The organism is Streptomyces sp. NPDC002520 (genome assembly GCF_053595235.1).
Window position 1 is genome coordinate 110,986 of sequence record NZ_JBSFXG010000019.1, and the last position, 57,671, is coordinate 168,656.

A 57,671-nucleotide genomic window follows, 5' to 3' on the forward strand; every position below is an offset into this window, starting at 1 on the left:
AGGTGGCGCGGCTGATGCTCATCATGCCCTCGGCCGTCTTCCGCGAGGTACCGCGCGCCACGTCGGCCGACACCTGGAGGGCCCCGGCCGCGCGGCTCTTCGAGGCTCCGCCGCCGTCCTGCTGGTCCGGGGAGTCGTGGCCCTCTTCCTCGTCCACCGGCGTGGTCGCGTCCCCGCCCCAGCTCCCCTGCGGACCGAGCTGGAACGCCAGGGTCCCGGTGACGGCGCTGCCGTTCTCGTCGGCACGGCGCGAGGTGAGCTGGCTGTACTGCTCGATCTCCACCGGTTCCGAAGTCGAGCCCTGATGACGGGTGTTGTAGGCGGCCATGCGCAACGTCAGGCGCTGCTTCCAGCCGTCGCGGTCCGGGAGGGCGACCTCGAAGCCCTCGTGGGAGGTCAGCGCGCCGAAGTACGCGGCCAGGGTGTCGGGGCCGGTCGCCTCCAGGAACTCCTCGGGCCACAGGGTGGAGTCGGCGAGCCACTCCCCCTTCATCCCGTTCAACCCCTGGTAGACCTCCGCGATGTGCCGCCCGAGGGCCCGCACCGCGAGGAACGAGGGGCGTACGCCGGAGGAGCCGCTGGTGGTGAAATCAGCGCGGACCTCCCCCGCCACGTCCGCCGGCTGCTCGTTGTGGTGGGTGACCGTGCCGATGGTCCCCAGCTCGGAGGGCGCGAAGGCGGTGGGGGGTGCGAACACCTTCGGCAGCAGGACCTGCGCGGAGGTTCCTCCCGGCTTCTCCAGCGCCCAGACCTTGCTCTGGCGGACCGTGCCCGTCGAGGACATCCGGTGGACCGCCAGCTCCCAGCGGAGCTGGTAGTTCCCCTGGTGGACCAGGCCGTTCGTCTCGTGCCGGTTGGTCTCCTTGACCGTGCCGACGAGTTCGTTGCCCAGTTCCCTGCCGTACTGCAAGCGACCCCGGAGCGCGCCCAGTTGCAGGCGCAGCCGTGAGCCCACGGGGACCCGGAGGGCGGCGCCCAGGCTCCCGGAGGCGGTCCACCCGGTCGACATGCTGCCGGTGAGCCCCCAGGCCGCCGTGGCCCTGGTGTTGACCGACATCGAGTAGTCGGCGCCGCCCAGCCGCCGTCCGAGCGTCGCCCGGAGGCCCAGCCGGTACTGCTTGCCGTTGAGGTGCAGTACGTGCGTGCGCCCGACCAGCAGGTCGGCCAGGGAGGCCTCCAGAGCGGGCGTGCCGAAGAAGACGGAGAGCCGGCGCAGGACGGGAGCGGTCACCTGGCTCGGGCCCGCCATGGTCCGAAGGGCGGCGGCGAACTCCCCCAGCACGGACTCCGATCCCGGCAGCGCGAGGAGCGTGCTGAAGCCGAGCCCCTGCGCCTCCTGCCGCCGGGCCGCGAGGGACAGCGGCTCCGAGGGGTGCGGCGGGGCCGGGGTATGCCGGCGCGGCCCGCCGCCGCTCGGGAGGCCCGCGGCCTGCATGAGGGCGAGCACCCCCGGCGAGAAGACCAACTCGGGCTGCGGATCCGGGGCAGGTTCCGTGTCCTGGACGGCCTGGGGCTCGGGGTTGGCGTGGCTTTCGAGTCCCGGCGTGAGGATCGCGCCGAGGGTGCGCGTCTCCCAGTCGGCCGCGCCCTGCCCGTACCGCCATGGCACGCCGATCTCGCCGTACGTCTCCAGGACCACCGGCTCGATGCCCCGGTGGGTGTCGGAGTCGATGGTGACCGTGAGGCGGACCTTCGCGTCGTAGCGCGCGTACTCCTGCGCGGCCGTGTTGAGCACGGTGTGGCTCTGGGCCTTGGTGGAGGTGGCGAAGCCGTCGCTCCGGGTGGCTCCGAGGGTGACCATGGCCAGCGGCAGGACACCGCGCGGCTGGTCCTTGACCGGGGCACTGGTGAGTCCGAGTACCGAGTTCCCGAAGGAGATCGAGGCTCCGCTCGAACCGGTGCGGGACTGTCCACGGGTGGCACCCAGGCCGAGGTCGGCCCGGGTGCGCAGGGCCTCGGTCACCTCGCGCAGCGTGGCGCCGGTGACCTCGGCGCGGATCCCGACGTGGCCCCGGAACTCCGCGAGCCTGCTGAGCTTGTGCCGGACGGGCGCGCTGCGGTCCCCGCTGGTGAACCAGAAGCGGCTGCGGTCCAGGGCCGCGGCCTCGCTGACCACCTTCTGGATCTCGGCGGACACCGTGGCCACGGCGTCGGGCCGCAGTCCCGCCGCGCGCAGCCTGGCCTGGATCCCGGCGACGACAGGGACGAGGTCGAGGGCGTGCAGCGTGCCCTGGGTGTGGTCGGCCGCGTTCTCCCGGCCGGCCGGGATGTCCGCGGGCGAGCTGACCTCGTCGAGGCGCAGGGGCACCGGCGGCGCCGAGAAGATCTTGGGGAATTCGACCCCGATGCCGCGGGGCACCACGACCGAGTGCGGGTGGTGGACGCCGTCCAGGTAGACGTGGATCCGCAGCTGGCTGACGAAGGTGGCCGTCCCCCTGATGAGGGGCTTCATGCCGGAGATGACCTCCTGCTCCCAGCCGCGGGACCGGCCGCGTGCGAAGGACAGGCCGAGGTGCGGCACGCCCGCGGTGGCGGCCGAGGCGAAGGCGGAGGCCAGCTGGAAGCCGAACTGGAGCATCGACTCCAGGCCGGTGGTGGTCTCCGTCGACCGCTCCCCGCTGTCGCTGGTGGAACCGAAGGCGATGCGGTAGCGGGTCGGGGCGCCCGGGGCCGGCCCGGAGCCGGGGACCGGGGCCACGAGGTCGGCGGGGGTGGGGAGCAGCCAGACGAGCTTGTCCCCGACGGCCAGCCGGGTGCCGTCGCGGAACAGGGCCGACCACGCCTCCGGAGTGTTGGTGAGGAGGAGTCGGACCAGTGCCTGCTCCACCTCCGGCCGGATCGACGCGTCCAGGTGGAGGGCGGTCGCCGCGGCCCACAACCGGGCGCGCTGCTCGGTCCAGACCGGTACCGTCTCCACGGTCATGGAGCCGACGGCACCGCCCCGGACGAAGGCAGGTGCCACGACCTGGGGGGTCTGCTCCGGGGGCCCGGAAAGCTCCGGCTGCTCCGGCTGCTCCGGCTGCTCCGAGGACCAGGAGGGCTCCGGCTGCTCCGGGGCGGGCGGCTCCTCCCCGGTCGGCGGTTCCTTCCCCACCGGGCCGTCCGCGATCAGCTCCTCCGCGACCTGTCCCTCCTCGGGGATGGTCGCCAGGGCGGGTCCGGCGGAGGTGGTGGCCGGCGGGGCCGGGGTCAGTTCGGACGGCTGCGGGGCCGGGGTCAGGTCGTACGGCTGCGGGGCCGGGGTGATCGGCCGGAGTACGGTCAGGGCGCGGGCCGCGGCGGTGGGGCTGTAGAGGACCGCCCCGTCGGGGACCACGACCTGCACGGTGCCTGGCGCCCCGTTTTCGGGCCGCCAGGTGAGGGTCCACACCACGTCGCCGGTCCGCAGCAGCCGGTAGGAGCGCCTGCTGCGCTTCTCGCCGGTGTCCGCGGTGTTGCGGTCGCCGCCGGTCTCCGCGAGCCAGGTCGTCTGGAGGGTGCCGGTGCCGGTGACCCCCTCGTGCACGTTCCCCGTCGGGCCGGTCGTGTCCTGGTCGGTCACCCGCTGGTTCAGGCGGAAAGCGAGGTCTCCCCGGACCGAGAGCCCGTGGTACTGGTTGCTCCACGCCTTCTTTCCCGACCGGGTGAACGTCCGGCTCGTCGCACCCGAGATGGTGATGTCGCCGGGCTTCACGGCATGGACGCTCTGGACGTCCGCGGAGACGGTGAGCACCCCGGACGTGTCGCCGACGACGCCCGGGATCGTCAGCCCGACCTCCAGGCCCCGCTGCGTCATCGACAGGAAACGCCCCACCATGGACGCCGGGCCGAAGACCGCTTCCAGGGTCTCGGTGGCGGAGATGGGCATGCCATGCCAGGAGTGGGCCGCCGGGGAGAGGTCACGCAGCAGCCCGTGGGCCGCCTCCCGCAGCGTCCCGAGCCCGGAGACCGAGGAGACCATGGTGTCCCTGAGCAGCACCGGGGTGAGCGGCAGCCCGGTACGCGCCGGGGCTTGGGTGACCTGGGTGATCCGGGGCGCGGGACGGGGTCGGCGCGCACCGGTGCCGGACGGTACGCCGATCTCCTTCGGGAACGCGAGCTTCAGCTGCCCGGAGAGGTCGGTCGGGCCGACGCGATGGGTCAGGACCCGGCCGACGGAGGGGGCGAGCGCCGGAAGGACCATGCCGGGCAGCGAGCCCAGGACCGGCACCCCCGCCGTCAGGGCGCGGTGGACCCGGATGTCGACCGACATGCTGACCGTGTGCCCGCTCAGCCCGAGCACGCCCACGCCGCGCAGCGCGTTCAGCACGGTGTGCTCGGTCGACACCGACTGCCGGAAGCCGCTGGTACGGGTGCCGCTTCCCTGGAGGGTGATCGTCGCGTCCTGGTTGACGTCCCATGGCGCGAAGGAGGCGCTGGCCAGGGAGAGCGTGCCCTGCGCGCTGTGGGAGGAGACGACATCGGTCGCGGTCTGGAGCAGCCGGGTCGCGTTCCCGGCCCGGTCCCACAGGCGCAGCTCGCTCGTGCTGCCCAGCGGCTCGGCACGGTGGAGGTTCGCCTTGAACACGATCTCGGCGACGGAGGTGGTGCCCAGGTCGCGGTCGGGGACGTGCAGGGTGAGCCCGTCCAGCAGGGCCTCGACGGACGAGCGGACGCCGGTGCGGGAGGCCAGCTTGAAGAACTCCCGCTCCACGGCCGCGGCGTGCTCGCGCCCGAGGTTGGCCCTCATCCAGGGCATCACCTGGTCCGCGAGGAACGCCCGCAGGTCGGGGATGTCCCGGACCAGCGAGATCCCGAGCGCGCCGTCCTCTTCGACGGGCGCCACCAATGGTTCGGCCGAGCCGATGGTGCCGCCGGAACCGTCGGAGTCGCCGGGGGCCTCGGGCAGGGCCGCCATGGGGTGGTCTTCCGGAAGGAGCTCCAGTGCCACGGCCTCCGCGGCGCTGAACAGCATCAGGCCGTCGACGGTCACTTCGCCGGTCGAGGCCCGCTCACCGAAGCGGCTGAGGCCGAGCGCGCCGCCCACCAGCTCGGGCAGGCCGCTCTCGTTCCATGCGGAGAAGCCGAGCCGCAGTCTCACCCGGGCGTCGCTCCACACCTGGGCGCCGAGGGAGGCGTCGATGAGATCCGTACGGCCGATCAGGCCCTCGATGGAGGTCTCGGGGGCGTCGTCGGTGTACTGGTAGCCGCCGCGGACGCGCAGGGTCTGGTCGGAGGCGACACCCAGCGGCAGTTCCACGCCCCCGCCCATGCCGGAGAGGGCGTTGCTCCTGTTCCGGGTGACGACGCTGCGCGCGCTGTGCCCGTACAGGGAATAGCCGAGGGACGTGGTGGGGCCGATGGAGCTCAGCCCCACCACCTCGGCATGCAGGGTGACGGCCGCCATCTGCCGGGCGCCCGACCAATGGGTGCCGACCTCGCGCTGGAACAGCGTCTGGGATCCCTGGGTGAAGTCCGGCAGCCGCTGGCCGAGGGTGTGCAGGATCCCTCGCAGGGCCGCGTGGTCGATCGCGTGGAGCCCGCTGACGCCGACGCTCGCGAGACCGGACTCGATCGCGGTGAGCGCCGGCCCCGTGTGCAGGTACGTCAGGGTGTCCAGGGGCAGGTACCCGGTGGGGTCGGGGGTCCCCACCAGGCCGCTGTCGGCGTGTCCGGTGGGGACGCGGGCGGGCAGGCCGTCGGGGCCCTCCTCGGAGCGCAAGGACGTCGCGGACACGGGTTCGTGGCCGTCGGTCGGCGTCTCGTCGAGGAGTTCGTCGGGCAGGACGAAGGTACCGGTGAAGGTGACCGGCACCGTCCGCAGTTCGCGGGGCGGGGCGCCGGCGCCGGCGGTGACGGGGCGCGGGAGTCCCGCCTCCGCGTCGTGGGGGCCCGCCGGCTCACCGACTTCACTCGGTTCGAAACCGTCCCCGTCCCCGTCCACATCCCCGCCGCCGGGGAGCGGGCCCTTGACGTCCGGGTCGTCCGGGAAGGCACCGGGCATGCGCTCGCTCGATCCCTGCCGGGACGGGGCGGAGCGGTCCTGGAGTTCGATCTCCTCGGCCTCCCGGGCCAGCGTGTCTCCCCCGATGGTGGCGGGGGCCGGCGTGTCTCCCTCGATGACGGCGGGCGCCGGCGTGTGCAGCGGCAGCCGCTGCTCCACGCTGACCTGGACGGTGAACCGGGTGACGAACTCGGTCATCCATTCCGCGAGCACTCCCGTGCCGGCGCGCGCCATGACACCGCTCTGGGTGATCTGCGTGCGGGTCAGGCCCCGGGAAGCGTTGCCCCGGGGCACCACTCCGTCGAGCGGCCCGATCTGGGCTGCGGCGATGTTCAGGGACAGGTCGGCGGCGGCGCTGAGCGCGCTCCCGCGGGTGGAGGTCGTCGTCAGGTCGTGTCCGTAGGCGCTCAGGATCTCCATGTCGCCGGAGAGGGTGCGTACCTTGGCCGCGCTCTCCTGGTCGTACGTGGCGCGCGCGGTGACCTGGATCTGGTGGTCGTCGTCCAGCCCGGTCAGGACGACCGACTCGCCGACGTTCAGCATGGCGGGGAGCCTGCCGCGCAGTTGCTGGCCGCCCAGGGCAGCTGTCAGCTTGGCGAGGTTGCCGTGGAGCCGCAGGGTGTCCGCGTCCGCGCGCGGGCCCGGGCCGCCGGTCCCTTCGGGCGGCAGGAAGCCGGGGAACTCGGACCGGACCAGCGCCAGGGTCCGCAGCAGGATCTGCTGGGGGCCCTCCGGGTCGAGGTCGCCGATCCATACCGCTCCAGGCAGGTATGCGCGGAACCTGTCCGGAATCGTCAGCCGGCGCTCGGGGGCGGTACGGGCGCGCTGCTCCGCGCCGTGCGAGTCCATCTCCTCTGCGGGTTCCGTGCGCCAGCCGTCCGGTACCTCCGCGGCGAGCATCCGTACGTACGACGTGAGCGGGACGGTCTGGGTGCCGCCCTGATCGTCGGTAAGGGTCAGTTCGGTGTCGAACCGGACCACCGTGGAGCGTTCGTGGAGCATCAGCTTGGACGTGTCGATCCCGGTGACGGATTCCCCGGGCGTGCTCGTGCGGACGGTCCGGGTGCCGGTCAGCCCGGCGTTGGCGGTCAGCCGCACCTGGGAGGTGCCCGCCGTGAAGTTGACGGAGCCGCCGAGTTGCAGACGGTCGGTCTTGGTGAGCTGCCGTCCGGCGGTCGTGACGTGGGCCCGTTCGAACTCGGTACGGCTGAAGTCGTCGTCGCGCACCACTGTCGGGTTGACATGGCGGGCCTTGACGCTGATCACCCCGTGCCGGGTCCCGTCGGCGGAGAAGTACTCCGGTGAGCGGAAGAACCCGTCGGTGGCGTCGTGCATGCCGGCGATCAGGGTGTCGAAGGAGGCGAAGTCCATGAGGACGGCGTGGCTGGGGTGACCCACCTCGGCGAACTCGGGCCCGGCGAGCCGGAACACGGCGGACCGGAAGGCTGCGGCGCCCTGGATCACCTCGAAGTGGGCGCGGCTGCCCAGGCGCACGTCGCCCCCCGGGGTCGGCGTACCGGGGACGGGCGTACCGGGGACGGGCGTACCGGGCACCGGGGTGGCCGGGACCGGGGTGTCGGCCGGTTCCCAGGACTGCCAGGCGAGCTGCCCGGCGGCCGTGTTCTCGCTTCGCAGCCGGGAGGCGGTGTCGAGTGCGGCGCGCAGCAGGTCGGCGTCGGCCTCGCGGGTGGCGGTCCGCTGGTTCCAGTACTCCGAGGTGGCGTAGTCGGGGCCGTCCTCGTCCCGGGGCAGGGAACGGGTGGCCTCGCGGGCGACGTTGATGAAGAGGGCGTTCTCCTTGAAGGCGTGCCACTGGCCCCGGCCGCCGCCCGGGAGCAGGACCACGGCATCGAGGCCGAGGCCGGACAGGAAGGTCACGGCCCGGTAGGAGGAGTGCTTGACGCCTTGGTGGTCGAGGACGGTGGAGCCGACGTAGGTGGTCTCCGCCCTGTTCGCCGCCGACCACGGGCCGCGCAGCAGGGCACCGAAGCCGCGCAGCCCCCCGGTCAGGCCGAGGGCGCCGGAAAGGGAGGCGTCCTGTTCGGTCGCTCCGGTCCGGGTGCGGCCGGCGAACTGGGTGGCGCGACGGTCGGTCATCCCGTGGACCCGGGCCTGCCGCTCGCCGTCATCCTCGCGCAGTTCGCGCGTGGCCGTGTCGAACACCTCGTTTCCTACGAGGACTTCGCCGCGCGGGTTGGTCAACTGCGTCCAGCCGGCCGGACGGGCCCGGAGGATCAGGGTGAACGCGGTGTCGCCGCTGCCGATGGGGAGGGTGAGCGCGTCACTGATCGCGGCGCGCAGGTCGTTTCCGGCGTTCAGGCCGCTCAGGCGCTGGTCGAGGGCGGGGCCGGCCTGGGCGCGCAGGGATCGCGGCAGCAGGCCGATTACGGCGTCACGCACGGAGGCGAGCAGCGTGTCGTCGACGATCTCGTATCCCTCGCTGCCGCTGCCGAGCCGGAAGTCCGGGTCGGTGAGGTGGCTGGGCGGCGCGAAGAGCAACAGGGTGTCGGCGGCGTCCTGTTCGGCGACCCGGTCGACGGGGGCGTGCTCCGTCACCGCCTCCCCGAACTCCTCGTGCGGGGCATCCCCCTCGTGGGACAACGGCCCCACCGCCCCGAGCGGGTCGGCGTCGACGGGGACGCGGGCGGGCCCGGCGGGTCGCGCCCCGGGCTCGGACACGGGGTCGGGCAGGGGCGCGGGAGCGGGCTCCGGCAGGGCCGAGTGGCTGTTGAGGTCCGTCAGGGGGATGCCCTGGATGCGGGAGACCGTGTTGAACGCGGCCCGGGACACAGGCTCCGGCCACTCGGGTGACGTGGCCACGGCGTAGCGGGTCCGCTGGATCCCCTCCAGCGAGGCCGGGCCGAGCTTGCCGGTGAGGACCGCCTGGGCGCGCTGCTTCGGGGTCAGGGTGATCCCGGCGCCGTTGAGCTCGCTCAGGGGGATGGCCGGGCCGGTGAGGTCGACGGGTCCGGGCGGCAGGTCGGCTTCGGTCATCGCGTCGGCGACCCAGCGGCCCAGCGCCGCCAGATCTGGCCGGCCGTCGGAGTCGCGCAGCCCGGGCTCCAGGAGGTCGAGGGACGCCAAAGCGCGGAACAGGCCCCGCGGGCTCGGGTCGGTCGCCTCGGGAAGCGGGAGCGGCTGCTCCGCGCCGCCCTCGTCCACGGGACGCGCCGGGTCCTCCTGGCGGTCCGGGGCGCCGGCCAGGTCTCCGGGTTCCCGGGCCGTACGGGACTCGGGGTCGGGCGTGAGGGGGTTGGGCTCGGGCGTGACGGGGTCGGGCTCGGGCATGACAGGGCCGGGCTCGGGCGTGACGGACACCGGCCCGAAGGTCACGCGGTCCGGCGTCGCCGGGTAGTCGACCGTGATCACCGCGCTGCGGCCGCTCGTCCGCAGCCCCGGGTTGAGCAGGACGCCCGCACCGCGCGAGGTGGCCGCGCCGGTCGTGGTGAACCTGAACCGGTCCGCCGCGCTCGGCTCCGCGCCCAGCGAGTCCAGTTCCTCCGACACCAGGCGGAGCAGCACCGTGCCGGCGGCCTCGGCGCGCTGCTGTCCCTTCCGCCGGGCGGCGGCCGGCGAGACGGCCAGCAGCTGGCCGTTGCCGTAGCCGACGATCCGGATGTGCGGCACGGCCTCCGGCACTCCGTGCCACTCGTGCGCGTAGGCCGCGAGCCGCCGGGCCAGCGGGCGCAGCGCGTCGGTCTGGGTGTCGCTGACCCGGACGCCCTCGGCGAACATGACGCTGTGGGTCTCGTCCCGGCCGGTGGCCGGCGCCGACTGCGCGGGGTGCGGCAGCGGATGGTCCAGGATCACGGGCCCCGAGGCGTGCACGGCCTCGATGGCGGCGAGTGAGGCCTCCGACACGACGAGCCCGCCCTCGGGGTCCGCCATGACCCCGCCGTCCCGCACGGCCGTCGAGTCGGCCGAGGAACGGAACACCGCCTCGGCCGAGACGTAGCGGTCGGACTCACCGAGGTAGTGCAGCAGTTCGTGGAGCAGGAAAGCGTCGGTGTCCCCGCGGTCGAGGTGCAGTTGGTCCGGCCGCGGCAGGCGCTCCCCGGCCGGGGTCGAGGAGACGACGATCGGGTCGTCGTGCGTGTCGCCCCGCTTCAGCTCGACGCGTACGTGCAGACGGTCGCCGGAGTTCTTGAACCTGCGCCCGTGGTCGTTCAGCGCCCGGTCCAGGATGCCCTGGAGACGCTGCTCGAACACCTCCCGGTCGTCGGTGCGCAGGCCGACGACCGGGAGGTCCAGGGTCACGTCGCGGACCCACAGGTCCGGGGTCACCTGGATCCGCCGGATCTGCGACCGGACCAGGACGGTGCGCCCCTCGGCCAGGGAGCTCGGCGCGGGGTCGAACCGCTCCGTGTCGAGGTACACCACCGGGGCGTCGTCCCGGCGCGCGGCCCAGGCGGCGTCGGGGCGCACGGCGGACGGGACCGGGCCGGGCACCCAGGGGCCCCTGCTGATCCGGTCCGAGGGCGGGGCCTGCGCGGCCCGTCGTCCCGTCACGCCCTGCCTGGCGCGGTAGGCGTCGACCAGCGTGTCGACACCGCCCCGGGTCCGCAGCCGCTCGACCAGGTCGAGCGAGCGGATCAGTTCGGGGGCGTCCTCGGCGTATTCGATCGGGAGCGGACCGCTCATGGACCGGGTGCCGCTGTTCTCCCACACGTAGTCGTTGCCCGAACGGGCCCGGCGCTTGGACCACCCGTAGACGAGCAGGTCCACGGTGCCGTCCTCGGGGTTCGCGACGTACGCGTAGGTGAGGCCGCCCCAGCCCGAGCCGAGGTGGGTGTGCAGGGGTCCGTTGAGGTAGGCGGAGCCCTCTTGGGGCTGCTTCTCACCCGAGGCCAGCCGGGACAGGAGTCCCTCGTGTCCGCTGAGCAGGCCCTCGTGCATGCGGTTGGCGTACCGCACCTGGCGGGAGAACTCCCAGGTCTGCGGGTCGGCCGAGTCCAGCGCGGTGAACCGGGCGCGCACCTGCTCGATCCGCTGTTCCACCGCCGCGCGGCGTTTGTCTTCGTGCCGCCGCCAGGCGGGTTGGAGGGCGTCGCGTACGAGCTTCCGGATCTTCGGTGCCAGGGCCACGTCGATGGAGCCGAGGTACCCGTCCAGGTCCCGGTCCAGGTTGCCGGTGAGGGGCTCCTTCCCGGTGTAGTGCGTGTAGGTGAGGATGGGCAGGGCGTCGGGGTCCGCGTCCAGGAGTTCGACCAGGTCGTGCCGGACGAGCAGCAGGGCTGCCACTTCCGGGTGGTCGGGCAGCCGCGTCAGGATCGCGGGACGGTCCACGAGCCAGCCGGTCAGCTCCTGGTCCTGGGCCAGGATTTCAACAACGGACGGGGCGGACTCGGCGAGTGCCGCCAGCCTGGCGGCCTGGCCCGGCGTCCCGGCCGGTCCGGACCGCGTCTGCGCGGGCGTCGGCACGGAGGCGGCCGTCGGTACGGGAGCGGGTGCCGGTGCGGGGTCCGGCTCCGTCACCGGTGCCGGGGTGGCCGGGTCCACGGGGGCGGGGTGTGCCGCGCCGTACTCGTCCACGGCGCGCCGGAGCGCGTCGGGACCAGCCTTCGCGACCTTGCCGAGTTTGCCCTTCTTGCCGGTGCCGAGGGCGCGGACGGCGGCCTCGAAGTGCGGCTGTGCCAGGCCGTACCGCAGCAGGTCGGGGTCGCCGAGGACGGCCTTGGCGAGCGAGGGCTGGTTGTTCAGCAGGGTGGTGAACGCCTCGTCGGCGAACAGATCGCGCAGGTCCTCGCCGGTCAGCTCCTGGGAGGCTTCGGTCATGGTGTCGAGCAGGTTCGCCCGGCCCGCCGCCTTCGCCATGAGCGCGGGGTCCTCGGTCACCGCCGTGACGAGCGCGGGCAGACGGTCCAGGGCACGCCAGAGCCGGGACTGCCGATGGGCCTCGCGTACGAGGACCCGGTGGGCACGCACCAGGGCGAGCACCCCGGGCTTGCGCAGCTGGCCGGAGAGAGCCGGCTCGGCGATCACCGCCTCGGCCAGGCCCTGGAGGCCGCGCAAGGCGCTCACCAGGCTGGGGTCGGCGAGGACGTCGGTCGCCAGGCCCATGGCGCCGAGGGGGTGCAGCTCGGGGTGGTGGGCGAGCAGGTCGGCGAACCCGGGCACGTCGCGCATGGCCTCGGGCAGCCGCGGTTCGTCGGCCGTCGCGGCCAGCAGGTCGCGGGAGGCCAGGATCTGCTCGGTCACGGTGTGCGTCTGCTCCAGGCTCGCCACCAGACCGGCATCGGACAGCAGGCCGCGGACCTCGTCCACGTGCAGGAAGGCCTTGGGGTGCGCCGTGAGGGCCGCCGTCAGGGTCGGCGCGTCGAAGAGGATCCGGGCGAGGCCAGGGGTGCCGGCGACGGCTTCCAGGAGTGGACCGCCGGCGTCGGCCGTCACGGCGCGTATGACCGCGTCGAGGCGGTGGACCCGCTCGGGGGAGCCGTCCCCGCGCAGTTCGAGCAGTTCCTCGAAGAAGGGGTCGTTGTCCTGCAAGGAGGGGAGCAGCCGCAGGCCGTCGCGCAGCAGCGCGTCGGTCATGGCCTCGTCGGCCTCGATCAGGCGCTGGGCCGGGGACTGGTAGCCGAAGGCCCCGCGTAGGTGCGGGACCCGCACGAACCGGAAGAGGCTACGGTTCCGGGCGATCTGGTCTCCGCCGGTCCAGTCCCGTGCCAGCTCCTCGACCAGGAAGGAGTCCTGGACGAAGGCGTGGTAGAGCGGTCCGTTGGTGCGCAGCGCCGCGGTCAGCCGCGTGTTGAGGTGGAGGGCTCGCTGGCCGTTCTTCGAGGGGGCGGTGAGGACGGGGAGGAGGTCCGGCCGGTGGCGGAGAGTGGGGAGCAGTTCCGCGTTCGCGTACAGCAGGTGGAGGAGTCCGTCGTCGGCCGCTACGGCTTCCTGGAGTCCGGGGATCTTCCCGTAGGCCTCGTGCAGGGAGTCGAGCACACGCAGGCCTGTCTCGTCCTTCGCTCCGCGCAGCACGTTCCTGGCGGCCTCGTGTGGCAGGGCCAGGGTGCGCAGCCGGGCGGCGTCCTGCGCCGAGATGTCGAGGCCGGTCTCGGTCAGGGTCCGTGCGCCGCCGCCCTTGATCTCGCTCAGCAGGGCGGGGCGGTCCGCGAGGAGCGTGGTGAGGCGCTGCGGGTTCTGCTGGATGACCTGGGCGACGGCCGGCCGTTCCACCACCGCGTTGAAGACCTCCGCGTCGGTGGCGAGGAGCGGCAGCAGCGGCGCGGCCTGCTCCGTGGCGAGGGCATCGAGCAGTGTGTCGCCGAGCAGGAACCGCGACCAGTGGCCCGCCGTGCGCGTGGTGGCGGAGCCCGGGGTCCGCGCCGTCTCGGGCGCCTCCGCGGCGGCGGCCGCGAGCGCCTTCAGTACGCGGGTGTGCCGGCCGCCCGCCGCGGTGGCGTCCGGGGTACGCAGCAGCGCGTTCAGGACGAGCGGGAAACGCGCCGCCAGTTCCAGGAGCGCCGTGTCACCCGCCATCAGCGCGGGCAGGACGTCCGGCACCGCGTGCAGCAGACGCATGAGGTCGTGGTTGTCGTTGAACACCGAGAGCAGCAGGCCGTCACGGGTGACGGCCTCCGTGAATCCCTCCGTGCCGGTCGCGACGGCGTAGGAGTTGGCGTTCACCATGGCCCGGAGCGTGTACGCCCCGCTCCGGTGGTACGTCTCCACCAGTTCGGGGTGGCGCCGCAGCGTCTCCGCGAGTGCGTGGACCTCGTCCTCCAGCGAGGGGCTTATCCCCCGGACCCACGAGTGTCGGAGCATCACCCGGAGCATGCCTGGGACGAGCATGTCGTCCCCGTACTGCAGGAGCAGGTCGCGGGCGGTCTCGCCGTGCTGCGGGTGGAGCAGGCGGCGGTATTCGTGCGGTGCGGTGAGCAGGCCTGGATTCCCCGTCACGATGATCCCGGACTCCGGGTCGTCGAGCAGGGTCCCGATGAGCTCCTCGTGCCCGGTGAGGGCAGTGCGCAGGACCTGGTGGAACCGGCTCTCGGCCCCGCCGTCCGGCGCTGGTGCGGGCTCCTCCGTGGGGGGCGCCGGGGTGGCCGAGGCGATCACCTGCCTCAGGGTGTCCTGGTCGTTCGAGGTCAGTGCGTCGCGGAGGGCATGCGGGTCCTCCGAGAGCGTCGCGGCCAAGTGGGGGTTGGCGTAGGCGGCGCGCAGCAGCTCGGGTGCGCCGGCCAGCCGTTCGCCCAGTTCGGGAAGGTCGAGGAGAACGTCCGAGAGGAAGGGGTCGCTGTCGAGCACGGACAGGGTCCCGGGGTCGCGGTGCGACGCGTCCAGCATGCCGGGGACGCCCAGCACGGTCTTGATCTGCCCCGGATGGCTTCGCATCGCGGACAGCAGGGGCCGGTCGGTGAGGAGCCGGTGGAATTGCTCCGGTTCCGTGAAGACCTCCGCGTGGTCGTAGATCTCGTACTGGAGCTCCAGGCTGTCCCTGACGGCACCAAGGATCTGGGCCAACTCCACTGCCTTGTCCGGGCCTTGTTTGGCGAGGCCGCTCAGCAGAGACGCGAACGCCGGTACATCGCCCACCAGGTAGCTCGTCAGGGACAGCTGGTCGTGCCCCATGATGAGCCTGACCAGGTCGGCGTCGCCGCCGAGCGCCATGACCACCCGGTGGTTGCGCAGGACGATGTGGCGCAGGTTGCGGTCCGTCTCCAGCTCGCCCAGCAGGTCCATGTTGCCCAGGATCTGATCCACGGCGTCGTCGTCGCGCAGCAACGGCCCGACCTCGCCCTGCAGATCCGGGTCCCCGAGCGTTTCCAGTAGATCCGGGTGAGCGGCCAGTATCGCGATGATCCAGGGATGTTCGTCCACGGCCTTGGCCAGGTCGGTGGAGCGACTGGCGGCGTTCAGGACGTCCCGGTCCTGGGCGAGCGCGAGCAGCGTTTCCGTGGCCAGGGAGGGGTTGTCGGGGTGCAACTGGTGGGCGAGCAGGAACGCGACGACTTCACTGTCGAAAACCAGTTCCGGGTGTGTTTCGGACAGGAACTTGGCGTAAATGAGGAAGCTCTGCGCCGTCTCGGAAAGCCCGCGCTCTCGCTGCTCGGAGTCCGGGTATCCCCGGCCGAGATTCCATGCGAGCCATTGGTCGTAGGCGTCGCCGACCATTTCTGCGGCGTTCTCGGCGGTCAGGGGAGCGCCATGGGGCTGCGCCCCTGGCGTGGGAGCCGCAGAGGGCGTGGGGGCCTCGGTGGCCGTGGTCGCGGTGACCGTGGTGGTGTCGGCGGCCGTGCCGGGCCCGGTGGAGGATCCGGGTTCCTGACTGCCCGAGTTGGCCGGAGCAGTCTTCTTCTTCGGCTTCTTCTTGGACTTGGCGCCGCCGACCCGCCGCAGCGGGGCCGGCGTGGCCGGAGGCAGCGTCGCCACCAGGTCACGCAGCACGGCGGCAGCGGCCACCACGTCGTCGCCGCCCTCGGTCGCCATGAAGTACGCCAGCCGCCGCACCACCTGCTCCTCGGCCGACAGTTCCGCGAACGGGTCCGTGTTGTCCACGGACGACGGCGGCAGGTGACGCCCCGAAGCGAACAGCACCCGCGCCCGCGCCACCACCTCCCCCGTCTCCCTGCGGCCCCGAGGAGTCGCCACCAGCCGGCGCCACCCCTCCTCGAAAGCAGCCTCGTCGAAACCGTCATCCGGTTCGTCCCTGGTGGCCGGCCCCCGCCGCATGTCCTCCACCACGGCCGCCACGCCCTCCGGCGTCCGCAGCCTCTCGACCAACCGCACAGAAGCCTGGAACTCCGGCAGCTCCTCCACCACCGTGATCGACAACGCGCCCGAGACCGCCGCACCCCCGTGCCCGTCCCACCGGTAACCGTTCGCGTCATTCCGCCGCGTACTACGCCCGTACACCAGCGCATCGACCCGGCCGTCCTCCGGATTCAGCACATACGCGAAGGAGATGCCACCCGAACCACTGGCCGCGTGGGCGTGCAACGCCATGTTCGGCCGGACACGGTCATCCCGCGCACTGGTCCTCGCGGCCACCCGCCCCACCTCGGTCGCGAACTCCGCGAACCAGGCCTCACCCTGCCTGTTCCCATACACCACCTTCCCGCTGTGCTCCCACGTCGACGGGTCCCTCGCCTCGAACCGACCCAGCCGCTCACGGATCACCGACAGCCGCGCCTCCTCAGCCTCCCGCTGAGCGGACTCCAGGTCCCGCCAGACACCGCGCGCGGCGTCCTTGACCGCCTGATACCCCTCCGAACCCGGCGGCATGAAGTCCATCGCATCGTCATACGCCTGGAAATCCCGCTCGAAATCCCAGGACAACCCGTGCGACGCGGCGAACGTCGAGAAGGAATACCCTGACAACGTCTGAGGATGCCGCTCGACCTCACTGAAGAGACCCGGCGAGTAGAAGAGCAGGCCCTCCAGTTCCGGGTGCGCGGCCAGCGTCCCGGAGACCCCAGGAGTGTCCGCGACCCAGGCCGCGATCTCCTCATCCTGCCAGTCATGGGCACCCGCATCGGCGTCGTTGCCGGCCTCGGCCGGTACGTCGTCGCCGCTCTGCGGGGACGGGGAATCCGTACCGCCGGACCGCTCGGTGCTCGTCGGCTCCGCCGGCGCCGGGACGGCCTGGGTGGTGCGCGCCGCAGCGGCCGTGCGGACGGCCGCCTTTGCGGCGATACCGGCGGCTACCGCCTGGCGGATCGCGTCGGGCCCATCCGCGACCAGGTCCGCGAACCCTCGGGAACGGGCGAGTTCCCTGAGTTCGGCGGCGAACTCCGGTGTGCCCAGGGCGTAGACCATGAAGGCGGGGTCCCCGAAGACGAGCGCCGCCACTTCGGGCTGTCCTTCGAGAACCGCGGTGAGGCTTTCGGAGCCGAACAGCCTTCCGATCCGCGCCTTGGGGAAGGCGGTCTGCGAGGACAGCAGGACCTGCTGGAGGGCGGGCCGCCTCATGAGCCGCCGCAGGAGGGGCGACTCCTCGAGAACGGCTGCGACCAGCCCCGGCTGGGCCACCAGCACCCGCCAGACGTCCGAGCCCTCCGCGGCATCCTCGACCAGCACACGCTGGGCACGCAGCAGATCCCACAGCCTCGGCTGCCCGGACAACTCGCCGACCAGGGACGGGTTCGTCAGCAGACCCATCACCAACGGGGCGCGGCCGCGCAGGGTGGGCACCGCCGCCGGGTGCGCGACCAAAGTCTCGATCAGGGCGGGGTGCGTGGAGAGCAGCAAGGCCGTGTTCGGGTTGTCGTCGAGCAGGGCAGCCAGCCCCGGTACCTCGGCGACAGCGCTGACGAACCCCGGGTTCCGCATCGCGATGGCCGTCAGGTCGGTCCGTCCCAGGATCTGCCGGGCGGCCTCCTCGTTCGCCTCCAGATCGGCCATGAGACCGGCGTTGTCCAGCAGTTCCAGGAGGGACTCACCGTTCGGCAGGACACCTGGCTGGTCGCCCAGGGCCCGCGCCACCACCGGGGAACTCGCCAGGATGTCCACGACGCCCGCGTCGCCGGCCACCGCCGTCAGCGAGTCAAGACCCTTGGTCAGCACGGCCCTGACCACCACGTTCAGCTGCTCGACCTGCTCCGGGTCACGACCCTCCAGAATGTTGGCGAAGTGCCAGAAGAGCTCGCGCGAGCCTTCCAGGAGAGGCACGACTCCGGGAACCTCGAACGCGGCCTGGGCGAGCGGCTCACTGTCCTCCAGCACGGCCAGGGAGTCGGGCACGAGGGCGAAAAGGCGGGCCGCCTGGGCGGAGGTATACGCACGCCACATGTGACGGTTCGACGATACGGCCATTCTGCTGTCATGGTCGTCCGCCATCGACTCGCGCACGAACGCGTTGGTCGCGAAGGCGCTGTACAGGCTGCCGTTGGTCGCGAGGGCCTTCGTGAACGGCTCGTCGCTCCCCACGGCCTTGCGTGCGTTACGGGACTCCACGAGCACCGGCAGCAGGTCGGGACGCTTCCGTAGCGTGGACGCGAACGCGGAGTTCACCATGAGGAGGAAGCGGAACGAGAGGCTGTCGGCCGCGGCCTCCCGCAGGCCTGGTACCTCCTCGTAGGCCCGGTGGGTCTCCTCCAGGTTGGCCACGTACTCCGCGCGCTGCTGCTCCTCCTCGTCGTCCGCCGGCTGCAGCCCCTGGAGCAGGGCCTGGCCGTCCTCGAGGGACCCGAGCGTGAGGTCCAGGACGCGCTGCTGCCCCGGTTCGATCAGCCAGCCTTCCTCCGTGTATCCGAGAGGTCCCGCGTTCTCGATCTCCGCGCTCAGTGCGTCGACGTCTTCCCCGAGAGCGGTGTACCGCTCGGGGGCGACAATGAAGGCGTCGGGAAAAGCGGGCCGCCTCATGGCCGAGGTCAGCAGATCGGGTGCGGCGCCGAATGCCCGGTGCAGGGCGGCGTGGCCTTCGGCGGGCAGGACCGCGAGGAGGTCCTCGTCCGACAGGAAGCGGATCCAGTCGTCGCGACTCACCGCCGTCTCGTCCGGATGCGTCGCGGCAGCGGAGTCCGCCATCGCGCGGAACATCGTGCCCAGACCCCAGGTAGTGGTGAGGAGATCCGGCCGGTTCCCCAGCGCGTCAGTGATGTGCCGGAATTCCCGGACCATCCGGAGTAGTGCCCCGTCCGACGCCATCAGGGCCGGCAGGAGATCCCGGTTGTTCGCGATGACGAACGCCGCAGCGGCGTCCTTGTGGATGGCGCCGAGCAGCAGGGCGTCCCTCTTCGCGAACTCCCATATGCCCGGCACATCGGCGAGCCTGAGCATGTGGTCCGGGAGATGGGCAAGCATGAAGAAGTAGCCAAGGCCGGGACTCTCGATGAGGGAGTCGGCCGCGTCCGGGTGCAGCCTGGCGAACTGCCCCATGGCCCGTAGGGCCTGCTTGTCCGTCAGTGTCGTGTCGCGCAGGGTGCGGTGCCGCAGGAAGGCACGCAGCACTTCCCCGACCGGGAACTCGTCGTCCTCGGCCATCGCCTCGCGCAGCGGCCCGTACTCGTCACTCAGCAGCTTTCGCAGTTCATGCGGGTATTCGAGGGAATCGATGTGCGCCGCGAGGACTGCGGCGAACTTGTTCTGCCCCACCAGTTTGGCGACGAGCCGGCGCTCCTCAGGGAAGGCGGCGCGGGCCACGGGGTGCGCGCTGATCCGCGCCAGGGGGACCGAGGACGCCGCCTTCGCGGCGTCGCTCGGGGGCCATGTGTACGGGCCCTGCGACGCCAGCGCCTCCAGTAGAGCGGGCGGGTCGTCGAGCAGGCGGTCGAAGGCATCGGGCCGCGCCGACAGCACCTCCGCCAGGTGCCCGTTTCGGTAGGCGGCGTCCAGAAGCTCCCTGGCCCCGGCCATCTTGCGGGCGAGAGCGGGGCTCTCGATCAATACGTCGGAGAGATCCTCGTCGCCGTCCAGCGTGCGGACGATGTCCGGGTCGGCGGCGGCCGCGGCCAGCATGCCCGGGATCGCCAACACGGTCCTCGCCTGCCGCGGATGCCTGCGCAGCGCCGACAGCAGACCCTCGCTCTCGAAGAGCGTCCGGTACGCGGAGACATCGGCGAGGACCTCGGGGTGGTCCATCACCGCGACACTGAGGTCGAGATTGTCGTCTAGCTGCGAAATGACAGCGAGCCGCTGGTCTCTGTCCCGACTCTCCAGGAATTCCGCGAAAACCGGATTGTCAATCGCGACGAATCGGGCGGTTCCGTGCCGACCCACGAGCAACTCTTGCAGGATGTCGGCTCTGCCGTGCAATTCCGCGACGAGGACGAAGTGGTTTGCCAGGTGACTTCTGAAGACGTCGTCGGACTCCATGGCGTCGAGCAGCTGCGGGTTGGCCAGCAGCAGGTCCATCGAAGCCCTGTGCCGGATCATCTGTGCGGTGATGAAGGTGTTGTCCGGGTCGGTGAGGATCCGGCGGAGGTTCGGGCGCGTCGACAGCTGCTCGGGCAGGGCGGGGTGAGTGGCCGCAAGCTGCGCGGCCGGGCCGGAGTTGGAGACCGCCACCAGAACGGCGGGATGGCGCACCAGCTCCCGCAGCGCCGGCAGGGGCGGGTCGAACGAGCCCGTGCTCCGCAGCGCGATCAGGTAGTCGGCTACTTCGATGCCCAGGCCTGCGGGAACGGTACCGGCGTGAATCGCGAGGAAGCGCGCCACTGGGGTGATCGTGCCCAGGACTCGCGCCTCGGAGGCGGAGTTCCGTAGCCCGCGCTCCTCCACCCAGCGCTGGCCTGCCCGTTCGGCCAGGCGTCGTGCCTCGTCGCGGGTGATGCGGGGGGCCGGGGTGCTGGACGAACCGGCGGAGGGGGTGGCCGGGACCGCCCCGGAAGTGGAGGCCGAGGTGGAGGCCGTGGGCTGCTCCGGGGCCGCCTGAGTCCTCTTCTTCGGCTTCGTCTTCTTCTTGGTCCCGCCGACCCGCCGCAGCGGATCCGGCGTGGCCGGGGGCAGCGTCGCTACGAGTTCACGCAGGACGGCCCTGGCGGCCACCACGTCGTCGCCGCCCTCGGTCGCCATGAAGTACGCCAGCCGCCGCACCACCTGCTCCTCGGCCGACAGTTCCGCGAACGGGTCCGTGTTGTCCACGGACGACGGCGGCAGGTGACGCCCCGAAGCGAACAGCACCCGCGCCCGCGCCACCACCTCCCCCGTCTCCCTGCGGCCCCGAGGAGTCGCCACCAGCCGGCGCCATCCCTCCTCGAACGTGGCCGCGTCGAACGTGTCGGCAGGGCCGCCGACCGTCACCGGCCGCGTCGCCTCGTCGACCGGTTCGCCGCCGGTGGCCGGCCCCCGCCGCAGACCCTCCACCACGGCCGCCACGCCCTCCGGCGTCCGCACCCTCTCGACCAACCGCACCGAAGCCTCGTACTCCGGCAGGTCCTCCACCACCGTGACCGACAACGGACCCTTGACGGCCTTGCTCCCGTGCCCGTCCCACCGGTAATCGTTCCCCTGACGCCGCGTACTGCGCCCATACACCAGCGCATCGACCTTGCCATCCAAAGGATTCAGCACATAGGTGAAGGAAATACCGCCGGAACCGCTCGCCGCGTGAGCGTGCAGCGCCGTATTCACCGCGACACGGCCCTCCTGCACCGCGGTCCCCCACGCCACGTGGTCCACCTCGTCCGCGAACTCCCCGAACCACGCGGCACCCTGCCTGATGTCCCCGTACACCACCCGCCCACTGTGGTCCCACGTCGAATTCCGCACCGGAGAGAACCGCAGCAACCGCTCCCGGATCTCCCCCAGCCGCAGCTCCTCCGCCGCCCACTGAGCCGACTCCAAACCACGCCAGACCTCACGCGCCGCGTCCTTGACCGCCTGATACCCCTCCGAACCCGGCGGCATCACATCCAGCGAAGCGTGATACTCCTGGAAATCCGACTCGAAATCCCACGACATTCTGTGCGACGCCGCGAACGTCGTGAACGCGTAATCCCGCAAGGTCCCGGGATTCCGCTCGACCGCGTCGAACAGACCGGGTGAGTAGAAGAGCAGGCTCTTCAGCTCCGGGTGCACGTCCAACGTCTCGGAAACACCGGCCGTGTTCGCGATCCACTCCGCGATCTCCGGATCCTGCCAGGCCGGGAGACCCGCATCAGCCTCGGCATCGACTTCGGCCGGCGCATCGCTACCGCTCTCCATGGGCGGGGAGACCGTGTCGGAGGACTCCCCGGCGCTCGTGACCTCAGCCGGTGCGGCCGGGCCCGGCGCCACGGGTGCGGTGCGCGCCTCCGCGGCCGCGCGACTGGCGGCGGCCTTCTGGGCGATCCGCGAGGCGACCGCCTCCCGGATCGCGTCGGCACCACGCGCCACCAGGCGGGCGAACGACTTGCGGGAGTCGGCGAGTTCCTTGAGTTCGCGGGCGAAATCCGCAGTGTCCAAGGCATAGGACAGGAGGGAAGGGTCACCGAAGACCAGACCCGCCACCTTGGGCTGTGCGTCGAGAGCCGCCGGGAGGCTCTCGGAGCCGAAGAGGCTGCCGGCCTGCTCCTTGGTGAGAACGGCCGACGAGGACAGCAAGGCCTGCTGGAGTGCGGGGCGGCTGGCCAGCCGCCGGACAAGCCGCGGCTGGTCGAGCACCGCCTCCACCAGCCCCGGCTGCGCCACCAGCACCCGCCACACGACCTCACGCGCAGCGGCATCCTGCACCAGCACACGCTGCGCACGCAGCAGATCCCACAACCTCGGCTGCCCCGACAACTCGGCCACAAGCCCCGGGACGTCCCGCAGAGCAGTAACCAAATCCGCACGGCCACGCAACGTGGGCGCCGCATCAGGATGCGCGACGATGGCATCGATCAGCACGGGGTGCCTGGCGAGCAGAGCGCCGACATCCGGGCTGTGATCGAGCAGGCTCGCGAGGGCCGGCATCGCGGCCATGGCCATGACCAACTGCGGGTGGCGGATCGCGGTCAGCGCCAGGTCCCTCCGGCCCAAGACCTGCCGGGCGACCGCCTCGTCCACCTGCAGAGTAGCCACGAGCTCCAAGTTGCCAACGAGTTCCCTGAAGGACTCACCCGTCGGCAGGATCCCGGGCTGCTCGCCCAACGCCCGGGCCACCGCCGGAGCGCTCGCCAGCACGGTGGCGAGGTCCGGTTGTTCGGCGACCACGGTCAGTGAATCCAGCCCCTTGGTCAGAACAGCCCTGACCACCCTGTTCAGGTGCTCGATCTGCTCACGGGTACGACGCCCCAGAATCCCGCCGAGCCGCTCGAAGAGTTCGGGCGACCGGTTGAGGACGTCGGCGGCCCCGGGGAGGTCGAACGCGGCCTCGGCGAGCGGCTCGCTGGCGCCCACCACGAAGTGGGAGCCGGGCACGAGCGCGAAGATGTCGGCTACTGCCGCGGAGCTCGCCAGGCGCCACATATGACGGTTCGTGGCCATGGATCGCCTGAAACTAACGTCCCTGTGCGCCATTTCACGGACCTGCGCGTCGCTCATGAACGCGTTGTACAGCTTGGGGTTGGTCCCGAGGGCCGCCGTGAAGCGCCGGTCGGCCTCCAGCGTCCTGCGTACGTCGCTGTCGGCCAGGAGCAGAGGCAGGAGGTCGGGACGTATCCGCAGCGCGGACGTGAGCACCGGACCGGACATGAGGAGGTAGCGGATCGACACGCTGTCGGTCGCGGCCTCTCGCAGGCCTGGAACCTCCTGAAGGGCGAGGTGCGCGGCCTCAAGGCGGTCGGTGTACTCGGCGCGCCGCTGCGGGGCCGCGTCGTCGCCGGACCACATCCCCTGGATTGCAGCCCGCCCTTCCTCGACCGGGCCGAGCACCAGGTTCAGGAGCTCGTGGTCCTCCGGAACGATCCGCCAGCCCTCTTCGGTGAACCCGAACTCCCCCACACTCTCGATCTCCGCGCGCAACGCGGCGAGATCCTCCCCGTGTCGCGTGAAACGCGCGGGGTCGCTGATGAAGGCATCACGGAAAGCCGGCCGCCGCATGGCCGAGACCAGCAGATCGGGGGCCGCGCCGAACGCCCGGTGCAGAGCGGCGTTCTCCTCACGGCCGAAGGCCTCCAGCAGGTCCCCGTCCGACAGGAAGCGGCCCCAGATGTCGACGCTGACGGCCGACGCATCCGGATTCGCGACGGCAGCGGAGTCCGCCATTGCGTGGAACGTGTTGCCGAACCCCTGGGCGGTGGCCAGGATCTCCCGGTTGTCCCCGATCGCGATGCCGACGTGCCGGAAGGCCCGCACCAGCCGGAGCAGGGCGCCGTCGTCCGCCAGCAGGGGTGTCAGGACATCCGGCGTCTGGACGAGCAACCCCGCATCCATGTCCTTGTGGACTGCGGCGAGCACAAGTGCGTCGTTCTTCACGTGATCCCATACGACCGGAACGTCGGCCAGTAGGAGAACCGATTCAACGACATCGCTGAATGCGAAGAAGTAGGCGATACCTGGGCTTTCGGTGAGGAACTCGGCAGCTTCCGGGTTTTGGGTGGAGAAATGTTCTGCCGTCCGCCGGCTGCTCATGTCGTACACGAGACTCGCTCGCAGCTGGCCGTGCCGGGTGGCACCGCGCAGGACCTCGCGGACCGGGAAGTCCGCGTCGTTGGCCATCGCGTCGCGCAGTGGCTTGAGGTCGTCAACCAGCAGCCTTCGCAGTTCGTGCGGGTACTTCAGGGCGTCGATGTGCTCCGCGAGGACCTTGGTGAAGTCCCCCTCCCGCATCAGCCGGCCAATGAGGTCGCGCTGCTCGGGATAGGCGGCACGGACAAGAGGATTCGCCCGCAGCCGCACCAGCGGCGCCGCAGTAGCCGGGGCCTGACCATCCGCCGGCCACGCGTACGGACCCTGCGCCTCCAGCGCGGCCCTCAGCGCACGCGGGGCGTCCAGCATCCCGTCGAAGACAGCCGGATCCGCCGACAGCACCGCCGCCAGGTTCCCGTTCCCGTAGGCAGCCTCCAGCAACTCCCTCGACCCGGCCAGCTTCAACGCCAGAGCCGGACTCTCGATCAGCACATCGGACAGATCCGGATCACTGTCCAGCGTACGCAGAATCTCCGGATCCGCGGCCGCCACGGCCAACATCCCCGGGATCGCCAACACCGTCCTGGACTGACGCGGACTCCTCCGCAACGCCGACAACAGGTTCTCGTTCGCAAACAATGCCCGGAATGCGGCCGTGTTGGGCAGAGCCTGGCCGTGGTCGATGATCGCCATGGACAGGTCGATGTTGTCATCGAGCTTCGCGAGGGCGAGGTGCCGCTCGTTGCCGTCCTGGGACTTCAGGAATTCGCCGAACACGGGAGTCCTGGCAACGACCCTCAGGGGCACTGAGCGGTGGTCCACGAGTAGTTCCCGCAGGATGTCGAGCCTGCCCGGGAAATCGGCGACGAGGAACATGTGGCCGACCAAGTCGCTGCGGAAGCCGTCATTCGATTCCATGGCATCGAGCAGTGCCGGGCTGGAGATCAGCTGGTCCGTCAGGGCCTCATCGCTGAGCATATGCTCGGCGGGATCCGTGATGTCCGGGTCGGTGAGGTGCGCGAGGAGCTTCGGGCGGGTCGCCAACTGCTCCGGCAGGGCGGGGAAGGTCGCCATCATGCGAGCGGCCGGGGCGGAGTTGGCGGCCGCCGCCAGCACGTCGCGGTAGCGCACCAGTTCCCGCAGCGCCGGAAGCGGCACGTCCGTCATGCCCGCGTTCCGCAGGGCGACCAGGAGGTCGGCGACTTCGAGGTCCAGATCGGCGGGAATGGCGGCGGAGTGAGTGACGAGGAAGCGCGCGACGCCGGTGACCGCGCTCGTGACGTCGACCTCAGACAAAGGAATCTGCGGCGGGTGCTCCTCCAACCACCGCTTGGAGGCCCGCTCGGCGAGCCGCCGCGCCTCGGCCTGAGTGATCCGGGTAGTGGCCGGACGGCTGGGCGCACTCGTGGACGGCGTGGCCTGGCTGGTCGAAGAGGAGGTCGAGGCGGCGGGCTGGTCCTGGGCCGGCTGAGCCTTCTTCTTCGTCTTCTTCTTGGCGCCGCCGACCCGCCGCAGCGGGTCCGGCTGCGACGGTGGGAGGTCGCCCACCAGGCGCTGGGCAAGGGCTCGGGCACCCTCGGTGTCACCGGGCCAGGTGTAGAGGTGGTGCGCGACGCGGCGGACGACCTGGTCCTCGGGCCTGAGGCGGAGGTACGGGGCGGTGTCGCGGTCGAACGACACGGGGAGCCTGCGCAGTGGGCCCACCAGGCCGCGAGCCTCGGCCAGCGCCGACTCCAGGTTCTCCCCGACGGCCTCCTGCCGGGCACTCTCCCAGAGCCGGCCGAACGCGACGGGGTCGAACGGCAGGTCGGTGCGGTGCGCCGCGGTCACGGCGGCGTCGTTCGCCTCGTCGAGGAGCCGTGCGGCGGCCGTCCGGGCTTCCTCCGGGTCGGCGGGGTCGAGGAAGAGGTGCGCCGCCGCGGTGTCGGTGAGCGTGGCGCGCTGCTCCGGGGTGACCGCGACGCCCCGGTCCGTGAGAAGGTCGGTCACCATGGCCCCGGCCTGCTGGGAGGCCCTGGCCACCTGCGCCGCCTGCTCCCGCGCCGACGGAGCCGATCCCCCCACGGGGGGCGTGGACTTGGTGTCGCGCTCCCATGCGTCGCGGTAGTCGGGGCGGACTCCCCGCGGGCCGGACTCCTGATTCAAGACCCACTCGTCCACCAGATCTGCGAGTTCGGCGTGGTCGGGCGGGGTCAGGACAGGAACGGTCGAGGTCTGCTTGCTCAGATGGTGCGCCAGGCCGTGGTAGGGGTACGTCAGCCCCTCCCAGCTCACCCGGTGGTGGGCGGCGACCGCCAGGAGCCAGCCCTTGCCCCGAGGGTGGGTCCCTGCCTCGGGGTGCCCGCTGCGGGCCCCCAGCTTCCAGCCCGTCGAACGCGCCAGATCACGCGCCGCCTTGTCCCCGCCCTGTTGCAGGGTGGGCCCGAGGACGATGGCGATGTGACGGGGATCCGCACCGAGGTCGCGGGCGATCTTGTAGAGGCGGATCGGCGTCAGTCCCAGCTCGGCGGCGATCCGCGGCAGGTCCTCCGGGACCCGCCCGATGCTCTCCGCGAGGTCGAGGAGGTCGCTGCTCCTACGCAACCCAAGCTCTCGCCGCAACCGGTCCACGGCCTTCACGTCGAACCATTGGTAGGCGAGGAGCCTGGCCGTACGCCCCCGGCCCGACCGCAGGTGCTTGGAGACGGCCGAGACCAGGGCGGTCGAACGGGCCGGGTTCACCTCGTCCGCCGGGTAGGAGGGCAGGTCCTCCTGCTCCTGCTGCGCGGGCGATGCGGCGCTCTCCTCGGACACCGGCCGGGACAGCGTACCGAACTCGGTCGTACCGGGCTCGGGCGTACCAGCGGGAAGGGAGACGTCGGGAGTGCCGGCGATCTCGTCCTGCTCGTCGAGGTCCGGCCGTGGCAGGAGCGGAAGGGACTCCGCGAAGTCCACGTCGGCGGAGTCCGAGTACCCGAGGTCCGAGTCATCGTCATCCGGAAGCCGCTGCCAGCCCTCGTCCGAGGAGACGGAGGAGAAGATGGAGTCGGTATCGGACTCGTCGTCCGAGAGGTCAGCGGACTCCATGACCGGACGTGTCGGTGCGGAGGCCCTCGCGGGGATCGGGAACAGCGGGTCTTCGAGCAGTTGCAGCGCCCAGGCGCGGGCCTCGTCCTGACGGGCGGGGTCGGTGCGGAGTCCGGGGTCGTTGTGGAGTATCTCCGTGAGGCGGCGGGCCGCACGGTCGGCGCGGTCGAGTTCGGAGAACGGGGCGGGGGTGAGCGGGTCGGTGACCCGACCGTGTTCGGCGAGCAGGGACTGTGCTGTGGCGGCCGCCTCCACCACGGCGGGCGTGTTTTTGAGTTTGTCCCAGCGGCGCTGGAAGGAGCGCTCCGACAGCCGACCCTCGGGGCCGGCGGCGTCGTCCCGCTCGTCCACGAGGGTGTCGGGGTCCGACCCTGTCGTCGACACGGCGTCGCCCCGTTCGTCCACGAGGGTGTCGGGATCCGACCCGGTCGTGGACACGGCGTCAGGCACCGCTTCGGGTTCCGCGGAGGACTCCGTGACCGGACGGACCGGAACGGGCTCGTCGAGCAGGTGCTGGGCCCGGGCCAGTGCCTCGTCGCGGCGGTCGGGGTCCTGGTAGAGGTCGGGGTCACCGTGGAGGATGACCGCGAGGCGGCGGGCGGCGCGGTCGTCGGCGTCAAGTTCGGAGAACGGCGTGGAAGTGAGCGGGCCGACGGCGCGCCCGTGATCGGCGAGCAGCGACCGCGCCGCGGTGGCCGCGCGTACGAATCCGACGGTGTCCGTGGGGAGTTGCTCCCAGTGGCGCTGGAAGGCCTCGTCCGACAGCCTGTGCGTCTCCGGTGATTCCTCGGGCCTGGCCGCCGCCAGCCACCGGTCGCGGTCCCTGCCGGACTTTCGGGCGCGGCGGGGCCTCGGCAGTCGGGCGACGGTCACGGAGCGTCCGTCCGGCGAGCCGACGAGCGTCGTGGTGCCGTTCGGCTGCACGACGTTGACGGTGAGCCCGTAGACCTGTCCGGCCACCAGGGGCAGGACGTCGTCCGTGGCGTCGGACGCCGACGTATACGTGCTCATCGCGTACGCCAGCGAGCGCCGTTCGTCGTCGCCCCAGGTCCTGTTGACGGCCCGGAGCTCCTGGGCGTAGATCTCCGACCGCGGCAGCGGGTCCCCGGTGCGCAGCCGGTCCGCCGTGCGGTCGCTGGCGACGGAGGCCTGCGCCTGCGCGTCGACGGCGGTCCACAGCGGGCGCGTGCCGGCGCCGGGGTCCGCCTCCAGCTCTGCGACGAGGGCCTGCGACAGGTGGGCGCGGATCTCCGCCGGCGTTCCCGTGACGAGGTCGGGGGCGGTGGCGCCGAGCGCGAGGACCAGACTGTCCTCGCCCAGGCCGGAAGCGCGCGGGATGACTCCCTGTACGATCAGGGCTTCCTGTTGATCCATCGTCAGTTCGTTCTGGCCGCGCACCTCCTGGTCCGGAGAGGCCGGTCCGGACCAGAGGGTGCCGGTGTCGCTGGTGCCGGTGTCGATGGTGCCGCTGCCGGTGTCGATGGTGCCGCTGTCGTTCAGGTCTTCCAACGGGAAGGTCAGGTCGCCGGTCTCGAAGACGCTCGGCTCCGGCATGGAGCGCGGCCCGGTCTCCGTTGCCGGGTCCGACGGGGTGGTACCGGGAGCGGGGTCGGTGCCGAGCGTCCGGACCGGGTTCCCCCCAGCGGTGGGCTCCGGCATCCGCACGGGCTGCGGTGCTCCCGGGCGCTGACCGTCGGGGCGCGCGTCGGGGGTGACGTCGCCGGCCACGGGTCCCGTACCGGGGAGGACTCCCCTGTTCCCCGGGCCGGTACCGGTCACCGGGAGGGAACGGCCGTCCTGTCCGTTGGACGGGAACGTGCCAGGGCCGCCCGTCGGGTCCGCGACGAACTGCCGGGGCTGGCCGGGGAGCTGCCAGGTGTCCTGACCCGCGTCGCTCCGGACGACGTCCGGGGTGGGCGTCGAGGGTGTGGACGGAGGGGTGTCGCCGCCGGGCTGGTAGGTGGAGAGGTCGGGGAGGTCGTGGGTACTGGTGGCCACGACCGGCGGGCGGCCGGACCCGTTCCCGTTCGGGTTTCCGCTGTCGTTCCAACTGCCGTTTCCGTCGCGGCTGGGGTTTCCCCCGCCGGTTCCGCTCTGGTCGAGGTCCGACGTCGTGAGGGGCGGGCGGCGTGTTCCACCGCTCGTGTTGATGTCCGTACGGGGACCGGAACGACCGTTCGTACCTTCGTTCCTGTCGGTGTTCCAGGGCGAGTTGGAGCCCGCGTTCGAGTCCGGGCCCGGGTCCGGGGTCAGGCTGCGGGGCGGCCAGTGGCCGGAGCTGTTGTTCACCCCGTCCGGGGTCGGCAGCGGGTTCACGATCTTGCTCCGGAGCCAGTGCCCCGCGCCTGCCACGCCATGCTCCAGGTTGCGCTCCACGACGCCGCTGCTGCCGGCCCCCAGGAACGTCGCCCAGGTGAACCCGAAGCCTTCGAAGAACAAGCCCATCGCCGCCGCGCCGAGGCTCTCGCCGAAGCCCTCGGACACGAAGTCGTTGGCGTTGTCGCCGGCTTCCCTGAGCACGCGTTGGCCGAAGTCCGGCGGGTTCTTCACGCCGCCGAAGTCGTTCGCGTCCTTGCCCAGCTTGGACAGGAGGTCCTTGCCCTTGTGGAAGGCGCCGCCGAGGATCTCGCCGATGCCGCCCGCGAAGAACCCGAAGAGGCCGTCCTTGCCGATCGACCCCCAGTCCAGGTCATTCCGCCTGAAGAGCTTGTTGCCGAAGAGCTTGTTGCCGAGCTGGACTGCAAAGGAGAGCAGCGCCTCCTCGAGCGCCTCGAAGACGCCCGGCAGCACCTTGACGCGCTGGAGGAGCGTGGCGATGCTCGCCAGCACGGCCACGCGGGCACGGTTGAAGATGGCCTCCGAGAGACCGCCCAGACCGCCGAAGCCGAACACGGCCAGGAACGCCACCCAGGCCAGCAACGCCAGCATCTGCAGCAGGGCGGCCATGACCTGCCAGTACATCTCGTAGATCTGCTGGGACTTGTCCTGCAGATCCGCCCGCACACCCTGCAGCTGTGCCTTGAACTCGTCCAGGCGCGACTTGCCCCGGCCGGTGGTCAGACTGTCGACGGTCTGCTGGAACTCCCGGCGGGCCTCCTCCGGCATGCCGTCGCCGATCTTCAGGCTGGCATTGCGGGACAACTCCACAATCATGTCGAGGTCCTTGGCGAGCCGCTCGTGGACCTGGCCCGCTTCGAGGGCCTTCTGCGGCAGCGCACTCGGGGGCAGGTCGCCCGTGAGGACCATGACGAGCTTTCTGGCCCAGTCGGGCCAGCCCCCGAGTCCGGGGTCTATCGCGGGGCTCATCCGCGGGGTCCCGACCGGCCGTCGTTGCCCTTCTTGATCGAGGAGAGGACGTCGTCCTGCTGGTTGACGTACTCGTTGGCGTTCTTCACGGTGCCGTTCGCCAGCGCCGAGAGGGCCTCCGTGAAGGCCAGCATGCCCTTGGTGACGTTCTTGACCGTGTTCTCGTAGGGCGGGCCCGCCGTCTTGGCGAATTCGTCGTCATCCGTCCCGTACCAGGTCCTGGTCTGGTTCACGCCGTCGTTGTACCTCTGCACCACTTCGTCGATGTGCGTCGTGAGATTGCGCAACACCTTGGTCGCCTCGAGTACGTCGTTGGCGGACGCTTCGAAACTTGAGGGCATGCCTACTCCCGGTGTCGCGCAGTGGTGCGGTGGTGAGGGAATTCTGCGCCCGGAAATGCCCGGGCGCCTGCGTCAGTTGACGTACATGTTGATCACGGATGACGGCCGCTCAATTGATCGCGGATGACAACCCCTCAGTCGTGCGGGTCGCTCTCCACCTCGTCGTAGAGCGCACGGCCCCGCCTCCGTCGCCGACCGGACGCGCCGTCGGCCGGCCGCTCGGGCTCGGGGGGCGCCGCCGGGCCGAGGAACTGCCCGATCAGGGCGCCCCAGTCGGCCGTCGTGCCCGGGATGCCGGGCAGATCGGGCATGCCCGGCATGGAGTTGAGGGCGTTCACGCTCTCCGTGAGCGGTTTGACCGCGTCGGCCACGTCCCGGGAGGCGAGGGAGCGCGCCTTGTTGAAGGCCTCCATGACGGAGGCCGCCAGCTGCGGAGCGGCCATGCTCTTGTAGCGGCTCTCCAGGAAACGGACGGCCGTCACCTCGCCGGTGCCCGCGACGGTCACCTCGACGCTGCGGTCCTTGGAGGTGGCCGAGAGCCGCATGCCGCGGACCTGCTCCTGGGCCTGGGCGGCCGCGCGCTCCGAGGCCTCCAGGTCCGCGATCGCCATGGCGAGGCGTTCTTCGATCGAGTGGTGCGGCGAGCCCATCAGCCCTCTCCTGTCATGAATGCGTTGCGCTTCGCGCCGGTGGTGCTGGGCTCCTCCCGGCCGAGGACGGCCGGGTTGCCCTCGTCCTCGGTGCCCCAGACGTCCTCTTCCTCGGCCAGCCAGTTGGCCCGCTCGCGGTCGGAGCTCTGGGTCTGCTGGCCGCCCTGCTGGCCGCCGGATGGGGGCATATACGGGGGCGTGCCCCCGGTGCCCTGGCCGCCGGGGCCCTGGGCCATACGGTTGGGAGAGCCCGCGGGGTCGCCGACGAACTCGCGGACCCGGTCACCACCGCCCAGGGCGCCACCCGCGCCGCCCATACCACCGGCTCCCATGCCGGGGGGCATCATGGGCGGGGTTCCGGTCGCGGGGGAGCCGTCCGGCATGCCGCCGAGGGCCACGTTGGGGCCGCCGCCCAGGGCGTCCGAGCCGTAGGCGGGGAAGTCGGTGGACAGGTCGTAGCCGGCTTCCTCGTAGCTGGGCGGGTTCGCGAGGAGCGAGTTCCCGCCGCCGCCACCGTACGTACCGCCACTTCCTCCCGGTACTCCGCCGCCCGCTCCGGACACCCCGGGGAGGTCGAAACCGGGGCTGTTGAGGCCGGGGAGCTGCGGGGTGGTCAGGGAGAGGTCGGGGCGCTTCCCCAGCGGTTTGCCGTCCGGGCCCAGGTACGAGGTGTTGCCGTTGGGATCGGTCAGGGTGGTGACCCCGCCCGGGTGCAGCACGCGCTTGGTGCCGTCGGGTTTGACGGTCGTGGTGGTCCCGTCGGGCTTGGCGGTGACCTTCGTACCGTCGGGCTTCTCCGTCAGGATGGTGCCGTCGGGGCTGCGGGTGACCTTCGTACCGTCCGGGCTGGTGGTGAGGACACTGCCGTCGGGCAGGACGGTCCGGGTACTGCCGTCGGGGAAGGCGACCGGCGTACCGGAGCCATCCCGGTTCCGGAGGGTGGGCGGCTTGGATCCGAGGAGCGTGGAGTTCGGCAGACCGGGAACGATGGGGCTGCCGTCGGGGTTTGTGCCGCCGGGGAGCTCGCTGCCGGGGAGACCCGATCCAGGCAGGCCAGAGCCGGGGCGACCCGATCCAGGCTGACCCGCGAGGTTGACGTTCGGGGCGGGCACCAGGGTGTTCGGGTTGCCGCTGCCGCCAGGACCTCCTGAACCGGTGAGGCCCGGTACACCGCCGGGAACCCCGCCCGGCACGTTCAGGCCGGAGCCGTTGTTCAGCCCGCCGCCGGAGCCGTTACCGCCGGGGTTGTTGAGATTGGGAGGGGGCGCGTTCTTGAGGAACTCCTTGGGGTCGGGAATCCCGCCGCCGTTCCCGCCCGTACCGTCCTTCCCCCCGGTTCCGTCGGCCCCGTTGCCGCCCTTGTCGTTCAGGTCGTTGAGTTTGGGGGGCGGCGGGATCTTCGTGTTGTTGTTGCCGCCCTTGCCGTCCTTGCCGTCCTTGCCGTTGTCCCCGCCGAGGCCCAGCTTGTTCAGGATGTCGTCCCAGCTCTGGTTCCCGTCTCCTCCGCCCTTGCCGTCCTTGCCGCCGAGGCCCAGCTTGTTCAGGATGTCGTCCCAGCTCTGGTTCCCGTCTCCTCCGCCCTTGCCGTCCTTGCCGTCGCTGCCGAGCGGCGAGGTGTTCCTCGTCACCAGCGGATTGGTCAGGACGGCGGTGGCGTCGACGAAGGCGTTGTTCACTTCGCTGAGTTCCCTGTTGCCCGCCGGCAGCAGCATCGACTCGACGGCGTCGTTCCAGAGCTTGATCGCCAGCTTGCCGATGTTGCCCCAGTTGTCGATCTGGGTGAGATCCCCCCAAGTGGGGTGGTTCTGCTGGAAGGAGGGGCCGACCTTCATGTCGTAGCCGTCATTGCCGGTCTGGTCAATCAACACTTGGCCGATGTTGTTCCCCTGGATCCAGATGGCGACCTCGTAGATCAGGTTCGACAACGCCAGCATCGGGTTGGACACCGGCTCCTTGGCCCACTGGTACCAGGACATGACCAGGTCGTAAGCCGACTGGTGGACCGCGTTCGCCGCACCGATGAGGGAATCGCCCTGCTTGGTGAGGGAGGCGCCCCGCCCGTTCACCGGCAGCAGGGCGTAGTTCTTGGCCGAGAAACCGGGCGGGAGGAGCTGTTCCTTGTAACCCTTGTAGTTCTCCTCCATCCGCCTGATCAGGGCGGCGAACGCGTCGGCGGCCGTTCCCTTCATGTCCGCGTCCTTGTGCCCGAGGGAGTCGGCCCACTGCTTGAGGACGGCCTCCTCGTCATTGAAGTACTTGTAGGTGCGGTCGTAGGCGCCGGCGACGTCGGAGAACGACCGCAGGTTTACGGCGTTCTGCGGTTCGATCACGAGACCGCCGTAGGAACGGCCCTGCGTGGAGAAGGGGTTGTTCACGAGCCCGTTGAGCATGTTCAACGGGCCGAAGATGTATTGGTCGAGCGGAGTGCCCGGCTGGGCAGGGCGCTCGGACGGGTTCCACAGGAAGTCGATCGTGATCTTCTTGAGTTCGGCGTAGCCGATTGGGCCTATTGGGCCCGTGTAGTAGGCGAGTACGTACGAGTGCCCCTCCACGTTGGGGCCGACGGTCGGCAGTACGTCCGTTACGGTCTTATTGCCGAGCGTTTCGACCTTCACGTTCATCAACGGGGTCTTGTCGTCGCTACCCTTGAGATCCTCGAAAAGTTTCGAGCGGTCGGGCATCGGATAGCCCGTCAGCAACTGGACCGCCGAGGCCCACAGGTCGGCAGGCATGGATACCCTCCGCTCTTCCTTCTGGTGCGGTCCGGTCGCTGAAGGCGCCGGTCTTGGTCCGGTCGCTCAGGTGCCGGTCTTGGTCGGGTCGGTCGGCGTTTTGGTCGGGTCGTTCGTGGGGCTGCCAGCCGACTTGATCGTGTTGAGGAACTCCTGCGCCTTGATGTCGTCGAGAGTCCCTCCCTGATTCTTGAGGAACTCGTCCACCATCTTGAGGAGGGTGTCCTTGATCTCCGTCGACAGGTTCGTCATGTTCTGGAGCATCGTGTCGATGCTCTGTGTGAACTTGAGCGTGGTGGCGTTGAGGGTAGATCCGTGCACCGTGTCCCCGCCCGACATCAGCCCGATCGCCAGCGGCTTCGTGAGCGAGAAGGTGTCCGGGTTGGTGTAGCCCCGGGCGATGTTGCGGGGCGAGAGGGCGGTGCCCGCGTCCTTGCCGAGTTCTTCGATCACGGCGAGGAACTCGGTGAGCGGCCCGTTGATGAAGGCGTTGATCGCCGGGGTGTCGAGCTTGGTGAGCTGCGCCTGGGTGGGCATCGGGATGCTCCCTGGGTCCGAAGGATGGTCAGTAGACCTGGAGGTTGCCCCAGTCCTGGGCCAGGCCACGGTCGAGGACGCCGTAGCTCTCCGCGATCTCGCTGAGCAGCTTGCCGCTGCTGGCGACGGCCTGCGCCGCGTGGTCGACGTAGCCGTGCCACTCGACGAACTTCTCGTTGAAGGCGCCCTTGTCCATACCGACGCAGCTGTCGGCCCACTGGGCGATGGCCTGCTGGAGGTTGTTCAGGACCGTGTCGATCGCCTCGCTCGCGTTGATGAGCTGGGCGGTCACGCCATCGGTCGTGGCGTAGTGGATGCTGATGGATCCGTGGTCATAACTGGCCTCGGGCACGAGGTCCTCCTTCGTCTTCGTCTTTCTGCCGGATGGGGCGCGGAGCGGCGGCGGGCCGTCAGGATGGTTCCGAGACCGCCGGGCAGGGCCGGACGGATCAGCCCCTGAGGCCTTCGATGGTGCTCTGGAAGCGGTTGATCCGGCTGGTTGCCTCGGTCTGGCTGTCGCCCTGGCGGCCGGAGTTCCTGATCATGGTCTCCTTGACGCTCTCCAGACCCCGCTCCACCTTCATCACGTCCGCGTCCCACGACGCCAGCAGGTCCTGGTACGCCTTGCCGTCGGCGCCGCCGTATCCGTTGGGGCCGACGAGGTCGTTGGCCGAGGACTGGACGATGCCCCGGATCCGGGTGATGTCGTCGTGGGCGTTCTGCATCAGCTCGGAGACCCTGAGGTTCGCCTCGACTACTGTTTTGTATGCTCCGCCGGGAATGTCATCGGGCATCGGGATCACCCTTTCCATGGTGTGTTGGTCCTGGGGTTCGAGTCTGCTTCCACTCGCCCCCCGGGCGAATCCGTCGCGTGACGTACCTGCCGCCGCAAACCCAGATCTACGTCAACTTCCCGACTGGGCGGTCACGTTGCCGGCCGGCGTGGCCTGGTTCCCCGGCGTCGACTCCGGGGTGTCGGCGGCTCCCGGGCAGCTTCTGCGCGGGGCGCCGGAGTCCGCGGCGGGGGCCTCGGCGGCCGCCGCGGGGTCCAGGCTCGCGCCCGTCGGCAGGGTCATCAGCAGGGCCGAGGGCAGACCGCGTACGTCGGCGGCCGTGTACCCGAGCGACTCCAAGGCCCCGCCCGCGGCGACCGGGTAGCGTACGCCCGAGTCGGTGACGAGGAAGACGGTGTCGCCCATCCGGGTGCCCGCGCTGCTGAGGGCCTGGATCAGGGCGCCCTTGCCCGGCGGCACCTCCACCCGGTCCACGGGCAGGCAGGCCGGGGCCACCCCGTCGGCCGGCGGCTGCGCCACATGGTCCTCGGCGACGGCGGCGGGGGCGAAGGCGACGCTGACCTCCATGCCCTTGCCGTCGCTCGGCCGGACCACGGCGCAGGGCTCGGTGCCGGCGGGGATCGGGACCAGGCGGGGCGGCGAGGCCGGCAGGCCGGCGCCGGCCGGACGGTCCGTCGCGGGCGCCAGGTGGCCGCGGGCGGCCTCCGCCCCGACCGTACGTGCGACCGGGGTCTGTCGCTGGTAAGCGACTTTACGGGTCTCCGGGTCGCCGAGGACGAGGGCGGTCTCCGTCTCGGTCAGCGGGGTCAGCCCCTCGCGCAGCAGCAGGTGGAACTGGCTGGTGGCGCCCGGGACTTCCACCTTGAAGACCTGGCCGATGCGGGTCGGGTGCCCGTCGAGCGCGGGTCCGGGTTCCCCGCGGCCCGGTACGGCGGGCGCGGCGAGGTCGGCGGCGGCGGGGAGCCCGACGAGGAAGGCCGCGGAGACCGGATGGGCCACGGCCGATCCGTAACCGAGCGAGGTGGCCGCGCCTGTGGCCTCGTCCAACAGGTGACGTTCCCCTCCCAGGAGCACCGAGCGGCGCCCGTCGGGCCCCTCGACGAGAAGCCCCTCGCCGGGGCCCAGCAGCCGCTCGCCCTTGACGGCACCAAGGGCGAGCCGCGTGCGCACCACCACCTCCCCGGAGGTCTGCCGGGTGGTGGCCGCGCACACCTGCCAGGGGGAGGACAGCAGGGCGGCGCGGCCGGGGAGGTAGTCGGGGGCGCCGGGGACGCCCACGGGCGGGCCGTGCGGGACGTCCTTCGTGGAGGAGCTGCTGACGGTCGCGGACTTCATGTCGCCGCCGAGCAGGAGGCGCGCGGAGGCGTAGTTGAGGACGGGCCGCAGCCGGCCCTGGGCGTACACGTACCGGTTCCCGGTGTCCTTCTCCAGCACCAGGGTGCCCTCCGCCCGCCAGCTGGTCGAGCCGCCCGGGGAGAAGAGGCCCCAGAGGGCCGAGACGAGGACCGCGACCACGCCGATCACCAGCCCGAAGGCCATGCCGCGGTTGGTACGCCCGCCCGGGGTTTCCAGGTGGTCCGGGTTGGCACGGAGCATTCCGGAGGTGAGCCGGCCCATCTGGAAGAGATGGGCCTGTACCTGGTCGCGCCTTGACTGCACGGGGCCCTCCGGCCTGCTCGTCGGTGTTCGGGATGTCTGCCGGGGCGGGGAGGCGGTGCCGGCCGGGAGGCGGGCGGGGCGGGTGTCAGCCGGTCATCTCGCGCGCCATGCCGTACACGCCCAGGACCCACAGGGCGAGGGGCAGCAGGGCGAGCGCCACCAGGGAGTGCAGGAGTTCCGCCGCGCGCCCCCAGTACGGCACCAGTCGTCGTCCCGGTACGGTCCAGATGGCGATGGTGAGGACGATGGCGAGGGCCACCAGGACCGCCACCAGGCCGAGCCTGCCGCCGTCGCCGAGGGCCCGGGCCGAGGCCATGGCGAGGACGGCGACGCCCCAGACGCCGGGGGCGAGGATCGACACCCGCTGCCAGACACTGCCGAGCTTGCGGCCGTGCAGGAGCAGCAGCACCGTCAGGGTGGCCGCGGTGACGGCCTCGGCGAGGCCGAAGTGCCGGGCGAGGACGGTGACGCAGACGGCGCAGACGAGGCCGGTCGCGGCGTAGAGGGCGGTGAGCCAGGCGTTCGCGGTCGCCGCGCGCCGGGCCACGTCCTCGCTCGGGTGCGGTTCGATGGACTGCTGGAGTTCCTCGGGCGAGGTGGGCAGGGGCCGCATCTGCATGCCGGACATCCGGAAGGCGAGCGCGGGGACGAACCCGCCGAGGATCACGGCCCCGACGGCGGTCACCGCGGCGACGTGGGGGGCCGGGAATCCGGTGGCGGTGCTCAGCCCGCCGGCGGCGGTGGCGAAGGCGGCGACCACTCCGACGGAGAGGAAGACGGCCGCGGAGGCACCCACCACGGACAGGGCGAGGACGGCGCCGCCTGCGGCGGCGGCCCCGCCGGAGAAGAGCCGGGGGCCGAGCAGTTCCGCTCCGGGCGGTCCACCGGGCAGCAGCCAGCCGGCCAGGCCCAGGAAGGGGACGGCGGCACAGCCCAGCATGACCGCGGTGAACGCGTCGCCGACGGCCCGGCTCGCGGTGCCCGCGCCCGCCAGGAGGAGTACGCCGCACAGCGCGGCGGTCAGGCCCCGGTTGACGGGCGGCAGTCCGGGCATGGCCAGGACCAGGGCCACGGCGGTGAGGAGGGTGGCGGCGACGATCCGGACGAAGGTGCGGCTGCTCGACTCGGTCCAGTCCCCGCCGAGGCGTCCCATCACCGTGGCGACCCCGTCGACGATGTCGTCGAAGTGGGCCTCGGGCATGGCGTCGGCGGCCGACCGCAGGTAGAGGGTCTCGCCGTCACGCACCTCCAGGGTGGACAGCGTGCCCTCCGCGTCCAGCGGAGCCTCGCCCAGGCGCTGGAGCACCCAGCCCTGTCCTTCGACGGTGGTCTCCTCGGCCGCGGTGCCGGCGAAGCCGAGCAGCGCCGGCAGCAGGTCGGACACGGGGATGTCGGTCGGCGCCGCCAACTCGACTCTCCGACCCGGCAGTTGAATGGTCAAGCGGCTCAGCCCGGCGAGGGGACTCTCACTCATGGCGCGCACACTACGTGCGGACGAGTGCTCTCCCCTTCCGACGAATGACGCAATTTCGCGGCGTGGATGACGGTGTTCTCCCGCGACCGGTCCGGGCGCGCCGGGCCGCGGCCTAGGGTGCGGAAACCCGTAGCGCCGCGCCGGCGCGCGCAGACGAAGGAGCAGTCCGTGAGCGTGGTCCTCTTCCGCAGGCCGGCCCGCCGGCGCGGACCGGAGATGCCGGACGGAGAGCTGAACCTCCAGGAACCCCCGGTCCTGGCCGAGGCCCAGCCGAACGCAGGTGGCGTCTGGACGTTCCTGCCCATGGGCATGATGTCGATGTCGATGATGCTGATGTTCATGCGACCGGGCGCGGGCGGCGTCTTCATGTACGTGGCGGCCGGCATGATGGCCACGGGTCTGGTGGCGACGCTGGTCGGACAGACCATGCAGCGCCGGGGCGAGCGCAAGTCGAAGATGAACGGGGAACGGCGCGACTACCTGCGCTATCTGTCCCAGGTCCGGCGGCGGGTACGCAGGGCCATCGTGGAGCAGGGTGAGGCCCTGGCCTGGCGCCACCCCGCGCCGGGGGCGCTGTGGTCGCTGGCGCGCTCCAGCCGGCTGTGGGAACGGCGGGTGGGCGACGAGGACTTCGCCGAGGTGCGGATCGCCCGCGGCTCGCAGCGGCTGGGGCTGCGGCTGGCGCCGGTGACCACCCGCCCGGTGGAGGACCTGGAGCCGCTGACGGCGCACGCGCTGCGGTGTTTCGTGGAGGCGTACGCGCAGATACCCGACCAGCCCATCGCCGTCTACCTGCGGGCATGGTCGAGGGTGCTGGTGCGCGCGGAACCGGAGGAGGCGCGGGCCTTCGCGCGGGCCGTCGTGGGGCAGCTGGCGACCCTGCACAGCCCCGACGACCTGTGGATCGCGCTGTGCGTCTCGGACGAGGTGAAGGAGGACTGGGACTGGGCGAAGTGGCTTCCGCACGCGCTGCACCCGCAGGCCACGGACGGCGCGGGGCCGACCCGGATGGCCGCCTCGGCGGTCGGTGAGCTGACCGATCTGATCGGCGCCGAGTTCACCGAACGCCCGCCCTTCGATCCGACGGCCTCGCCCACCCGGGAGGAGCCCCTGGTGGTCGTGGTGATCGACGGGGGCAGTGTGTCCACGGGGCACCGGTTCGACGGCGCGGGCTTTCGCAACTGCGTGGTGATCGACCTCTCGGGGGAGCTGCGCTGGCGTCCGGGCCGCACCACGCTGCGGCTGGGGCTGACCGAGGGCCAGGTCGAGCTGGTCCGCACGGACAGCAACCAGCGGGAGCAGTCGACGGTGCTCGGCGTCCCCGACGCGCTGGGGCCGAACGCGGCCCGGGCGCTGGCCAAGGAACTGGCGCCGTTCCGGGCGACGACGGGCGGGGAATCGGCCGAGCCGCTGGCCTCCGACATCCAGCTGACGGGGCTGCTCGGCATCAACGACCTGCACCGCCACGAGCCGGCCACCTTGTGGCAGCGGCGCTCCGCCCACCAGCACCTGCGGGTGCCGATCGCGCTGGCCGGCAACGGCGTACCGGTGGAGCTGGACCTGAAGGAGTCTGCACAGGGCGGGATGGGACCGCACGGCATGCTGATCGGGGCGACCGGCTCCGGCAAGAGCGAGCTGCTGCGCACCCTGGTGCTCGGGCTGGCCCTGACCCATTCCTCGGAGCGGCTCAACTTCGTCCTCGTCGACTTCAAGGGCGGCGCGACCTTCCTGGGGCTCGACACCCTCCCCCACGTCTCCGCGGTCATCACCAACCTGTCCGACGAGGCGGCCCTGGTGGACCGTATGCAGGACGCCCTGCACGGTGAACTGATGCGCCGCCAGGAACTGCTGCGGCAGGCCGGCAACTACGCCTCGGCCCTGGACTACGAACAGGCGCGGGCCGGCGGCGCGCCGCTCGCCCCGCTGCCGAGCCTGGTGATCGTGGTGGACGAGTTCAGTGAACTCCTTTCCGCGCACCGTGACTTCATGGACCTGTTCGTCATGATCGGCCGACTGGGCCGCTCGCTGGGCGTGCACCTGCTGCTCGCCTCGCAGCGGCTGGACGAGGGCCGGGTGCACCAGCTCGAGAGCCACCTGTCGTACCGGATCGGACTGCGCACCTTCTCGGCGATGGAGAGCCGGGGCGTGCTGGGCGTGCCGGACGCCTATCTGCTGCCGCCCGAGCCGGGCAACGGCTACCTGAAGACGGGCGTGGAGGAGCTGACCCGCTTCCGCGCCGCGTACGTGTCGGGGACGTACCGGAGCCGGGCGGGAGCCGTGTCCACCTCCCGGGTGGCCAACCAGATCGTGCCGTGGACCACCACCTGGGTGGTGCCGCGGCAGCCGGTGGAGCCGACGGAGGAGGAACGGGCCGCGAGCGAGGAGGAGTCCGACTCGCTGCTGTCGGTGGCCGTGGACAGGCTGGCCGGTTCCGGGCCCGCCGCCCACCGGGTGTGGCTGCCGCCGCTGGCCGCCTCCCCGCCGCTGGACATGCTGCTGCCGCCGCTGGAGCCGCACCACGAGCGCGGGCTGACCGCCGTGGACGGGGAGCCGCGGCTGCGGGTCCCGGTCGGTGTGGTCGACAAGCCCTTCGAGCAGTTGCGCGACCTGCTCACCGTCGACCTGTCGGCGGCGGGCGGGCACGTGGGGATCGCGGGCGGGCCGCAGAGCGGCAAGTCCACGATGCTGCGCACCCTGATCGCCTCCCTGTCGCTGACCCACACCCCGCGCGAAGTCCAGTTCTACTGCCTGGACTTCGGTGGCGGCACGCTCTCGGGCCTGGCCAAGCTCCCGCACGTGGGCGGGGTGACGGGCCGACTGGACGAGGACCGGGTGGGGCGTACGGTCAGCGAGGTGAGCGTGCTGCTGGGCCGGCGCGAGCAGTTCTTCCTGGACCACGGCATCGACACGGTCACCAGCTACCGGCGGCGGCGGGCGGCCGGGGAGTTCGCCGACGAACCCTTCGGTGACGTCTTCCTCGTCATCGACGGCTGGCCGACCGTGCGTCAGGACTTCGACCACCTCGTCAACGACATCAACAAGATCGCGCAGCGCGGGCTCAACTACGGGATCCACCTGATGCTGTCGACCGCCCGCTGGATGGAGCTGACCCCCGTCCTGCGCGAGGCCATCGGCACCAAGATGGAGCTGCGCATGGGTGATCCGATGGACTCCGTCATCGACATGCGCAAGGCGGCGACGGTCCCCGCGAACACGCCCGGCCGCGGGCTGACCGCACAGACCAAGCTGCACTACCTCACGGCGCTGCCGCGGATCGACGGCTCCGAGTCGGCGGACGACCTCGCCGACGGAGTCGCGGGCCTGGTCAACGCCGTGGCGGACGGCTGGGCGGGGCGTCCCGGGGCGCCCGCGGTCCGCATGCTCCCGGCCCGCCTCGGGTACGGGCAGCTGCCCGCCCCGCAGGGGCACCGGCTGCCGATCGGCATCGACGAGAACGAACTCCAGCCCGTCCACCACGATTTCGAGGAGAGCCCGCACCTGGTGGTGGTCGGCGACACCGAGTGCGGGAAGACCAACCTGCTGCGGTCGCTGGCCCGTTCGATCGTCGCCCGGTACTCCCCGTCGGAGGCGAAGATCCTGATCGCGGACTTCCGGCGCGAACTGGTCGACGCGGTGCCGCAGGAGTACCGGCTGGGCCATGCCGTGTCCGGGGACGCGCTGCGCGAGTACGCCCAGGGCGTGGCCCAGGCCATGTCCGAGCGGACCCCGGGCGAGGACATCCCGCCGGCCAGGATGCGGCTGTGCGACTGGTGGGACGGGCCGCGCCTGTTCGTCCTGGTGGACGACTACGAGATGGTCGGCAGCGGCTTCAACTCGCCGCTGGAGTCCTTGCTCCCGCACGTCCCCCTCGGCTTCGAGGTGGGCCTGCACATGGTCGTGGCGAGGGCCTCGTCGGGCGCCGTGCGCGGCGCCTCGGACAGTGTGATCCGGACCCTGCTCGACGCGAACAGTACGGCGCTGCTGATGTCCTGTCCGCCGAGCGAGGGGACCTTCATCGGGAACGTGAAGCCGAAGCTGCTGCCGCCGGGGCGGGCCGTCCGGATCGCCAGGCGGCGCAGCCTGATGATCCAGACCGCGCTCCTGGAGGACTGAGCGGGCGAGCGGCCGGCGGGCCCGCCGAGCGGATTTCGCTCAGCCGGCCCGCCAGCCGCGCGCCCGTGCCCTGGGCAGCAGCCAGCCGAGGGCCCCGAGGATCAGGACCAGGGACACGCCACCCATCGCGATCAGCATGCTGCGCGACCGGGCGCCCCCGTCCGAGGTCGCGACCGGCAGGGTGACCGGGCCGGCCTGCTTCATGGCCGCCGCGGAGTCGGCCGGCAGCACCCCCGAGACGGCCGCGTAGGGGTCCAGGCGCGGCACGGCGGCGGTGTACGAGCCGCCCAGAAGCCGGGTGCGGGTGCGGTCGGCGCCGATGCCGGGCTCGTAGGACCGGACCAGGGCGGCGGCGCCTGCGGCGAAGCCCACCGCGAGGGAGGAGCCGGATCCGGTGAAGGCGCCCTCGCCGCCCGGCCCCACGCTGACCACCCCGTCGCCGGGGGCCCCGAGGTCGGCGTGGAGCGGAACGACGGAGTTCTGCGGGCGGGAGCCGTTGGCACCGAAGTCCACGACGGAGAGCACACCGGGCTCGGCTGCCGGCCAGTAGTCCCGGGGCTTCCCGGCGTCCGCGCCGCCCTGGCGGGGTGGCTGGTCGGGCACGGCGGGCGCCACCACCAGGGCGTCGGCGCGCCGGGCCCGCTTCACGGCGGCGGTCAGCGTGGCGCTGCGGTCGGGGAACGCGTAGGGGACGGCGATCACCTTGGCCCCGCCGGCGACGGCGGCCTCGATCCCCCGCGCCACCTTGGCCGGGGTGGTCGCGCCCCTCGGGGTGGTGGCCCGGACGGCCAGGATCCGCGCGTCGGGGGCCACCCCGGTGAAGCCGGAGCCCTCGCGCGGTGCGGCGGCGATCAGTCCGGCGACGAAACTCCCATGGCCCACACAGTCCTGGCCGCTGTCGGCCCCGACCGGAGTCACCCGTCCGGAGAGCGCGGGGATCGTGGTGCCGACCCCGGTCCCGACCACGGCGACGGTGACCCCCTGGCCGCGGGCCATGCGCCACACCCGGTCCAGGCCGAGCATGTCCTGGGTCCACGGCGGCTGCTCGGCCCGTTTGCCGGAGGCCGGACGGCAGGGCGCGTTGTCCTGCAGGGTCTGTACGACCACCGGCAGGGTCTCGCCCGCGGACCCGGCGGCCGCGCCGGGGGCAGCCGCAGCGGCGACCAGAGCCATCGCGGACATCAGGGGGGCCGCACCCCGTCGCATCGCTCTCATGGACGCAGCGTAGGAGCGTCACTCGTCAACCAGTGCCCGCTGGAGCGGAGTTCGGCATGCAAGGGGTCCGCCGCGCCGAAATCTACGTCATCGGCCGAGCGCCCTACGTCGCACAAACCAGTCATTGTTCGGTGGCGGCGGCCCACCGGCCCCCGGCAGCCTGTGAGCCGGTGCGATACGCGTCGCGCACCGTCGCATCGCAGCACCATCTGGGAGGCACCGTCGTGGTACGCCAGGTACTCACCGTCGATCACAACGGCTCCGGCGAGTACCGGACCATCAAGGAGGCCCTTTCCCACGCCCGCACGGGCGCGGTGATCAGCGTGCAGCCCGGTCGGTACGTGGAGAACCTGCTGGTGACCACGCAGGTCACCATCGTCGCCGACGGCCCCAAGGGGAGCGTGGAGATCATCCCGCGCCGCGACACCGCGATCACCCTGGCCGCCGAAGCGGTGATGCTCACCGACCTGCTGCTGCGCGGCGGGGAGAGCGACGTGCCCGTGGTCCATGCCGCCCGGGGCCAACTGGCCATGCGGGACTGCGAGGTGGTCGGCAAGGGCTGGGCGGCCGTATCGGCCTCCGACGCCGGCTCGCTCGCCCTGCGGGACTGCCGGATCACCAACCCGGACGGGGCGGGCATCGTGGTGACCTCCGCGCAGCCGAGCGCGGTGGAGGACTCCGTCATCGAGCACTTGGGGACCTCCGCGGTCGTGGTCGTGGACCAGGGCCGGATCAGCGTGCGCGGCTGCCGACTGCGCGACGCGCGGGGCAACGGGATCCTGGCCAACGGAGAGTCCCGCGGCACCATCGAGAGCTGCGAGATCTCCTCCACGGACAAACCGGCCGTGGCGCTGGAGGGTTCCAGCAGCGTCACCGTGCAGGACGTCACCGTCACCGGGGTGACCGTGGGGGTCTACGTCACCAGCACCTCCCGCACCGTCCTGGAGAACGTCCAGGTGACCGACACCACCGGTCACGGCATGGTCGTCGCCGCGGGCGCGGACCCCCTGCTGCGCCGCTGCGGCACCGCCGACACCCGGGGCAGCGGACTGCTCGTCACCGGCAAGTCCCGTGGCACGTACGAGGACTGCGTCTTCCGCACCCCGGCCCAGTCGGCCGTACGGGTCGCCGAGTCCAGCAGTCCGGTCCTGACCGGCACGACCGTACGGGACACCGAAGGCGTCGCCGTACTCCTCGTGGACGAGTCGGTCGCGGAGATCGACCGGCTCGACGTCCTCGACGCCGGCGGCCACGGCATCTCGGTACGTTCGGGCGCCAACCCGCTGCTGCGGCGGGTGCGCGTCAACGGCACGAAGGGCTACGGGATCGAGGTCGCCGAGGACGGCCGGGGCCGGCTCGAACACTGCGAGATCGAGAACACCGGTTCGGCGGCCCTGCGCATCGAGGGGCACGGCAACCCGCACGTCGGCAACACCACCGTCCGCGGCTCCAAGCAGGCCGGGGTGTCGGTGGGATCCCTCGGCCGGGGTTCCCTCAGGGACTGCGAGATCAGCGGGACGGGTACCGAGGGCGTGTCGGTGGAGGACGGCGGCGAGCTGTCCATGACCCGGGTGAACGTCAAGGAAGCCGGCGCCCACGGCATCCTGGTCGCGGCCGGCGCACGGGCCGCCCTCAACTCCTGCGGATTCGCCGACAGCACCGGCGACGGCATCCGGGTCGACAGCGCCGAACAGGTCACCATCACGGGGTGCGCGGTGCGCACCAACCGGGGCGCCGGGCTTCGGCATTCGCGTCCGGGCACCCGGCTCTCGGTGGACGGACTGGTGAGCACGGGCAACGGCGCCGCGGACATCTGGGAGGGTGCCCCGAAGCAGGAGATCCCCGCGGGCGGCACGAACGGGGGCCCGGCGGAGGCCGTCCCGGGCGGCGCGGCCCCGGACACGACGCCGAAGGGACCGCTCGGCGAACTGGAGGCCCTGGTCGGGCTGGAGGGCGTCAAGCACCAGGTGAGTACGCTGATCAACCTCAACAGGCTGGCCCAGCACCGCGCCAGCCTGGGAATGCCCGCACCGCCCATGAGCCGCCACCTCGTCTTCGCGGGCCCGCCCGGCACCGGCAAGACCACTGTGGCCCGGCTGTACGGCAGCATCCTCGCCGAGCTGGGCTCGCTCCCCTCGGGCCACATCGTGGAGGTCTCCCGGGCCGACCTGGTGGCCCAGATCATCGGCGGTACCGCCATCAAGACCACCGAGACCTTCCAACGGGCCCTGGGCGGCGTCCTGTTCATCGACGAGGCCTACACCCTGCTCTCCGACAGCAAGGGTTCGGGGGCCGACTTCGGCCAGGAGGCCATCGACACCCTGGTCAAGCTCATGGAGGACCACCGCGACGAGGTCGTCGTCATCGTCGCCGGCTACTCCAAGGAGATGCAGGCCTTCCTGTCCGCCAACCCCGGACTCGCCTCCCGGTTCACCCGGAGCATCGAGTTCATCAACTACACCGTCGACGAACTCGTCACGATCGTCGAGAACATGTGCGTCTCCCACGGCTACCAGCTGGCCCCGGCCGCGCGCGAGGCCCTCGCCCTGCACTTCACCCGGATGCCCCGGGACGCGAGTTTCGGCAACGGCCGTGCCGCGCGCAAGGTGTTCGAGGAGATGGTGGACCGGCAGGCCTTCCGGCTCGCGACCCGCTCCGAGATCAGCCAGGCCGACCTGGCGCAGCTCGTCGCGGAGGACGTGGGCGAGGAGGAGGCGGCCATGATCAGCTCGGGCGGCGAGGACCGGCCCGCGGACTCGGAGGTACTGGCCCGCCTCAACGGCATGATCGGTCTCTCCGCCGTGAAGGAGGAGGTCGCGGGCATGGTCGACCTCCTCGCGGCGACCCGGCAGCGCCAGGCCGCCGGACTGGCCGCGCCCAGGATCAGCCACCACCTCGTCTTCGCCGGACCTCCCGGCACCGGCAAGACCACCATCGCCCGTCTCTACGCCGACCTGCTGTGCTCCTTCGGGGTGCTGCCCCGCGGCCAGCTCGTCGAGGTGGCCCGCGCCGACCTCGTCGGCCGGTACATCGGCCACACCGCACAGCTCACCCGCGAGGCCTTCGAACGCGCCCTCGGCGGGGTGCTCTTCATCGACGAGGCCTACACCCTCACCCCGCTCGACTCCCCGTCCGACTTCGGGCGGGAGGCGGTGGACACCCTGCTCAAGCTGATGGAGGACCACCGCGACGAGGTGGTGGTCATCGTCGCCGGCTACACGGACGAGATGGGCCGGTTCCTGGACTCCAACCCCGGTCTCGCCTCCCGTTTCTCACGGCACGTCACCTTCGAGGACTACACCACCGACGAACTGGTGACCATCGCCGACCGGCACACGCTCGAACTCGGATACCAGTGCGCCCCCGAGACCCTGGAGGCGCTGCGCCTGCTCTTCGAGACGACTCCCCGCGGCAAGTCCTTCGGCAACGCGCGCCTGGCCCGCCAGCTCGTGGAGACCATGATGACCCGGCAGGCCGGCCGGCTGAGGGGCCTCACCGACCCCAGCCTGGAAGCCCTGAGCCGACTACTGCCGGAAGACCTGCCGTCGGACGCCCTCGCCGCGCGCGGTGACAGGCAGAAGGTTCTCCAGCACGACGGAGGTGCCCGCTCATGAGCCTGTGGCAGAGCTTCCTGGGCCGACGGGCGGCCGGCAGCGGCCAGAACGCCCCGACGGCCGGGACCCAGAACCCGACCGGCCCCGAAGGCGCCCCCGGCGTCCACCTCTTCCACCCCACGAAGCAAGCGCCCCCGTACCTGACCGACGCCGCCCACTGGCTGGGTCCCGTGGCCCGGGACCATCTGGTGTTCCTGGTGGACAGCGGGGTCGAGGACACCTCCACGCTCCTCGACCAGTTCACCCCCATCCTGGCCACCGCGGTACGCCACCGGTTCGACCGGGTGGCACTGGTCATGGCAGACGGCGCGGGCTCCGGCATCGCCGGGCGGATCACCGAAGCCTGGCCGGTCGAGGTGCTGGCCTGCCACGGCGTGCCCGTCGTCGGACCGGACGGCACCCTCTTCTCCCACCACGGCTGGCTGCGCTTCGCCGCCGGCCGCGCCCCCGAGGTCGTCGGCCGCCGCTTCCCGGCGCCCGTCTGGCAGGCGGCGTTCTCCCGGCTGGCCGCCGACACGGCCGAGGGACACCGCATCGACCACATCCCGGCCGGGATCATCCTGCGCCCCGACCGGTACGCGGCTCCCCCGGTGCCTGCGCTCGCGCACACGGTGCCGATGGAGGCGACCAGCGCGGTCCTGCTGGTCGGCGGTCCCGGCGCCGGCGGCACCTCCGCCGAGGCCGTCGCCAGCGTGCTGGCCGCCCTGCCGGACCGGGTCCGCCGGGCGACCCGGCTGATCCCCTGGTCCGGGGATCTGCTGCCGCTGGCCAAGGCGGTCGCCCACCTGCTCGACACGGAGGTGGAGGTCTCGGGGGGACTGCCGCTGCTGCTCGACGCGGCGGACGGCGAGCCGCCCGAGTCGCGGACCCTGCTGATCTCCTCCGAAGGGGACCCGACCTGGCACTCGTACGTGGAATCGGTCGTCTACGGGCCCGACGACGGTCCGGTCGGGCGCCTCAAGCGCTGGCGACCGCCCCTGGCCGGCCTCGCCCCCGGGCAGCGGGACGGGACGTACCGGCTCTCCGACGACTGGCAGGTGGCGGTGACCCGCGCGGGGCTGTGGGTGGGCCCCGCCGGCCGGGTCACGAGCGCGTGGGAGCGCCCGGTGGAGGCCGAGGTCCTGGCCATCGACGTCGGACTGCCCGGCGTCGCCACGGACGACTCGCTGCTGCCCGTGCTGGACGGCATGCTCGGCAGGCTGGAGACGTCGGAGCGTGAACGCGCCATGCTCCAGATCCACGCGGACTGCACCGACGACCAGCTGACGCAACTGCGCCGGATCACGGTCCGGCACGGCATCGGCCTGGCCCGCCGGGGCTGGCTGCCCGGTGTGGGCGCGAACGCGTACCTGCCGGGCCACGCCCCGGCCGTCGCGGAGCCGGCTCAGCAGCAGCCCGCGGCCGCCGTCGCCTCGGCGCCCGCCTCCCTGATGTCCTCCACGGCCCCTTCGCTGGCCCCGGCCGAGCCCCGGCCCGAACCCGAGGCGGAGAATTCGGAGGCCACGCAGGTACTGGCCCTGCCGCAGATCGACATCGCCGAGGGGCCGGGCGCGGCCGCCTCGGCCGGCGCCCTGCCGGGCTGGCTGACCTCGGGCACCCCGCTCCGGGCGGCGGAGCCTGCCGGAGAGGCGGAGGAGCCTGCCGGGGAGGCGGCGACAGCAGCGTCAGCGGCAGCGCAGGCGGAGCCGGCATCGGCTCCCACCCCGGCCCCGGCGGCCGCCGAGGTCCCCACACCGGAACCCGTAGTGCCTGTCCCCGCACCGGAACCCGTGGTACCTGTGCCCGCACCGGAACCCGTAGTGCCTGCGCCCGCACCGGAACCCGTAGTGCCTGCGCCCGCGCCGGAACCCGTGGTACCTGCGCCCGCGCCGGGCCCCCCGCCGGCGGCACCCACCGCCGGCCCCACCGACCTGCACACCCTCCTCGGCCCGGCGTGGGAGCGGCACCACCAGGCCGTGGTCCGCGCGCTGACCCATTTGCCGTCCGTACGCAGCCGCGCCGACGACGCGATGCGGTCCGACCTCGTCGCCCTCCACCTGTATCTGACGGGTGAGGCGGCCGTCCTGCCGGAAGGCAGGCGCCGGGCGGCGGTCAACGCGGGCCTGCGCCGGCTTCCCTCGTACAGGGGGCCCGCGCTGCGGAGTACAGGCCCGGGCGCCGGGGCGGAGGATCCCGTACCGGGTACGGAGCTGAGTTCCGACGCGCCGATCAGCGCGCTCGCCGCCGACCGGCCGCTGCCCCAGGCCGGCGGCGACCGGTACCTGATCTGGTCCGCGACCGCACGCCGGATCCGGCCGCTGCTCGACGGCGGGAGCGCGGGCGCAGACGCCGTCGAGGAGGTCGTGTTCGGCGCGGGGACCAGGCTGCGCGTCCTCGGCGTACGGGACGGCTGGGCCGGTGGCCGGCTGGTCCTGCTCCGGGAGCTGCCCGACTCCGCTCCACCGGCCGCACCCGGTGAACTCGACCCCCAGGACGCGCTGTTCCAGGAACGACTGCTCACGTGGCTCGCGGACTCCGAACCGCGGTGGGACGAGGCGGCCGCCTGGCCCGACCGCTGTGTCGGTCGGCTGACGGAGCGGCCCGGTGCCCGGGGCCCGGCAGCCGGTCCCGCACCAGTCCTGTCCTGAAGGGCAGGCCCGACATCCATCGACAGAGGAGATTCCAGTGGCACAACAGGAACGGACCGTGAGCCAGGGCCCTCCGGGCGCCCGGTCCGAGGGCACGGAGCGGCCGAGGATACGGCAGGCGGTGGCCCTGCACGACGCCACCGCGTCCGAACGGACCGCCTCCGGGCCGGTGTTCGTTTCGCAGCCGGCCCCTGCCGAACCCGCACCGCGGCCGGCCGCGGCCGAGCCGGCTCCCACCCGCCTGACACGGCGCGCCCAGCGGCGCTCCCGGTCCACCGCGCAGGCCCGCCCGGCGCCCCTCACGGTGACGCCGGCCGCACCGGCCTCCGCGGCTGCGGCCGAGCGGGGGGACGACGACGACGGCGGTTCCGCCCCTACGGGCACGGCGGCGGCCGCTCCCACGGCAGCGCCGGCGCGCCCCGCGGAGGACGGCTCCTCGCCGCCGCGCCAGGCCGCGGGCGGGAGTGGCGGCCAGGGTGGGCGTCCGCTGATGGCCGCGGCGGCCATCGCGGGAGCCGTACTGGTCTCCGTACCGCTGGTGGTGGTGAGCCAGCGCTCCGATGCCGAACAGACGACACGCGCGGTCGGCGACATCCCCGCCGCCGCCCCCGTCGCCACTCTCGGGGAGCGCGGCGGCGCCACCTGGCCCAGCACGCAGGGCGGCACGGACCAGCAGTCCCTGAAGCCCTCCGAACGGCTCCAGCAGCCTCCGGGGGTACTGCCGCCCACGACCACGCCCGGCCTGCCGGATTCGGTGGACACCTCCCGGTACAAGCCGCCGCTGATCACGTCCTCCGGCAAGAAGCCGACCGATAAGGCCAAGACAAAGGCAAAGGCAAAGGACCGGAAGGCGGGCGGCGGACAGCCGGCCGGCCCGCTCGGGGAGATCCCACCCGTCCGGAGCACCGACGCCGCCGGCGGCGACGGCCCCGACACCCCGGCTGCCTCGGAATCGCGCAGGACGCCGAGGACGCACACGTCGGTCCTGGCGGCCTCGGACACGACGTCCGCCCCGAAGCCGCGCCCGGCGGTCCGGCACACCACTTCTTCGCGTTCCTCCGGTTCTTCTGGTTCTTCTGGTTCTCCTGGCTCTTCCGGCTCGGATTCCGGCTCGAGGACCACGACCCGGTCGGCTGCCGCTCCGCGGGTGAGGGCCGCCGCTCCGGCACCCGCACCCGCCCCCGCCCCGCCCGCGAAGAAGCGGGCCACCGCCGTACGCACCGCGCCGACGGCGAAGGAAGGTCAGACCAAGGTCCTGCACGGCACCTACGTGATCGGGCGCGGCCACTCGGTCGCCACCAACCGCATCTCGCTGACCATGCAGCAGAACGGCAATCTGGTCATCTTCGACGCCAACGGCCGGGCCCGCTGGTCCGCGGGCACCTCCGGTCGCGGAGACCGCGCGGTGTTCCAGGGCGACGGCAACCTGGTCGTGCTGGCGGCCGACGGCACGACCGTCTGGTCGTCCCGCACGGACGGGAACCCGGGGGCGCAACTGGTCCTGCAGAACGACGGCAACGTCACGATCCAGGCGGCCGACGGCAGGTTCCTCTGGGGCAGCGGCACCCAGTACTGATCGCGAAGCTCACCCAAGGCAGGAAGAAGGCCCCCGCCCGGCAGCAGTGCCGGGCGGGGGCCCTCGCGTTGTCCGGGCTGACGTACGGTCACGGGAGCCTGCGGCGCGGCGCGTACGCCACGGTGTGTGAACGGTCGCGCAGGCCCTGACCGCCGGCACTGTGCCATGCACCTGGGCCAGGGCAATCGGCGTTGCATAGATGCACGTTAGGCATAGGGAACTACCTGAACCAAGCGTGATCCCAGCCAACCGGTCAGGCAAGTAGATACGTGTTGGCTAGCCAAATCAGACATTCAAGCCATCTCCCTGCCCGGGTGAACAGAGGTGCTGCACAAAGGGGAGGGACGCGGGCCGCCACCGCTTGGTTCCCCGGATTCGCGTGCTGTGCTGAGCGACGGAACCGACAGGAACACGAGGTAGGGGGCGAATACGATGGAGCCCGCTGAGGCAAGGACCTTCCGGCAACTGGTCGGCAGGGAGCAGGAGACAGCCCGGCTGGACACCCTCGTACACGGGCTGCGGCACGAGGACGCCGGCCAGGTGTTGACTCTGTACGGCCGGCCGGGCATGGGCAAGACCGCTCTTCTCGACGGCTGTGCGGCCGGGGCCCGGGCCGCCGGGGCACTGGTGCTCCGGGCAGCGGGTGTGCGCGCCGAGGCGTCCTTGCCGTACGCGGCACTGCACCAAGCCCTCTGGTCCGTCCAGGACAAGCTGGACGAGCTTCCCTGCGCGCAGCGCACCACGCTCCGGTCCGCCCTCGACACCGGCGACACCTCCTGCGCCGATGTCTTCCGCCTCTCCACGGCGGTCCTCGCCCTGCTCCGGCACTCGGCCGGGGAACGGCCCGTACTGCTGGTGCTCGACGACATCCACTGGTTCGACCTCGAGAGCCGCGCGGTGTTCGGATTCCTCGCCCGCCGGCTGACCGGCACGCGGATCTCGCTGGTCGCCGCCACGGCGGACAGCGCCAGCCCCTTCCTCGACGACGCGCGGACCGACGCGTGCCCCGTGGGCCCTCTGTCCCCGACCGACGCGGCGACGCTGCTCGACGCGCGGCACCCCGCGCTCGCCCACGAGACACGGCGCAGGATCATCGAGGCCGCCGACGGCAGCCCGCTGGCGCTGGCCGAACTGCCCGGGGCCCTGTCCGAGGCGCAGTTGGCGGGTCGCGAGCCGCTGCCCGCCCTCCTGCCCCTCAGTGATCCCCTCCGCAGGGTGTACGGCCCCCTGGTGGAAGCCCTCCCCGCGGAGGTACAGGAGTTGCTCCTGCTGGCGGCCCTGGAGGCGCACGGCAGTACGCGCACGGTGTGGGCCGCCTACCGCCACGGCTGGGAGGCCGCGGGCGAGGCGCTGGTGACCGCCGAGAAGGCCGGCGTCCTGCGGGTGACCGGGGAGCGGGGGCGGCTCGCGTTCACCGAACCCCTGTTGCGTGCCGCGGTGGTCGCGGCGGCGGCACCCGACGGCCTGCGGGCCGCGCACCGGGCGCTGGCATCCGTGCTCGACCATGAACCGGACGAGCAGGTACGGCACTTGGTGGCATCGGCCGTAGGGCTCGATCCCGCCGTGGCGGGCGCGCTGACGGCCAGTGCGGCCCGCGCGGCCCGGAACGGCTTCGAGCACCTGGCCCTCACGGCGCACAACCGGGCGGCCGACCTGTGCGGGAACGCCCCCGAACGCGCCGAACTGCTGGCGCTCGGCGCCCACAGTGCCGGGCGCGCGGGGCGGTTCGCGCTCGCCGCGGAGCTGCTGCGTCAGGCCTCGGCGGTGGCGGCCCGGCCGGAGGGCCCGGCCTTCGCCCTCGCTCAGGCACAACTGCTGGCCGAGCGGGACGGCGACAGCCGGGCCTCCTTCCACCTGCTCCTGGGCGCCTTCGACTCGTGCGGGGACGCGCCGGGCACCGACTCCGGCCCCCGGGGCGCCTGGCGCGACGAGTTGCTCACCCGGCTCTTCTCCCTCGCCGTGGTCTCGGGAGACGCGGAACAATGGCACGCGATCACCTCCAGGATGAGTACAGGACCCTCCTGGGCCCGTCTCGTCAAGGAGCTGTCCTCGCCGCTCGCCGACGGGGGCCCGCGAATCCCGGCGCGGCTGGACACGGCCGTCAAGGACCTCCCCCCGGACGCCGGCAGCGCCGAGGTGCTGCGGCTCGCCCACCTCGCGCTCGCCCTGGACGGCCTCGGCCCGCTCCGGGACCGGCTGTGGCAGGTGGTCGAGGCGAGCGACAAGGGCGGTGCCGTCATCGACTGCGCCGAAGGACTCGGCGTCCTCGCACTCGACCTCCTCTTCGGCGGCGACCGGGACGCCGCCGAGGAGGCGACCTCGCGGATGCTGCGGCTCGCCGAGAAGCAGGGACTCGTCCTCACGGCCCGGCGCGCCAAGGCACTGTCGGCCCTGATCGCGGCGGCCCACGGGGACGCGGGAACGGCTCGTGCGCTGACCCGGGAGCTGACCGCGGTGAACGGTCTTTCGGGGCTCACCTCCCTGATGGTTCATCAGGCCGACGCCTGGGCAGCCCTGTCCGAGGGTGCGTACGCCGAGGCCTACACCCATGCCCTGCGGGCCTCCGGGGCGGCGGCGGACAGCGCCGCCCTGTCCCCCCTGCACCCCTGGGTGTTCCTGACCCTGGTGGAATCGGCCGTACTGACCGGCAGGGCACACGAGGGGCGCATGCACCTCGCGGCGGCCGAGGCCGCGGGACTCCCCCACCGCTCGGGGCGGCACCTCGTCCTGGTCGCGGGCGCCCATGCGCTGCTCGCGCCGCCGCAGCAGGCGGAGTCTCTTTTCGAGGCCTCGGTAGGCTCCCCCGAGCGGGAGCGGCACCCCTTCGAATTCGCCCGCCTGCGCCTGGCGTTCGACCGCAAGCACCGCGGCGCCGGCGGCGGAAGAGGCGTCCTGAACGCCGAGGTGCGCACCGCCGCGGTCCAGGCCGTCATCCGCCGGCCGCAGCGGGAGCACGAGCGTTCGGAGGTGGCGCCGCTGCTCCCGATGGCCACGGGTCCGGCCGACAATCCGGCCGACCTCACCCGGCAGGAGCTGCAGATCGGCCGGCTGGCGGCATCAGGCCTGTCGAACAAGGAGATCGGCCGCCGTCTCTTCCTCTCGCCGCGCACCGTGAGCACCCACCTGTACAACCTCTTCCCCAAACTCGGCATCACGTCCCGGGCGTCCCTGTACCAGAGACTCTCGGAGCTGGGCTACCACGAGGAGACCCGGCCGGCCTGAGGGCTCGGGACGAGCGTCCCGCCCCTCCCGTGGACGTCGGGAGGGGCGGGGCTCTGGAGGCCGGGCGCCCCATCGCGGGGCCACCGAGAAGATGACGGGGGTCAGCGCATGTGGGTGCCGCCGTTGATGTCGAACGTGGCGCCGGTGACGTACCCGCCTTCCTCGCTCACCAGATAGGCCACGAGGCCGGCCACCTCCGACGGCCTGCCCATGCGCCCCACGGGGATGCTCCGCACCGCCTCGGACACCGCCGACGCACCGAGTTGTGTCACCGCGGGGGTGTGGACGCCGGCCGGGGCGACCGCGTTGACGGTCACGCCGTGCGCCGCCAGCTCTCGGGCGAACAACTTGGTCAGCACGAGGACTCCCGCTTTGGCCGCGGAGTAGTGGGGGCCGGTGAGAGTGCCGCCCTGCTGGCCCGCCAGCGAGGCGAGATTGACCACGCGGCCCCATCCGGCGCGGCACATCGCGGGCGCGCACAGCCGGGTCAGGGCGAGGACGCTGCGCAGGTTGGTCGTCATCACGGCATCCCACTCGTCCAGCTCGACGTCCCACACCGAGCCCGGGGAGGTGCGGGCGGCATTGTTGACCAGGACGTCGGGTGCGTGCCATGTGCCGGAGATCTCGCGCAGCGCGGCCCTTACCGCGTCCGTGTCGTCCACGTCCACCCGGAGCGGCAGCGCCGTGCCCGCGCCGGGGTCGAGCGCGTCGGACAGCTCGGTCACGGCGTCGCCGTCGCGGTCCAGCAGGGCCACCCGGTGTCCCAGCCCGTGCAGGCGGTTGGCGATAGCGGCGCCGATGCCACGTCCCGCGCCGGTGACCAGGGCCACCCGGAAGTCGGCTGTCGTCATCGTCGGCTCCTCTCAGATGACCGGACTCGGCGGCAGTGGGGCACCGAGGAGCGCTCGGCCGTAGATCTCCTTGCTGGTCTGGACGCTGAGGGCGGCGTGCCGGGAGGCCGTCTCGATGTCGCGCCAGGCCCGTTGCAGGTCCGAGCCGTCCGCGAAGCTGCCCGCGCCCGCGGTGTCCAGCAGCAGGCTCACGGCGTCCCGGGAACAGCGCATGGCGTGGGCGGCGTCCATGCGCAGCCGGGCCCGCTCGGTGAGCGCGGGACGGCGGCCCGCGCGGGCGTGCGTGTCCACCTCGTCGGCGGCGCGGCGCAGGTGCAGGCCTGCGGTGTCGATCAGCGTCGCGGCGTCCGCGACGTTGAGCTGGTGGGCGGGGGCCTCGGCGACCAGGCGGTGCAGGGGGGAGACCGCGCGCTTGCCCTGGGCCGCGGCCCTCAGCACCTTCTCCAGCGCCGCCGTGGCGATCCCGACGGCCGTTGCCACGAGGGGCAGGTTGATGGAGAGGTGGAAGGTGATCCGCGGCTCGCCGGGATGGCGTTGCCGGTAGACGCCGTTCGCCATGTCGGTGAGGGAAATCGTGCGGGAGTCCGGCACGAACACCTCGTCCGCGATGGCCGTGTCGCTGCCGGTGCCGCGCATGCCGGCCATGTGCCATACGTCGTCGACGGCCAGGGCGGAGGTGGGGACCAGGGCCATGCCACGCTGCGGCTCTCCCCCCGCGCCGGCCCAGGTGAAGCCGAGCAGGGTCCAGGCTGCGTGGTGGATGCCCGATATCCAGGGCCAACTGCCGCTCAATGTCCAGCCGCCGTCCGAGCGCCGCGCCGTTCCGGACGGGTTGGCGGTGCCGCAGACGACGGCGTCCGGGGCGTCCTGCCACAGAGCCGTGCGCTCGGGGTGGGCGAGCTGGGAGGCGAAGAGACCGCCGCCGTAGGCGATGCCCACGATCCAGGAGCCGGCGGCGCACCCCCGCGCCAGTTCCGCGCACACGTCGACCGCCGTACGGACGTCCGCGCCCTGGCCGCCGTACACCTTGGGTGTGCCGAGTCGGAGGAGGCCTGCGCGGCGCAGGGCGGTCAGCGTCGTATCGGTGAGGCTGCGCCTCTCCTCCGTGCGGGGTGCCTCGTCGGCGAGGAGCGGGAGGAGTGAGCGTGCCGCCGCGACCGGGGTGAGGTCGTCGGGAGCGTCGGATCTGTGCGCGGTGTCGGGGCTTGCGGTGCCCACGGTCATCCCTGCCCTTTCGGTGACAGTGGCCCGGTGCTGAGGGGCCTGGGGGTGGCGGCCCGGTGTGCTTCGGCGTCAGTAGGCGACTACGTTGTCCAACTCCTCGTCGGCGGCGAAACGGTCCAGCTGCCGGCGGATGAGGGCTTCGAGGCGAAGCCACATGGCGTTGGTGAACGCGCCGATGTGCGGGGTGATCAGGACGCCTGGCGTGTCCCAGAGCGGGTGGCCGGCCGGCAGCGGCTCCGGGTCGGTGACATCGAGTGCGGCCCGCAGTCTGCCGTCGCGCACCCTCGCGAGCAGGGCCGCCGTGTCGACGACCGCTCCTCTGGCCACGTTCACCAGCAGCGCGCCGTCCCGCGTGCGGGCCAGCAGCTCGGCGTCGACCAGGTGGTGGGTCGCGGCGGTCAGCGCGGTCGTCAGCACAATGACGTCAGCGTTCGCGATGAGCCGGCGCAGCCGGGCGACACGGTGCACGGGCCCGCGAGGGGAGTCCCGGTCCGTGCGCGCGACACGTATCACCGTGCAGCCGAAGGGGGTGAGGAGATCGTCCAGGGCGGACCCGACCGCTCCGTATCCGACGATGAGCACCGAACGCCCGTACAGCGACGCGGACACCTCGGGCTGCCACACCCCGAGGCCCTGGGCGCGGGTGAACGTCGGTATCTGGCGCAGCGACGCGAGGATGAGCGTCAGCGCCAGCTCCGCCGTGCTGCGGGCGTGCACCCCCTGGGCGTTGCACAGGGTGACACGGCCCGGCAGTCGGCGAAGCCGCATCCCCAGTCCGTCGGTCCCCGAGCTGAGGGCCTGGACGGC

The 57,671-nt window shown here is 72.1% G+C and carries 18 protein-coding genes (2 of these 18 only partly in view); 5 read left to right on the top strand and 13 right to left on the bottom strand.

The window, feature by feature from the left end; all coding sequences use genetic code 11:
- The 9 genes from ACWD5D_RS25460 to eccD all read right to left on the bottom strand — a co-directional run.
- Window positions 1–30,235: the 5' end (the start) of a scabin-related ADP-ribosyltransferase gene (locus ACWD5D_RS25460; protein WP_451375051.1), read on the bottom strand. It extends 39,314 nt beyond the left edge of the window; the window shows 30,235 of its 69,549 coding nt (coding positions 1–30,235); it begins with the start codon at window positions 30,233–30,235; the stop codon falls past the left edge of the window.
- Window positions 30,232–30,576 carry a hypothetical protein gene (locus tag ACWD5D_RS25465; RefSeq protein WP_451375052.1) on the bottom strand — a complete coding sequence of 115 codons (345 nt, stop codon included), beginning with the start codon at window positions 30,574–30,576 and terminating at the stop codon, window positions 30,232–30,234. Before ACWD5D_RS25465 ends, ACWD5D_RS25460 begins: the two co-directional genes overlap by 4 nt.
- Window positions 30,577–30,710: 134 nt before the next feature.
- Window positions 30,711–31,226, bottom strand: coding sequence for a YbaB/EbfC family nucleoid-associated protein (locus tag ACWD5D_RS25470; protein WP_451375053.1), 516 nt, complete (start codon window positions 31,224–31,226; stop codon window positions 30,711–30,713).
- On the bottom strand, window positions 31,226–33,958 hold the full coding sequence (locus tag ACWD5D_RS25475) for an AAWKG family protein (protein ID WP_451375054.1): 2,733 nt from the start codon (window positions 33,956–33,958) through the stop codon (window positions 31,226–31,228). The genes ACWD5D_RS25470 and ACWD5D_RS25475 overlap by 1 nt, the downstream gene beginning before the upstream one ends.
- A 66-nt stretch (window positions 33,959–34,024) precedes the next feature.
- Window positions 34,025–34,495, bottom strand: a complete 471-nt coding sequence (locus tag ACWD5D_RS25480; RefSeq protein WP_451375055.1) for a type VII secretion system-associated protein — start codon at window positions 34,493–34,495, stop codon at window positions 34,025–34,027.
- Between the two features lie 28 nt (window positions 34,496–34,523).
- Window positions 34,524–34,847: a WXG100 family type VII secretion target gene (locus ACWD5D_RS25485; RefSeq protein WP_451375056.1), complete on the bottom strand. Its 324-nt coding sequence runs from the start codon at window positions 34,845–34,847 to the stop codon at window positions 34,524–34,526.
- A 97-nt stretch (window positions 34,848–34,944) separates the two neighbouring features.
- Window positions 34,945–35,289: a WXG100 family type VII secretion target gene (locus tag ACWD5D_RS25490; protein WP_451375057.1), complete on the bottom strand. Its 345-nt coding sequence runs from the start codon at window positions 35,287–35,289 to the stop codon at window positions 34,945–34,947.
- 111 nt (window positions 35,290–35,400) lie between these two features.
- Window positions 35,401–36,948: a type VII secretion protein EccB gene (eccB, locus tag ACWD5D_RS25495; protein ID WP_451375058.1), complete on the bottom strand. Its 1,548-nt coding sequence runs from the start codon at window positions 36,946–36,948 to the stop codon at window positions 35,401–35,403.
- An 85-nt stretch (window positions 36,949–37,033) separates the two neighbouring features.
- Window positions 37,034–38,422 (bottom strand): type VII secretion integral membrane protein EccD, encoded by a 1,389-nt coding sequence (eccD, locus tag ACWD5D_RS25500; protein WP_451375059.1) that lies wholly within the window; start codon window positions 38,420–38,422, stop codon window positions 37,034–37,036.
- Window positions 38,423–38,590: 168 nt separating this feature from the next.
- Here eccD and eccCa point away from each other — a divergent pair, with 168 nt between their 5' ends.
- Window positions 38,591–42,535 carry a type VII secretion protein EccCa gene (eccCa, locus tag ACWD5D_RS25505; RefSeq protein WP_451375060.1) on the top strand — a complete coding sequence of 1,315 codons (3,945 nt, stop codon included), beginning with the start codon at window positions 38,591–38,593 and terminating at the stop codon, window positions 42,533–42,535.
- Window positions 42,536–42,574: 39 nt separating this feature from the next.
- On the opposite strand, the gene ACWD5D_RS25510 is transcribed toward eccCa, so the two are convergent.
- Entirely contained in the window at window positions 42,575–43,750 is a 1,176-nt protein-coding gene (locus ACWD5D_RS25510) for a S8 family serine peptidase (protein WP_451375061.1), read from the bottom strand.
- 224 nt (window positions 43,751–43,974) lie between these two features.
- On the opposite strand from ACWD5D_RS25510, the gene ACWD5D_RS25515 reads away from it, so the two are divergent.
- The 4 genes from ACWD5D_RS25515 (at window position 43,975) to ACWD5D_RS25530 (ending at window position 54,789) form a co-directional block, all read left to right on the top strand.
- Entirely contained in the window at window positions 43,975–47,364 is a 3,390-nt protein-coding gene (locus ACWD5D_RS25515) for a right-handed parallel beta-helix repeat-containing protein (protein WP_451375062.1), read from the top strand.
- Window positions 47,361–49,991 carry a hypothetical protein gene (locus tag ACWD5D_RS25520; RefSeq protein ID WP_451375063.1) on the top strand — a complete coding sequence of 877 codons (2,631 nt, stop codon included), beginning with the start codon at window positions 47,361–47,363 and terminating at the stop codon, window positions 49,989–49,991. The genes ACWD5D_RS25515 and ACWD5D_RS25520 overlap by 4 nt, the downstream gene beginning before the upstream one ends.
- A gap of 58 nt (window positions 49,992–50,049) precedes the next feature.
- Window positions 50,050–51,567 (top strand): hypothetical protein, encoded by a 1,518-nt coding sequence (locus ACWD5D_RS25525; RefSeq protein ID WP_451375064.1) that lies wholly within the window; start codon window positions 50,050–50,052, stop codon window positions 51,565–51,567.
- Between the two features lie 432 nt (window positions 51,568–51,999).
- A complete protein-coding gene (locus ACWD5D_RS25530) occupies window positions 52,000–54,789 on the top strand; it encodes an AAA family ATPase (protein ID WP_451375065.1) in 2,790 nt (929 codons plus the stop codon).
- A 101-nt stretch (window positions 54,790–54,890) separates the two neighbouring features.
- Here the strand turns inward: ACWD5D_RS25530 and ACWD5D_RS25535 are convergent, their stop codons facing one another.
- The 3 genes from ACWD5D_RS25535 to ACWD5D_RS25545 form a co-directional block, all read right to left on the bottom strand.
- Complete coding sequence (locus ACWD5D_RS25535; protein WP_451375066.1) at window positions 54,891–55,640, bottom strand: SDR family oxidoreductase; 750 nt, start codon at window positions 55,638–55,640, stop codon at window positions 54,891–54,893.
- Between the two features lie 12 nt (window positions 55,641–55,652).
- Window positions 55,653–56,858, bottom strand: a complete 1,206-nt coding sequence (locus ACWD5D_RS25540; protein WP_451375067.1) for an acyl-CoA dehydrogenase family protein — start codon at window positions 56,856–56,858, stop codon at window positions 55,653–55,655.
- A 75-nt stretch (window positions 56,859–56,933) separates the two neighbouring features.
- Window positions 56,934–57,671 carry the 3' portion of a 2-hydroxyacid dehydrogenase gene (locus tag ACWD5D_RS25545; RefSeq protein WP_451375068.1) on the bottom strand. 213 nt of this gene lie beyond the right edge of the window, so only the last 738 of its 951 coding nucleotides appear in the window; its start codon lies beyond the right edge, outside the window; its stop codon occupies window positions 56,934–56,936.

Bases quoted from the DNA above. Each gene is read 5' to 3' on its own strand.
- ACWD5D_RS25465 (WP_451375052.1), bottom strand. From the start codon at position 30,576: ATGCCCTCAAGTTTCGAAGCGTCCGCCAACGACGTACTCGAGGCGACC.
- ACWD5D_RS25470 (WP_451375053.1), bottom strand. From the start codon at position 31,226: ATGGGCTCGCCGCACCACTCGATCGAAGAACGCCTCGCCATGGCGATC.
- ACWD5D_RS25475 (WP_451375054.1), bottom strand. From the start codon at position 33,958: ATGCCTGCCGACCTGTGGGCCTCGGCGGTCCAGTTGCTGACGGGCTAT.
- ACWD5D_RS25480 (WP_451375055.1), bottom strand. From the start codon at position 34,495: ATGCCCACCCAGGCGCAGCTCACCAAGCTCGACACCCCGGCGATCAAC.
- ACWD5D_RS25490 (WP_451375057.1), bottom strand. From the start codon at position 35,289: ATGCCCGATGACATTCCCGGCGGAGCATACAAAACAGTAGTCGAGGCG.
- eccD (WP_451375059.1), bottom strand. From the start codon at position 38,422: ATGAGTGAGAGTCCCCTCGCCGGGCTGAGCCGCTTGACCATTCAACTG.
- ACWD5D_RS25510 (WP_451375061.1), bottom strand. From the start codon at position 43,750: ATGAGAGCGATGCGACGGGGTGCGGCCCCCCTGATGTCCGCGATGGCT.
- ACWD5D_RS25520 (WP_451375063.1), top strand. From the start codon at position 47,361: ATGAGCCTGTGGCAGAGCTTCCTGGGCCGACGGGCGGCCGGCAGCGGC.
- ACWD5D_RS25530 (WP_451375065.1), top strand. From the start codon at position 52,000: ATGGAGCCCGCTGAGGCAAGGACCTTCCGGCAACTGGTCGGCAGGGAG.
- ACWD5D_RS25535 (WP_451375066.1), bottom strand. From the start codon at position 55,640: ATGACGACAGCCGACTTCCGGGTGGCCCTGGTCACCGGCGCGGGACGT.